General features: G+C 41.8%; 57 protein-coding genes and 2 pseudogenes (1 of these 59 running past the window's edge). 39 read left to right on the top strand and 20 right to left on the bottom strand.

All coding sequences use genetic code 11. The annotated features are described in order from the left end of the window. Nucleotides 1-1,696 carry the 5' portion of a hybrid sensor histidine kinase/response regulator gene (locus I8748_RS28105; protein ID WP_198127793.1) on the bottom strand. It extends 986 nt beyond the left edge of the window, so only the first 1,696 of its 2,682 coding nucleotides appear in the window; its start codon is at nt 1,694-1,696; its stop codon lies off the left edge, out of view. Between the two features lie 440 nt (nt 1,697-2,136). Here I8748_RS28105 and I8748_RS28100 point away from each other — a divergent pair, with 440 nt between their 5' ends. From I8748_RS28100 to I8748_RS28060, 9 genes are all read left to right on the top strand, one after another. Further along, nucleotides 2,137-3,690, top strand: coding sequence for a DEAD/DEAH box helicase (locus I8748_RS28100; protein ID WP_198127792.1), 1,554 nt, complete (start codon nt 2,137-2,139; stop codon nt 3,688-3,690). After that, entirely contained in the window at nt 3,620-4,837 is a 1,218-nt protein-coding gene (locus I8748_RS28095) for a DUF790 family protein (RefSeq protein ID WP_198127791.1), read from the top strand. Before I8748_RS28100 ends, I8748_RS28095 begins: the two co-directional genes overlap by 71 nt. Nucleotide 4,838: 1 nt before the next feature. Then, a complete protein-coding gene (locus tag I8748_RS28090; protein ID WP_198127790.1) occupies nt 4,839-5,078 on the top strand; it encodes a hypothetical protein in 240 nt (79 codons plus the stop codon). 34 nt (nt 5,079-5,112) lie between these two features. Further along, complete coding sequence (locus I8748_RS35435; protein WP_225896574.1) at nt 5,113-5,448, top strand: hypothetical protein; 336 nt, start codon at nt 5,113-5,115, stop codon at nt 5,446-5,448. Nucleotides 5,449-6,118: 670 nt separating this feature from the next. Next, nucleotides 6,119-6,511: a hypothetical protein gene (locus I8748_RS28080; RefSeq protein ID WP_198127789.1), complete on the top strand. Its 393-nt coding sequence runs from the start codon at nt 6,119-6,121 to the stop codon at nt 6,509-6,511. A 75-nt stretch (nt 6,512-6,586) separates the two neighbouring features. Beyond that, the gene (locus I8748_RS28075; protein ID WP_198127788.1) at nt 6,587-9,019 is read left to right on the top strand and encodes a tetratricopeptide repeat protein; all 2,433 of its coding nucleotides are present in this window, start codon (nt 6,587-6,589) and stop codon (nt 9,017-9,019) included. Nucleotides 9,020-9,377: 358 nt separating this feature from the next. Then, nucleotides 9,378-9,710, top strand: a complete 333-nt coding sequence (locus tag I8748_RS28070) for a hypothetical protein (protein WP_214662790.1) — start codon at nt 9,378-9,380, stop codon at nt 9,708-9,710. 3 nt (nt 9,711-9,713) lie between these two features. Continuing rightward, complete coding sequence (locus I8748_RS28065) at nt 9,714-9,950, top strand: hypothetical protein (RefSeq protein WP_198127787.1); 237 nt, start codon at nt 9,714-9,716, stop codon at nt 9,948-9,950. A 431-nt stretch (nt 9,951-10,381) separates the two neighbouring features. Next, nucleotides 10,382-10,636 (top strand): hypothetical protein, encoded by a 255-nt coding sequence (locus I8748_RS28060; RefSeq protein ID WP_198127786.1) that lies wholly within the window; start codon nt 10,382-10,384, stop codon nt 10,634-10,636. 73 nt (nt 10,637-10,709) lie between these two features. On the opposite strand, the gene I8748_RS35880 is transcribed toward I8748_RS28060, so the two are convergent. Both I8748_RS35880 and I8748_RS28055 read right to left on the bottom strand, forming a co-directional pair. Next, nucleotides 10,710-10,844 (bottom strand): hypothetical protein, encoded by a 135-nt coding sequence (locus I8748_RS35880; RefSeq protein ID WP_263976892.1) that lies wholly within the window; start codon nt 10,842-10,844, stop codon nt 10,710-10,712. 72 nt (nt 10,845-10,916) lie between these two features. Next, complete coding sequence (locus I8748_RS28055; protein ID WP_214662789.1) at nt 10,917-11,189, bottom strand: type II toxin-antitoxin system HicB family antitoxin; 273 nt, start codon at nt 11,187-11,189, stop codon at nt 10,917-10,919. 212 nt (nt 11,190-11,401) lie between these two features. Here I8748_RS28055 and I8748_RS28050 point away from each other — a divergent pair, with 212 nt between their 5' ends. Both I8748_RS28050 and I8748_RS28045 read left to right on the top strand, forming a co-directional pair. Continuing rightward, nucleotides 11,402-11,788: a hypothetical protein gene (locus tag I8748_RS28050; protein ID WP_198127785.1), complete on the top strand. Its 387-nt coding sequence runs from the start codon at nt 11,402-11,404 to the stop codon at nt 11,786-11,788. 134 nt (nt 11,789-11,922) lie between these two features. After that, nucleotides 11,923-12,513, top strand: a complete 591-nt coding sequence (locus tag I8748_RS28045) for a hypothetical protein (RefSeq protein WP_198127784.1) — start codon at nt 11,923-11,925, stop codon at nt 12,511-12,513. Here the strand turns inward: I8748_RS28045 and I8748_RS28040 are convergent. Continuing rightward, the gene (locus I8748_RS28040) at nt 12,493-13,908 is read right to left on the bottom strand and encodes a glycosyltransferase family protein (RefSeq protein ID WP_198127783.1); all 1,416 of its coding nucleotides are present in this window, start codon (nt 13,906-13,908) and stop codon (nt 12,493-12,495) included. The two genes, I8748_RS28045 and I8748_RS28040, sit on opposite strands and share 21 nt — an antisense overlap. Before the next feature lie 567 nt (nt 13,909-14,475). Here I8748_RS28040 and I8748_RS28035 point away from each other — a divergent pair. The 5 genes from I8748_RS28035 to I8748_RS28015 all read left to right on the top strand — a co-directional run bounded on the left by I8748_RS28035 (nt 14,476) and on the right by I8748_RS28015 (nt 20,120). Then, nucleotides 14,476-18,462, top strand: a complete 3,987-nt coding sequence (locus tag I8748_RS28035) for a magnesium chelatase subunit H (RefSeq protein ID WP_198127782.1) — start codon at nt 14,476-14,478, stop codon at nt 18,460-18,462. An 89-nt stretch (nt 18,463-18,551) separates the two neighbouring features. Beyond that, a complete protein-coding gene (locus I8748_RS28030) occupies nt 18,552-18,971 on the top strand; it encodes a XisH family protein (protein ID WP_198127781.1) in 420 nt (139 codons plus the stop codon). After that, nucleotides 18,959-19,294 carry a XisI protein gene (locus I8748_RS28025; RefSeq protein WP_198127780.1) on the top strand — a complete coding sequence of 112 codons (336 nt, stop codon included), beginning with the start codon at nt 18,959-18,961 and terminating at the stop codon, nt 19,292-19,294. The genes I8748_RS28030 and I8748_RS28025 overlap by 13 nt, the downstream gene beginning before the upstream one ends. A gap of 156 nt (nt 19,295-19,450) precedes the next feature. Next, on the top strand, nt 19,451-19,729 hold the full coding sequence (locus I8748_RS28020) for a type II toxin-antitoxin system RelE/ParE family toxin (RefSeq protein WP_198127779.1): 279 nt from the start codon (nt 19,451-19,453) through the stop codon (nt 19,727-19,729). Nucleotides 19,730-19,808: 79 nt separating this feature from the next. Then, nucleotides 19,809-20,120, top strand: a complete 312-nt coding sequence (locus I8748_RS28015) for a HigA family addiction module antitoxin (RefSeq protein WP_198127778.1) — start codon at nt 19,809-19,811, stop codon at nt 20,118-20,120. Between the two features lie 157 nt (nt 20,121-20,277). Here I8748_RS28015 and I8748_RS28010 read toward each other — a convergent pair whose 3' ends face one another. Then, a complete protein-coding gene (locus I8748_RS28010; RefSeq protein ID WP_198127777.1) occupies nt 20,278-21,522 on the bottom strand; it encodes an STAS-like domain-containing protein in 1,245 nt (414 codons plus the stop codon). A 148-nt stretch (nt 21,523-21,670) separates the two neighbouring features. Here I8748_RS28010 and I8748_RS28005 point away from each other — a divergent pair, with 148 nt between their 5' ends. From I8748_RS28005 to I8748_RS27995, 4 genes are read left to right on the top strand one after another with little or no spacing between them, the layout of a single operon-like run. Continuing rightward, nucleotides 21,671-21,883: a type II toxin-antitoxin system HicB family antitoxin gene (locus I8748_RS28005; protein ID WP_198127833.1), complete on the top strand. Its 213-nt coding sequence runs from the start codon at nt 21,671-21,673 to the stop codon at nt 21,881-21,883. A 16-nt stretch (nt 21,884-21,899) separates the two neighbouring features. Next, nucleotides 21,900-22,025, top strand: coding sequence for a hypothetical protein (locus I8748_RS35875; protein WP_263976885.1), 126 nt, complete (start codon nt 21,900-21,902; stop codon nt 22,023-22,025). Nucleotides 22,026-22,062: 37 nt separating this feature from the next. Next, nucleotides 22,063-22,638: a Uma2 family endonuclease gene (locus I8748_RS28000; protein WP_198127776.1), complete on the top strand. Its 576-nt coding sequence runs from the start codon at nt 22,063-22,065 to the stop codon at nt 22,636-22,638. Nucleotides 22,639-22,650: 12 nt separating this feature from the next. Next, nucleotides 22,651-22,833, top strand: coding sequence for a helix-turn-helix domain-containing protein (locus I8748_RS27995; protein ID WP_225896573.1), 183 nt, complete (start codon nt 22,651-22,653; stop codon nt 22,831-22,833). Here I8748_RS27995 and I8748_RS27990 read toward each other — a convergent pair. The 3 genes from I8748_RS27990 to I8748_RS27980 are packed head-to-tail and all read right to left on the bottom strand — an operon-like array spanning nt 22,819 to nt 23,634. Beyond that, nucleotides 22,819-22,989: a type II toxin-antitoxin system VapC family toxin gene (locus I8748_RS27990; RefSeq protein WP_225896572.1), complete on the bottom strand. Its 171-nt coding sequence runs from the start codon at nt 22,987-22,989 to the stop codon at nt 22,819-22,821. The genes I8748_RS27995 and I8748_RS27990 overlap by 15 nt on opposite strands. Nucleotides 22,990-22,996: 7 nt before the next feature. Then, nucleotides 22,997-23,395, bottom strand: coding sequence for a type II toxin-antitoxin system VapC family toxin (locus I8748_RS27985; protein ID WP_198127775.1), 399 nt, complete (start codon nt 23,393-23,395; stop codon nt 22,997-22,999). A 5-nt stretch (nt 23,396-23,400) separates the two neighbouring features. After that, the gene (locus I8748_RS27980) at nt 23,401-23,634 is read right to left on the bottom strand and encodes a hypothetical protein (protein WP_198127774.1); all 234 of its coding nucleotides are present in this window, start codon (nt 23,632-23,634) and stop codon (nt 23,401-23,403) included. 329 nt (nt 23,635-23,963) lie between these two features. Between I8748_RS27980 and I8748_RS27975 the strand changes: the two genes are divergently transcribed. Further along, on the top strand, nt 23,964-24,539 hold the full coding sequence (locus I8748_RS27975) for a Uma2 family endonuclease (protein ID WP_198127773.1): 576 nt from the start codon (nt 23,964-23,966) through the stop codon (nt 24,537-24,539). 194 nt (nt 24,540-24,733) lie between these two features. Here the strand turns inward: I8748_RS27975 and I8748_RS27970 are convergent, their stop codons facing one another. Together I8748_RS27970 and I8748_RS27965 are read right to left on the bottom strand one after the other, a co-directional pair. After that, nucleotides 24,734-28,981, bottom strand: a complete 4,248-nt coding sequence (locus tag I8748_RS27970) for an ATP-binding protein (RefSeq protein ID WP_198127832.1) — start codon at nt 28,979-28,981, stop codon at nt 24,734-24,736. A gap of 246 nt (nt 28,982-29,227) precedes the next feature. Continuing rightward, on the bottom strand, nt 29,228-30,160 hold the full coding sequence (locus I8748_RS27965; RefSeq protein ID WP_198127772.1) for a histone deacetylase family protein: 933 nt from the start codon (nt 30,158-30,160) through the stop codon (nt 29,228-29,230). Nucleotides 30,161-30,659: 499 nt separating this feature from the next. Here I8748_RS27965 and I8748_RS27960 point away from each other — a divergent pair, with 499 nt between their 5' ends. Then, nucleotides 30,660-31,910: a hypothetical protein gene (locus I8748_RS27960; RefSeq protein ID WP_198127771.1), complete on the top strand. Its 1,251-nt coding sequence runs from the start codon at nt 30,660-30,662 to the stop codon at nt 31,908-31,910. 354 nt (nt 31,911-32,264) lie between these two features. Here the strand turns inward: I8748_RS27960 and I8748_RS27955 are convergent, their stop codons facing one another. Further along, entirely contained in the window at nt 32,265-32,483 is a 219-nt protein-coding gene (locus I8748_RS27955) for a hypothetical protein (RefSeq protein WP_198127770.1), read from the bottom strand. Nucleotides 32,484-32,972: 489 nt separating this feature from the next. On the opposite strand from I8748_RS27955, the gene I8748_RS27950 reads away from it, so the two are divergent. From I8748_RS27950 to I8748_RS27935, 4 genes are all read left to right on the top strand, one after another. Next, nucleotides 32,973-34,277, top strand: a complete 1,305-nt coding sequence (locus I8748_RS27950; RefSeq protein ID WP_318781284.1) for a chloride channel protein — start codon at nt 32,973-32,975, stop codon at nt 34,275-34,277. 335 nt (nt 34,278-34,612) lie between these two features. Beyond that, on the top strand, nt 34,613-37,195 hold the full coding sequence (gyrA, locus tag I8748_RS27945) for a DNA gyrase subunit A (protein ID WP_198127769.1): 2,583 nt from the start codon (nt 34,613-34,615) through the stop codon (nt 37,193-37,195). Continuing rightward, nucleotides 37,176-38,783: an apolipoprotein N-acyltransferase gene (gene lnt, locus I8748_RS27940; RefSeq protein WP_198127768.1), complete on the top strand. Its 1,608-nt coding sequence runs from the start codon at nt 37,176-37,178 to the stop codon at nt 38,781-38,783. The genes gyrA and lnt overlap by 20 nt, the downstream gene beginning before the upstream one ends. A 42-nt stretch (nt 38,784-38,825) precedes the next feature. After that, nucleotides 38,826-39,161, top strand: a complete 336-nt coding sequence (locus I8748_RS27935) for a DUF4870 domain-containing protein (protein ID WP_198127830.1) — start codon at nt 38,826-38,828, stop codon at nt 39,159-39,161. Nucleotides 39,162-39,240: 79 nt separating this feature from the next. Here I8748_RS27935 and I8748_RS27930 read toward each other — a convergent pair whose 3' ends face one another. Further along, entirely contained in the window at nt 39,241-39,504 is a 264-nt protein-coding gene (locus I8748_RS27930; protein ID WP_198127767.1) for a hypothetical protein, read from the bottom strand. 956 nt (nt 39,505-40,460) lie between these two features. Here I8748_RS27930 and I8748_RS27925 point away from each other — a divergent pair. After that, the gene (locus I8748_RS27925) at nt 40,461-41,591 is read left to right on the top strand and encodes a glycosyltransferase family 4 protein (RefSeq protein WP_198127766.1); all 1,131 of its coding nucleotides are present in this window, start codon (nt 40,461-40,463) and stop codon (nt 41,589-41,591) included. Nucleotides 41,592-41,660: 69 nt separating this feature from the next. Here I8748_RS27925 and I8748_RS36380 read toward each other — a convergent pair. The 4 genes and pseudogenes from I8748_RS36380 to I8748_RS27910 all read right to left on the bottom strand — a co-directional run. Further along, nucleotides 41,661-41,807: pseudogene (locus I8748_RS36380) on the bottom strand (IS5/IS1182 family transposase); the annotation flags it as partial. A 64-nt stretch (nt 41,808-41,871) separates the two neighbouring features. Continuing rightward, the gene (locus I8748_RS27915) at nt 41,872-42,147 is read right to left on the bottom strand and encodes a Nif11-like leader peptide family natural product precursor (protein WP_198127764.1); all 276 of its coding nucleotides are present in this window, start codon (nt 42,145-42,147) and stop codon (nt 41,872-41,874) included. A 283-nt stretch (nt 42,148-42,430) separates the two neighbouring features. Beyond that, nucleotides 42,431-42,601, bottom strand: coding sequence for a DUF6760 family protein (locus I8748_RS35870; RefSeq protein ID WP_318781287.1), 171 nt, complete (start codon nt 42,599-42,601; stop codon nt 42,431-42,433). Beyond that, nucleotides 42,583-42,960, bottom strand: coding sequence for a phage tail assembly protein (locus tag I8748_RS27910; protein ID WP_198127763.1), 378 nt, complete (start codon nt 42,958-42,960; stop codon nt 42,583-42,585). Before I8748_RS27910 ends, I8748_RS35870 begins: the two co-directional genes overlap by 19 nt. Nucleotides 42,961-43,403: 443 nt before the next feature. Here I8748_RS27910 and I8748_RS27905 point away from each other — a divergent pair, with 443 nt between their 5' ends. Beyond that, on the top strand, nt 43,404-43,724 hold the full coding sequence (locus I8748_RS27905; protein ID WP_198127762.1) for a hypothetical protein: 321 nt from the start codon (nt 43,404-43,406) through the stop codon (nt 43,722-43,724). 587 nt (nt 43,725-44,311) lie between these two features. After that, the gene (locus I8748_RS27900; protein ID WP_198127761.1) at nt 44,312-44,500 is read left to right on the top strand and encodes a hypothetical protein; all 189 of its coding nucleotides are present in this window, start codon (nt 44,312-44,314) and stop codon (nt 44,498-44,500) included. Nucleotides 44,501-44,574: 74 nt separating this feature from the next. Here the strand turns inward: I8748_RS27900 and I8748_RS27895 are convergent, their stop codons facing one another. Beyond that, entirely contained in the window at nt 44,575-44,925 is a 351-nt protein-coding gene (locus I8748_RS27895; protein WP_015137800.1) for a four helix bundle protein, read from the bottom strand. A 32-nt stretch (nt 44,926-44,957) separates the two neighbouring features. Then, the gene (locus I8748_RS27890) at nt 44,958-46,847 is read right to left on the bottom strand and encodes an ISL3 family transposase (protein WP_198127760.1); all 1,890 of its coding nucleotides are present in this window, start codon (nt 46,845-46,847) and stop codon (nt 44,958-44,960) included. A gap of 467 nt (nt 46,848-47,314) precedes the next feature. Between I8748_RS27890 and ndhI the strand changes: the two genes are divergently transcribed. Both ndhI and I8748_RS27880 read left to right on the top strand, forming a co-directional pair. Beyond that, nucleotides 47,315-47,908: an NAD(P)H-quinone oxidoreductase subunit I gene (ndhI, locus tag I8748_RS27885; RefSeq protein ID WP_198127759.1), complete on the top strand. Its 594-nt coding sequence runs from the start codon at nt 47,315-47,317 to the stop codon at nt 47,906-47,908. A 299-nt stretch (nt 47,909-48,207) separates the two neighbouring features. Next, nucleotides 48,208-49,392 (top strand): NAD(P)H-quinone oxidoreductase subunit H, encoded by a 1,185-nt coding sequence (locus I8748_RS27880; RefSeq protein ID WP_198127758.1) that lies wholly within the window; start codon nt 48,208-48,210, stop codon nt 49,390-49,392. Here the strand turns inward: I8748_RS27880 and nuoB are convergent. Further along, the gene (nuoB, locus tag I8748_RS27875) at nt 49,389-49,991 is read right to left on the bottom strand and encodes an NADH-quinone oxidoreductase subunit NuoB (RefSeq protein ID WP_318781280.1); all 603 of its coding nucleotides are present in this window, start codon (nt 49,989-49,991) and stop codon (nt 49,389-49,391) included. The genes I8748_RS27880 and nuoB overlap by 4 nt on opposite strands. A 240-nt stretch (nt 49,992-50,231) precedes the next feature. Here nuoB and I8748_RS27870 point away from each other — a divergent pair. The 4 genes and pseudogenes from I8748_RS27870 (at nt 50,232) to I8748_RS27855 (ending at nt 53,304) form a co-directional block, all read left to right on the top strand. Beyond that, a pseudogene (locus tag I8748_RS27870) lies at nt 50,232-51,654 on the top strand (ISLre2 family transposase). 53 nt (nt 51,655-51,707) lie between these two features. Continuing rightward, nucleotides 51,708-51,902, top strand: a complete 195-nt coding sequence (locus tag I8748_RS27865; RefSeq protein ID WP_198127757.1) for a hypothetical protein — start codon at nt 51,708-51,710, stop codon at nt 51,900-51,902. 17 nt (nt 51,903-51,919) lie between these two features. Further along, complete coding sequence (locus I8748_RS27860; RefSeq protein ID WP_198127756.1) at nt 51,920-52,579, top strand: phosphoribosyltransferase; 660 nt, start codon at nt 51,920-51,922, stop codon at nt 52,577-52,579. Between the two features lie 56 nt (nt 52,580-52,635). After that, nucleotides 52,636-53,304: a dienelactone hydrolase family protein gene (locus tag I8748_RS27855; RefSeq protein WP_198127755.1), complete on the top strand. Its 669-nt coding sequence runs from the start codon at nt 52,636-52,638 to the stop codon at nt 53,302-53,304. 34 nt (nt 53,305-53,338) lie between these two features. On the opposite strand, the gene I8748_RS27850 is transcribed toward I8748_RS27855, so the two are convergent. Continuing rightward, complete coding sequence (locus I8748_RS27850; RefSeq protein WP_198127754.1) at nt 53,339-54,562, bottom strand: RNA-guided endonuclease InsQ/TnpB family protein; 1,224 nt, start codon at nt 54,560-54,562, stop codon at nt 53,339-53,341. A gap of 97 nt (nt 54,563-54,659) precedes the next feature. On the opposite strand from I8748_RS27850, the gene I8748_RS35430 reads away from it, so the two are divergent. The 4 genes from I8748_RS35430 to I8748_RS27835 form a co-directional block, all read left to right on the top strand. Beyond that, nucleotides 54,660-54,866, top strand: coding sequence for a hypothetical protein (locus I8748_RS35430; protein ID WP_225896571.1), 207 nt, complete (start codon nt 54,660-54,662; stop codon nt 54,864-54,866). Nucleotides 54,867-54,920: 54 nt separating this feature from the next. Further along, on the top strand, nt 54,921-55,991 hold the full coding sequence (locus I8748_RS27845; protein WP_225896570.1) for a glutamate--cysteine ligase: 1,071 nt from the start codon (nt 54,921-54,923) through the stop codon (nt 55,989-55,991). Nucleotides 55,992-56,042: 51 nt separating this feature from the next. After that, the gene (locus I8748_RS27840) at nt 56,043-56,612 is read left to right on the top strand and encodes a pentapeptide repeat-containing protein (protein WP_198127753.1); all 570 of its coding nucleotides are present in this window, start codon (nt 56,043-56,045) and stop codon (nt 56,610-56,612) included. A gap of 424 nt (nt 56,613-57,036) precedes the next feature. Next, on the top strand, nt 57,037-57,671 hold a 635-nt coding region (locus I8748_RS27835; RefSeq protein ID WP_198127752.1), incomplete at its 3' end, for an ISAs1 family transposase.

Below are 57,671 nucleotides of genomic sequence, written 5' to 3'. Positions count from 1 at the left end.
ACCTGGTATTGCGATCAATTGTCTCTAGAGCTTTGGTAGTAGTGGCTTGATCAAATGTACGGCTTCTCAGCAGTTGCGTCCAGCCTAGCATGGCGTTGAGGGGGGTACGAAGTTCATGGGAGAGTGTAGCTAAAAACTCATCCTTCATGCGGTTTGCGGCTTCTGCTGAGGCGCGTGCTGCTTGTTCGCGCTTGAGTAGTTCTTCCCGTTCTGACTCTGAAACCTTGCGATCGGTAATATCAATCATGAATCCATGTAGTAGCTGTGGTTTACCCTCACTCCGCACCACATTTACAATGTCATACAGCCACACAACTCTGCCATCTGCTGCTAACATTCTGTATTCAAATTCGTAGTTATCTAGTGATAGCGCAGATTCTTGGCAATATTGAACTGCCCATTCCCGATCCTCTGGATGCATGTGTTCCTCCCAGAAATTGGGGGCGTACCAGTCTGTCAAAGGATAACCGAGAATCTCCACAGTTTGCGGCCCCACATAAGTAAAATTCCCTATGGTAGCATCTACTACCCAAGGAATCACACGTACCTTTTCTGTGAGTTTCCTAAAGCGTTCCTCGCTTTGTTTGATGGCTGCTTCCGCTTCTTTGTAATCTGTAATATCTTTAATTAAAGCAACAAATCCTTCCACTGTTCCTTGTTGATTAAACTGAGGAACATAAGTGACATTCATATAGTGAATTTTGCCGTCTTTATGTGGTAATTCGTGTTCGTAGGTTACTTGCTCTCCTAACAATACCCTTTCTATATAAGGGCGAATTATCTCATAAACTGACTTGTCCACAATTTCTCGAATCTGCTTGCCATAAGTTTCTGAGGCAGAAACCCCATACCATTCTTCATATTGCTTATTATTAAAACGGTAACGTTCCTCGGCATCGACATAGGAAATAAACACAGGCACAGCATCGGTAATTAGTCGTAGTTCCTCTTCTCGTTGGCGCAGAGTCTTTTCTATGCGTTGGCGATCGCTCAAGTCAAGTACAAAACCGATAATTTGCTCAGGATTATTTTCTAACAAAGCAAAACCCAAGAGGACGGGTACACGAGTGCCATCTTTTTTGATGTATTCTTGTTCAAAAGGCTGACACACCCCTGTAGATTTGAGTTTTGCAATAGAGCGATCGCTTACCTCAAGATATTCTAATGGTGTCATGTCACGCCATCGCACTCGCCCAGCTAGCAAATCCTCTTGGGTGTAACCTACCATTTTTAAAAAAGCATTGTTAGCTTCAGCGATCGCGCCATTCATATCAGCTACAATCATCCCAATGATGTCAGACTCTACCAAACGTCTAAACCGTGCTTCACTAGCTTGTAGCTTTTGTATATTTATTTCCAAACACTGCTTAGCAGTGCGTAACTCAGAATTCAGCCAGCTAATGATTGTTGTCACCACCATAAACAAGGCTAAGCGCAACTTGCTGTCTAAGGTATAAACGGAAAGCGAAAACACTGGTTCTATGAAAAAGTAGTTGACAGCTAAAGTAGATAAAAAAGTAGCCCATAGTCCCGCTTCCATACCGCCATACCAGGCGCTAACCGCTACAGCAGCAAAGAAAAGTAGAAAAATTGTTGGTGCCAGTAGTGGCTGTAACAAAAATGTTAACAGCAAGGCGCTACCAACAGCCAATACTGTCACAGTGTAGAGCCTGAACCGGGGGTGTATTCCTTTCAAGTGGCTTCTCCTTTAGTGCAGCTAGCTGAAGGGATTATTCCCAAAATTGGCTAGACAATGCGATCGCACAACACCTATTTTGCATCTGGAAAATCCACAGAGAACAATTATTTGCAATGAATCTATCTAAAGAGGTAAGAGAAACAAGGCAGAAGGTAGAAGTTAGTTGTTAGTTGTCAGTTGTTAGTTGTCTGTGGTCAGTTGTCATTTGTCGGGAGTTTTCCCCTGCTCTCCTACTCCCCTGCACCCCTGCTCTCCTGCTCCCCATCGCCCCATCTCCCCATTTTCTCCCAGCCTTGCTCGGAGGAATTAAGCACTTTTTGCGTTATTAGTAATCAAGGGACTAAGTACTGGGGACTGGGTACTAGGAAAAAATTCTTCCGATTCCCAATTCCCAATTCCCAATTCCCAATTCCCAATTCCCAATTCCCTAATTGACAATGCCTCGCACCCCCACATTATCGTTTGATCGTGGTACATTAATTTTGCATCCACCGCCACACGGCAAAGCTTGGATAGACTTTGCTACATGGGATGATAGAGTTGAAAAATACCGGATTCCTGCTATTAGATACCGTCCATTGGTAGAAGCGCTACAAGCAGAAAATGTGCATTTTGTCGATGAGGCAAAGCAATTTTATCCTGTAGATTTGGTTGCAGGTTTAGAAATGGAACCCTATCCGCACCAAAGTGAGGCGCTAGCGGCTTGGAAGTTGGCGGGAAGGCTGGGGGTGGTGGTGCTACCTACGGCTGCGGGAAAGACTTATCTGGCGCAAATGGCAATGCAGGCGACACCGCGGACTACTTTGATTGTGGTGCCAACGCTGGATTTGATGCATCAGTGGTATGCACATTTGGTGGCGGCGTTTCCTGATGCTGAGGTGGGGTTGCTTGGCGGCGGTTCGCGGGATAAAACTGCTATTTTAGTTGCAACTTATGATAGTGCCGCAATTCATGCCGAAGCGCTAGGTAATCAATATTGTTTAATTATTTTTGACGAATGTCATCATTTGCCCACAGATTTTAATCGGGTAATTGCAGAGTATGCGATCGCGCCTTATCGTTTGGGACTTTCAGCAACGCCTGAACGCACAGATGGGAAACACGCAGATTTAAATATCTTAATTGGCCCGGAAGTATATCGCAAACGTGCTGAAGATTTGGCGGGTAAGGCACTTGCAGAACATGAAATTGTGCAAATTAAAGTTAAACTATCACAAATTGAGCGCGAAAGATATAACGAATTAATCCAAACACGCAACGATTTTTTAAGACAATCAAAGATATCTTTGGGCAGTATTCAAGGTTGGCAAATGTTCGTGCAGATGAGTGCTAGATCGCAAGCTGGGCGTAGAGCGATGTTAGCACACCGGGAGGCGAAAGAAATTGCTTTGGGGACTGATGGCAAGTTGCGAATTTTAGCTGATTTATTGGCACAACATTATCCAGAACGGGTGTTAATTTTCACTGCTGATAATGCCACCGTTTATAAAATTTCTCAAGATTTGCTAATTCCCGCAATCACTCATCAAACTCCGGTAAAAGAACGACATGAAATCTTAACTAAATTTCGAGAAGGTGAATATAATACCTTAGTTGCTTCCCATGTGTTAAATGAAGGTGTTGATGTGCCTGCTGCTTCTATTGCTATTATTTTATCTGGTACAGGCTCAACTAGAGAATATATTCAACGTTTGGGGAGAGTTTTACGTAAAGGCAATATTCAGAATAAACAAGCTATTTTATACGAAGTGATAGCAGAAGATACCAGCGAAGAAAATACTTCTGCACGACGGAGAGGTGAGGAAAGACCAGGAAAATTACAAGTTATTTACGGCAGTGGTAAAGTAACAACGGCTAAAGCTGCCGAACAATTAGAAATCAATTATACAGTCAATAATTCGCAAACGAACAACCAGGAAAATGCTACCAACCGAACTACTAAGCCACCGTCTAAACGGCGAAGAAATAATACCAAAAAGACTGAAGATTGACCAGAAACATATAGATTTAACTAATGAATTAATTGCCTGTTTTCAAGCAGCACAAGGTAAGACTCAGGGTTTTTTGGAAAGTCAGCTTTTAGATTTAGAAGGAGACGCAACAGATTATCGAGTCAAGCGGGGTTTGGCTTATATTATCAAAAGCAACTTCTGTACCTTTGAAGTGGTGAGTCCTCTAGAACCGCAAATATTAAGAGAAAGGGTGTTTTCTTTAGCGGCAAAATCTGCACCTAGCCGAGAATCAACACAACTGACATTGAGCAAAATTGCTAATGAATTAACCCAGGAATTAGAACGGGAAATTTTCATCCAGCAAGTGCAAGACGGACTCTACGCCGACTTATCTGAAAATAAGATTTTAACTAACTTTGATGTTCCTACACCAGTAGATATCTTAAATCGATATAACTTATCTCAGGTACAGGGAATATTTTATAAAGCAAGTAAGTTAATATTAAACGCTCATCGCAATGTTCCGGGAGAATATAAGCTATTATTCCGCTATTTGAAGTTATTTCAATTAATGGCTTATATTGAAGGAGACGCTGACCACGGGTTTACAATTACCGTTGACGGGCCGACGAGTTTATTTAATGCTAGTACACGCTACGGGCTAGCGATCGCTAAACTGATTCCCGCCTTACTTCACGTCACCAAGTGGAGTTTAGCCGCCACCTTACAAACCCGTGATGTCTACACAGATACGTGGAGAACAGGTAGATTTACCCTCAATTCTGAATGCGGTTTAGTATCCCACTACTCCAAAGGTAAACCCTACGATAGTATGCTAGAAGCATCCTTTGCTGATAAATGGGATGCGTTAAAAACCGACTGGGTATTAGAGCGAGAAGTGGATTTAATTCCCATTCCTGGGAGTGTGATGATTCCCGATTTTCGGTTAGTTCATCCTGACGGACGCGACTTTTTATTAGAAATTGTCGGTTATTGGCGACCAGAATATTTACAAAAGAAGTTTTCCCAAGTGCGGCGTTCTGGTTGTGATAATTTGATTTTGGCAATTTCTGAAAGATTGAATTTGGAAAAAGCAGGAGTTAAGTTAGATAATGTGCCAGCAAGAATTATTTGGTTTAAAGATAAGTTATTACCAAAAGCTGTATTAGCAGTGTTAGGAGAATGACATGAAAAGTATAGAAACAATTGCCACTGTGACAAAAGATGGTAAGATGACAGCGCAATTACCACTGGATATTTCAGAGGGTGAACATCAGGTGGTGATAGTAATTGATGAAAAGCCTTTGGTTGAGCAAGGAGAGACGAAACAAAAGCGTCCTCCTCTAAACTTTCCAGTAGATAATTATGGCCCTTGGCCTGAAAATCTTTCTTTAAGACGTGAGGATATCTATGGTGATTGGGGTTGATAACTCTGTTTTTCTGGATACAAAATACTGAAACGTGAAGGCAGAAGTTATTAAAGCCTGCGCGAAACACGCAAACGTGAAGGCGGAAGTTGTTACAGCCTACGCGAAACACGGAAACGTGAAGACGGAAGTTACTACAGGGAAGGCGGAAGTTGTTACAGCCTACGCGAAACACGGAAACGTGAAGGCGGAAGTTACTACAGGGAAGGCGGAAGTTGTTACAGCCTACGCGAAACACGGAAACGTGAAGGCGGAAGTTACTACAGGGAAGGCGGAAGTTATTACAGCCTACGCGAATGGCGTTGCAAAGACGCTAATACCATTTCACAAAATAACAGATACAGATACATGGGCAATACGGTTCGGTTAAAGGGGAAAGGGGAAAGGTAAAAGGGGAAGAGAAACCTTTAACCCAAGCCCAGTAACCTTTTCCCCAAAGCCTATTGTGAGTTTAAAATGCTTATCCGAACCGTATTGGATACATGGGTAGGGGCGTACAGCTGTACGCCTCTACAACCGATTTATATCTTGCAAATATTTTGGGAATTGGTAGAAGAACAACGTTAAAGTTTAGTGTTCTGAAGGCGATCGCACCCCCCAAAACCATTAGACTACATAATATATAGCGGTTCTCACTTCGTTGCAATACAGCCGGAACCCCACCCCGCCAAAGCTACGCTTTTGCTCCCCTCCCCGTGAACGGGGAGGGGCTGGGGGTGGGGTTGAAGCGTACTTGATGCAAAAGAGAACCGCCATATAGCGGAATAATCGTGTTGTAGGTGCGATCGCTCTTTTTACAGTTAAAATTCATTGAGTTGCATTACCCGCCACAGGTTAGAAACCTATGGCTAAAGCGCGAAAGTCTTCTCAAAAAGACTGAGAAAGGCTTGAGTCTACTTTAGTAGACTTGGGCTATTAGCCTGGCAATTCATTGCTAGGCGGGATGTGGGGCTGATTGCTAGATTTGTGTGATATCTTTCTGGAATAGACACAGCTACATTTGTATCTGGCAGTGCAATGTGCTATTTCATCACGAAATTATGGAACCTGTAACACTGACGGCGGCTGCTATTGCTACCTTAGTCATCACCAAAGCTTTTGAGAAAACTGGTGAAAAACTGGGCGAGAAGGTTTTAGAGGAAGGCGGTAAGTTATTAGTTCTGCTAAAGCGCAAAGCACCCAGCACGGCGACTGTTATAGAACAGGCTCAAACACAACCTTTAGATTACGGCCAAGCTGTTGTCATTGGACAGCAAGTTGAGGAAGCGGCAAAAAAAGATGATGAAATTGCTCAAGCTGTGGAAACTGTCGCTAATGCTGTTAAGTCTCAACTCTCTATCATCCAGAATTTTACCAATACAGTAGATAAAAATTATGGTGGGAATGTTGGCAACGTTACTAATGATAAACGAACCCAAACTTTCAATTTCTGACTACAGTCGCCTGGAGGAGAACAGGTAAAGTCAAATCTCGCTACTGAAATACCGCAAAATCTCCCCTTAACTGGGGTGGTGGAGTTTGTCGGACGTGAAACGGAACTGCAAAACCTGCACGAAATGTTGCAGCAAAATCACAGCGTAGCAATTACTGCTATAGCTGGAATGGGTGGACTGGGTAAAACAGAACTTGCCCTACAATATGCAATGGCTCACCGTGAAATTTACAACGGTGGAATTTGCTGGTTGTCTCCCAGAGTTGGGGATGTAGGGATTCAAATTGTCCAGTTTGCCAGAACTCACCTTGATTTAAACGTACCAGATAATTTAACAGAAGATTCTAGCCAAAAATTACTCGCGCAAGTGCAATATTGCTTTCGCCTTTGGCGTGAGGGTGATGTGCTGCTAGTGTTGGATGATGTTAGCGACTATGAGCAAGTAAAGGCTTATTTACCTTCGTCATCTTCTCGGTTTAAAGTGCTGATGACTACACGCCAGTATTTTGGAGGTATAGCACAATTATCTTTGGATGTACTGCAACCAGAGGCGGCGCTGGAATTATTAAAGTCAATTATTGGGGCGGAACGAATTGAACGAGAGAATGACCTAACCCCCCTACCCCCTTCCCTGGGAGGGAAGGGGGAGATTTTTTCGCCTCCCCTTGTAGGGGAGGGGTTAGGGGAGAGGTCATACGGGGAATTGGTGGCGTTGCAATTGTGTGAGTGGCTGGGATATTTGCCTTTGGGTTTGGAATTAGTCGGGCGATATCTGGCGCGAAAACGGGATTTGTCTGTTACAGAAATGTTGCGGCGATTAAAACAAAAGCGATTAGATGAGCGTTCCCTGTTTAAGTCTAAGTCAGAAGCGAACATGACAGCACAACGGAGTGTGTTAGCAGCTTTTGAATTGAGTTGGCAAGAATTAGAGGATGCTGATCAAGAATTGGGCTGTTTGCTGAGTTTATTCGCCGCCGCACCTATACCTTGGTATTTAGTGGAACAGTGTTTACCAGAGGAAGACGAGGAAGAAATCGAAGAAATTAGAGATGATAAGTTGTTGAATTTGCATTTACTCCAGCGCAGAGGTGAGGGAATTTACCAACTGCATCCACTACTGCGCGAGTTTTTCCAATATAAGCTTACAGGTTTAGAACAGGCAGAGGAATTTAAGCGATCGCTTAGCGAGGTAATGGTAGGGGTTGCTAAATATATTCCTGAGACATCCACATTAATAGATATTGCTCAAGCAACTCTTGCCATCCCTCACCTTGCAGAAGCTGCCACAGTCTACCAAGCTTGGTTAAGCAACAATGATTTAATCTCGCCTTTTGTAGGCTTGGCTAGATTTTACCAAGGCCAAGGAGCCTACGCCCAAGCCTTACCTTGGCGTGAACAATGTTTATCAGTTGCTAGAAAACGTTTTGGGTATGAAGACCCTAATATCGCAACTAGCCTGAACAATTTGGCTTTTCTCTACTATCTACAGGGAAGGTACAGCGATGTCGAACCTTTGTACATCAAAGCTTTGTCCATGAGAAAACGTCTGCTGGGGGATGAACACCCCGATGTGGCACAAAGCCTGAACAATTTGGCATTGCTCTATAATTCACAGGGAAGGTATAGCGATGCCGAACTTTTGTTCATCGAAGGTTTGGCGATGAGAGAACGCTTGCTGGGGGATGAACACCCTGATGTGGCACAAAGCCTGAACAATTTGGCATTGCTCTACAAATCACAGGGAAGGTATACTGAAGCCGAACCTTTGTACATCCAAGCTTTGTCTATGAGAAAACGCTTGCTGGGGGATGAACACCCCGATGTGGGACAAAGCTTAAACGATTTGGCATTACTATACAAATTACAAGGAAGGTACAGCGATGCCGAACCTTTGCACATTGAAGTTTTATCCATGACAAAACGCCTGCTGGGGGATGAACACCCTTATGTAGCAACTAGCCTGAACAATTTGGCTTTGCTCTACGATTCACAGGGAAGATACAGCGAAGCCGAACCTTTGTACATTGAAGCTTTGACAATGTGGAAACGCCTGCTGGGGAATGAACACCCCGATGTGGCAGCTAGCCTGAACAATTTGGCTTTCGTCTACAAATCACAAGGAAGATACAGCGAAGCCGAAACTTTGCACATCGAAGCTTTGGCAATGAGAAAACGCCTGTTGGGGGATGAACACCCTGATGTGGCACAAAGCCTGAACAATTTGGCATTCCTCTACAGTTCACAGGAAAGGTACAGTGAAGCCGAACCTTTGTATATCCAAGCTTTGTCCATGAGAAAACGCCTGCTGGGGAATGAACACCCTTCTGTGGCAATTAGCCTGAACAATTTGGCTTTCGTCTACAAATCACAGGGAAGATACAGCGAAGCCGAAACTTTGTACGTCCAAGCTTTGGATATTTGGGAGCGACGATTAGGGGTGAATCATCCCAACACTATTAATTGTCGTCAAAATTTAGCAGATTTGCGCGATCGCCTGACCTCACAATAGCAAAAAACCCAGTCAGCAAGCCAGCACCGCAGCAAGAAAAAACACATATCATTATCAAATTATCAAGCGCGATTATTTAAACACCAACTTTCAAGTTCTGAACTCGACGTTTCGTGTTCCCAAGTCAAACGATAGTGTTCTCAACTCGGCGTTTCGTGTTCCCAAGTCAAATGATGGTGTTCTCAACTCGGCGTTTCGTGTTTTGAAGTCAAATGATGGTGTTCTGAACTCGGCGTTTCGTGTTCCCAAGTCAAACGATGGTGTTCAAAACGCGATCGCTCTACATAAAAAGACGGTGCGTTAAGCGTTGCTATAACGCACCCTACAATTTAAAGTTTACTTTATAAATTATCTCTTATTGCAAGCCGATGAACAATTAAATCAAATTGAAAAAGTCTTAGCATTTTTTGCTACGTTTGTATTAGATAGTGCCTTAGTCCAACAAATTATGAGGTGGGATATGACAGTATTACGCTCATCGCCCTGGTATGAAGAAATCTTTCAAAGTGGACAGCGAGAAGACAGACTATCTAGCATCGAATTAACTTTAGAAGTCAAATTTGGCGATGAAGGTTTAAATTTAATGCCAAAAATTTCTCAAATATCTGATATTGAAGAACTCAAGACAATTCAACGTTCTATTCTCTCATCTGAAACTGTAGAGGAGGTAAAGCGAATATTAGAAAATTAGAAAATGGAAATTAAAGTTATTAATGAGCAAGAAAATCTACAGGAAGTCATGCAGGTTTTACTCACCCATTTAGAACCATCGAAGGTAATGAAATTTTGGGCAGCCTGTAAACTAAGTGAAGGCGACTATTTGCAACTTAAAGAAAAACTGTTTGCTCAAGAAACAGTTGCCAGTTTATATGACAAAATCAAAGAATATCAAGATAAAGATAGTAAACAATCGCCAGAATCAAACCTATAACCATAAAATCACAGATGTATCAGATGGCGATCGCTGAACAGTGTGATTGTGTAAAGTGCAATTAGCTTGCTTTGACATCAAGAGGAATTTTTGCAAACTGAACCGTATTGATTTATAAACCTGAAGAACCCCACCCCGCCAAAGCTATGCTTTGTCGCCCCTCCCCGTTCACGGGGAGGGGTTGGGGGTGGGGTAAGCGTTTGAACTTAAGTTGACACCTATGAGTGACTGTACGCCCCTACAGTCTGTTCCTTGTTAAGAGTTCCCTAACGCAGCTCTTGAGCAGGGAAAATTTGTTGCAAAAATTTTTGCAACAGTAGTTGACAAGTATAATTTTATACTATAATATAGTAAGCATGAGAAAGGCGATCGCCTCCTGCAAGAGCCTGCAATCGCCTTCTCTACCCCTTTAAATGGAGCTAACTTATATCATGGCACAAGAAAAGAATTTCTCAGATAATCAAGACTTGGATGCAGCCAACCTCAAGCCATCTTCCCAAAAGCCATTACCAAAAAGAGAACCAATTAAACATGTATTAATTGGTTCTCCCAAAGCTGTCACCAGCACAATTCATTTTTTACAGATGATTGGTTACGCAAATGTGGGAGATTGGAGTCCACTACAACAAACAGGGAATCCTGATGAAGTGATGAGTATTTTAATCCGTCAGATTTCAGTTGCATAACTTTAAATTAAAAGCCCGACTTTTCTAAAAAGTCGGGCTTTTTTTGCAAGTCAAACTAAATTAACAGCGAACCTTAAAGATTATTCCATTCTTCCAGCGTAATTTCTCGCTCAATAATCACCTCAACTTCCCGAATCATCATCCGCAATTGTGGTATGGAATATTCATCATTAGAGGGAATAGCTAGGCGATGTAGAGCGTAAACCATAAACTGATGTCTGGTTCCAGAATAAGGCCCTCGAAACCAATGTGTTTTAATTTATTGACAAAATCCCGCCGCTTACAAGGTATTCATCGGCTCAAGGCTCGGCTCCTTGTTTAGGTCAATGCTATCAATTACTGGTAGTTCATGTCCAAGTTTTAACCCCAACAAAATCCAGTCTTCTAGTGTTGAGCGTAACTCATCTTCACACTCGCCCAAAGTCAAGCCAAAAGCTACGACTCCCTGACAAGCAGGAATTCTACCTACAAATGTGCCATCTTCGAGCTTGTCATAAACAGCTTGGGCGATCGCTCGATGAACATAGTCACTGAGAATAAACCGTATAGCCATGAAACTTTATATTTTGCTGCTAGTTTGATTCTAATCGCCAACAAGTACAAAGACGAAGCGCGATCGCCATCAATTCTCAATTCTGCAATACAAACAAATGAACATTTGTCAAGTAGTTGAAATAATGTTAACGTTTATGCTTAAAATTGCTGAAAAGGTCAATTGAGCATGATCAGAGGTTCAGTTGATCAATTGCAGGACTCACGCAAGCCATGCTGACTGATATTATACCTTTCCGTATTGAGATAGACGCGATCGCCATTGCCGGAGCGAGTTTGTGGTCATTGGCGTTATATTTGGGTTTTTCTCCAGTCAATGAATGGGTAATCGAGCAACTAAACCGCTGGTTTAACTTTGCCGAGCGATCGCTTTATACCAGCCAAACAGAATTTGAAAAGACTCGTCAGGCTAGAGAATCCCAAAACGCCTTTTACGCTTCCCTGTTCAGCATCGTGCCTTTTTTAGTCATTGGTGCTTTATGTAACTGGGGCGTAGAAATAGGTTTAGGTCGCAGCTGGGCAATTAGCATGGGCATATTAGCCTGTATGGGTTGCGGCATTTATGAACTAGGGCGACGGGATGGACAATCCTCAGATTAAGCAAGACGAGGAGATGAGGGAGAAATTTTTTACTTCCTTATCTCTTTTGATCAACGTGCCTGAAGTTAGAAAATACATTTCTTTACATATTTGATTAGAATATGTAGCAAAGCTAATGTATTAAAAATCTAATTATGAAAAAAGCTTTAGTCAGCTTGGCATTGGTGTCAGGGGGTATTTTTTCGCTACTATCCATACAATCTATAGCTGCTTCATTAGATCGTTGCTTAATTCAGAATCAACTTAGCAACATTGCCCCTGAAATACTCAAAAAAATCTCTCCTGAAGAAAGCAATCGGTTGGCTATATTTCAAAAACGTCCACTAACTTCAGCTTCGGAAAAAGAAATTAAGCAAGCTGCTGTAAACTATACCCTTGCCAACTCTTGCCGATACAAGGTACTAAGCGGCACACCTGAAGCAATCTTTGCCCGTCCAATCAAAGCTGCTGAAATTCCTGCTACTGGCTTTGGTGAATTTGATTTTATGGGTAAAGAACCGCCAATGATGTTAGTAGTAGTCAAAGGCAACTTTGACATTAGCGGTTCTGGGTTTCTCGGCTTTCAAACTTCAAATCCTCCTCGTTCAACAAAGTACACTGCTTATATTTTTGACCTCCAGGCTGGTACACCGATTTTTTCAGCAACCGGACTGACAGGAAAATACTTTCGCAATGCCCTTAACGACTCAACAGTACCAGATGATTTAGAAGCTGTTGACCTTTAATTGCTGTCCAATTTCCTCGCACACAATCTTTGCTATCTTCTGCGCTGCACCGCTTTCCCCTCTAACTCGTTTGAGTTTGTTTCGCATATCGTCTAATTTTTCTGGATGTTCCAACAAATCTAGTACCATATCCCCGACTTCTGGGGGCTGGAGTTTACCCACCAGTTCGGGTACTATTTCCTCCTGCGCCCAGATATTCGGCCATGCTAATAAGCCTTTGCGTCTCAATACTAGCCAGTTAATCACCTTCGCAAAGTAAGAACCGACCCCTGGTAAATTAGCTAATAACCCTGGTAAACCATCCCAAGAACGCATTGCGTCAAGTTGTTGTGTGGGGAGCAAAACAATCATCGGCACACCTAAAGCACCGAGTTCAGCTGTGTTTGCCCCCACTGTAGTCAGACAGATGCAACACTGAGATAATAATCCATATGCAGGGTTTTCTTGCCATAATTCTACAGATAAGCCCTTATCTGTTTTGAGTGCTGAGTGCTGAGTGCTGAGTGCGTTTTGAGTGCTGAGTGCTGAGTGCTGAGTGCTGAGTGCGTTTTGAGTGCTGAGTGCTGAGTGCTGAGTGCTGAGTGCTGAGTTTTCAGTAGTTTCCTTTGAGACAATTAAGGAAGCACCATTAAAGCCAAAAGTTTTCACAAAAGGGTTTTTCTGCGGGTCGGCAAAACTAGCTAAAGTTTGTAAATCCAAAGTTGGGGCGACGGGAATCACAAACTTGGTTTGGGGAATTTTGGCGTGGATGTGTTCAGCTATGGCTAAAGTTAATGGCACACCTTGAGCTAATTTTGCAGCTTTTGAACCTGGCAAAATGCCGATGATGGGGGAGTGGGGAGTAGGGAGTGGGGAGTGGGGAGTGTTGATTTGTTCTTTGTCATTTGCTAAGGACTGTTGACTACTAGCTTCTAGCATCAAATCTCCCACAACGGTGAATTTGTGGGCGTGTTTTTCAGAGACGTTTTTAGCGACTTGTGCTTTCATCACGCCAAAGCGGTCTATCCAGTTATGCCATCTGGCTTCCCATTCGGCGTAAACGACTGTGCGATATCCCAGTTTTTTGCCAATGACCACAGGAAATATTTGATCACCACCGAGGAAAACCACTACACCGCGACTTCTCCAATCCCAATTTTCAACAGTCTTACCCCAAAGCAAAAATTGCCAAAAATGCTCTGCTGCTTGCACTCTATCAACTTCCGGGTAAGAACGAGCGATCGCAGCTTCTTTACCACTAGCATTAGGGCAAGGTGATAACACAACAGAAATCCTGACAACAGCACGGTCATCCCCTAATTCTTGCCGCAAAGCCTTTACCACCGGACGCACCCAGGTAGTCACCTCTCCAGGCCCATTCGAGAGAATCAGTATATCAAACGGTTGGTTAGTCATTGGTCAGTTGTCAGTTGTCAGTGGTCAGTTGTTAGTTGTTATCGGGAAAGGCAGAGGGCAGGAGGCAGAAGGCAGAAGGGATCTGATTCCTGCCACGGCAGTTGCTCCTCTTGGGTAAAACCCAAGACCGCACTGCCTCCTCTGCACTCTCATTGTGAGTAAGGGTTTAATACCCCCACCAAATTTCAACAAAGGTGGCTCTTGTTCAGGAGGGGTCGGAATCCCCTTCTGAACAAAACATAAAAGCCCTCTGCCCTCAGCATAGCTGCCTTCTTCAATCTTGCAGATCCCATTCCCAATTCCCTACTCCCTACTCCCTACTCCCCACTCCCTTATATTAAGTTTTCGTTACATAAATAGAAGTAATCACTTTTATTTGTTGTCAATATTGATTAATAAATATTTCTTTTTTTATATCGAATTGTGTCAGATAAGGGATAAAATGCCCTCTGGGCAAGGTTTTTCTGATAAAAAACTCTATATTGCCTAAAGAAAAGAAGTGACCTGTGGCGGCATTAGCCGCTAAGAACTTCCAGTAGAGAACGCGCATCAAAGGAGCCTATCTGCATGTTCACCCACGTCAAGTCCACCATTAGACATATTGCGCCAGATAACTTACGCGGACGTAATTTAATCAAGGTGGTCTATGTCGTGCTTGAGTCCCAGTACCAGAGTGCATTGTCACAAGCGGTTCGCACGATTAACTCGAATAATCCTAACCTGGCGATTGAAATTAGCGGTTACTTGATTGAAGAACTCCGCGACCCAGAGAACTATGATGAGTTCAAACGGGACATGGAAAGTGCCAATATTTTCATCGCCTCACTTATTTTCATAGAAGACTTAGCTCAGAAAGTAGTTACAGCAGTCGAACCACACCGCGATCGCTTGGACGTTGCCGTAGTATTCCCATCAATGCCAGAGGTCATGCGCCTAAATAAAATGGGCACTTTTTCCTTGGCACAGTTGGGTCAGTCGAAGAGTGCGATCGCACAATTCATGCGGAAACGCAAAGAAAAATCCGGCGCGGGATTCCAAGATGGGATGCTAAAGCTGCTGCGAACACTGCCGCAAGTGCTGAAGTTCCTACCAATGGACAAGGCACAGGACGCACGTAATTTCATGCTCAGTTTTCAGTATTGGCTGGGGGGTTCTCCAGACAACTTGGAAAACTTCTTGCTGATGCTAGCTGATAAATATGTATTTAAAGGCGTAGAGAAACAAAATGTTGCATCTGTTGAATACCAAGCGCCAGTAGTTTATCCTGACATGGGGGTTTGGCATCCTTTAGCCCCCAACATGTTTGAGGATGTCAGAGAGTACCTCAACTGGTATAGTGCCCGTAGGGATATTCCCAAAGACTTGAAAGATCCTTTGGCTCCCTGTGTGGGGTTGGTATTACAACGCACTCACCTAGTTACAGGGGATGATGCCCATTATGTAGCGATGGTGCAGGAGTTGGAAGCATTAGGGGCGCGGGTACTTCCCGTCTTTGCTGGCGGTTTGGATTTCTCCAAGCCTGTGGATGCATACTTCTACGAACCGACCACCAACACCCCGTTAGTGGATGCAGTGGTATCGCTAACTGGTTTTGCTTTAGTAGGCGGCCCCGCTAGACAAGACCATCCCAAAGCCATTGAATCACTCAAACGCTTAAACCGTCCTTACATGGTGGCGTTACCCTTAGTTTTCCAAACCACTGAAGAGTGGTTAGATAGCGATTTAGGGTTACATCCCATTCAAGTGGCTTTGCAAATTGCCATTCCCGAATTGGATGGGGCAATCGAGCCGATTATATTATCGGGTAGAGATGGGGCAACTGGGAAAGCGATCGCTCTCCAAGACCGCATCGAAGCAGTGGCACAACGAGCGTTAAAATGGGCTAACCTCCGCCGTAAACCCAAACTCAACAAAAAAGTTGCCATCACCGTTTTCAGCTTCCCCCCCGATAAAGGTAACGTTGGTACCGCTGCATACCTAGATGTATTCGGTTCCATCTACGAGGTGATGAAAGCCTTAAAGAATAACGGCTATGATTTGCCAGAATTGCCAGAATCAGCCGAGGCGTTGATGCAGGAAGTCATCCACGACGCCCAAGCGCAGTACAGCAGCCCTGAACTTAACATCGCCTACAAGATGTCGGTGCCAGAGTATGAAGCACTCACCCCTTATTCTCAACGCTTAGAAGAGAACTGGGGGCCACCACCAGGACATCTTAATAGTGACGGACAAAATCTGCTGATTTACGGTAAACAATTCGGTAACGTCTTCATCGGCGTTCAGCCTACCTTCGGTTACGAAGGCGACCCCATGCGGTTGTTGTTCTCCCGTTCAGCTAGTCCTCACCACGGCTTTGCTGCTTACTACACTTACCTAGAGCAAATTTGGGGTGCTGATGCGGTGCTGCACTTTGGTACCCACGGTTCCTTGGAATTCATGCCAGGTAAGCAGATGGGGATGTCTGGTGAATGTTATCCAGATAACTTAATTGGCACAATTCCTAATCTGTATTATTACGCAGCCAATAACCCCAGCGAAGCCACAATTGCCAAGCGTCGCAGTTACGCTGAGACAATTTCTTACTTAACGCCTCCTGCTGAGAATGCTGGTTTATACAAAGGCTTGAAAGAACTCAGCGAGTTAATCGGTTCTTACCAAACCTTGAAAGATACCGGACGCGGCGTTCCCATTGTCAACACCATCATGGATAAATGCCGGATGGTGAACTTGGATAAAGATATCGCTTTGCCAGAAACCGATGCCAAGGATATGACTGCTGAGGAGCGGGATAATATTGTCGGCAGCGTCTACCGCAAGTTGATGGAAATCGAATCTCGGTTATTGCCTTGTGGTTTGCACGTCATTGGTAAACCGCCGAGTGCAGAAGAAGCCGTGGCAACTTTGGTTAACATCGCCAGCTTAGACCGTACAGAAGAAGAAATTCTCAGCTTACCGAGAATTATCGCCAACAGCTTAGGGCGTAACATTGACGAAATTTACCAAAACAGCGACAAAGGCGTTTTAGAAGATGTCCAGCTATTGCAAGACATCACCCTAGCAACCCGCGAAGCAGTTAGCGCCCTTGTCAAAGAACAAACCGACGCTGAGGGAAGGGTTTCTTTGGTTTCCCGCTTGAATTTCTTCAACATGGGCAAAAAAGAACCTTGGGTAGAAGCATTGCATAAAGCAGGTTATCCCAAAGTTGATAACGCAGCACTGAAACCTTTGTTTGAGTATTTGGAATTCTGTTTGCAGCAAGTTTGTGCTGACAACGAATTAGGCGCATTACTCAAAGGTTTAGAAGGCGAGTATATCCTCCCCGGCCCTGGTGGCGACCCCATCCGCAACCCGGATGTATTGCCCACAGGTAAGAATATCCATGCCCTTGACCCGCAATCCATCCCGACAACGGCAGCAGTACAATCGGCTAAAATCGTTGTAGATCGGCTTTTGGCACGGAACAAAGCTGAAAACGGCGGTAAATGGCCCGAAACCATCGCCTGTGTGCTTTGGGGAACCGATAACATCAAAACTTACGGGGAATCCCTAGCACAGATCATGTGGATGGTAGGTGTACGTCCGGTTCCCGATACCTTGGGACGGGTGAACAAGTTAGAATTAATACCCTTAGAAGAGTTGGGTCGCCCTAGAATTGACGTGGTGATTAACTGTTCTGGTGTATTCCGCGACTTGTTCATCAACCAAATGAACTTGCTAGACCAAGCGGTGAAAATGGCGGCTGAGGCGGATGAACCGTTAGAAATGAACTTTGTCCGCAAACATGCTTTGCAGCAAGCCGAGGAATTGGGAATTAATCTGCGTCAAGCAGCGACTCGCGTTTTCTCTAACGCTTCCGGTTCTTATTCGTCAAATATCAACTTGGCGGTGGAAAACAGCACTTGGGAAAGCGAAGCCGAGTTACAGGAAATGTATTTGAAGCGCAAATCCTTCGCTTTCAATTCCGATAACCCAGGTATGATGGACGAGTCCCGGCAGATTTTTGAAAGCACTTTGAAAACTGCTGATGCAACTTTCCAAAACTTGGATTCTTCCGAGATTAGCTTGACGGACGTTTCCCACTACTTCGACTCTGACCCCACCAAGCTGGTAGCAAGTCTGCGTGGCGATGGTAAGACACCAGCATCTTACATTGCAGACACCACCACAGCCAACGCCCAGGTGCGGACATTATCAGAAACCGTCCGCTTAGATGCGCGTACCAAATTGTTAAATCCCAAATGGTACGAGGGGATGTTGTCTCACGGTTACGAAGGCGTGCGCGAACTCTCCAAACGGTTGGTGAATACAATGGGTTGGAGTGCGACAGCCGGCGCTGTGGATAACTGGATTTATGAGGATACTAATGAAACGTTCATCAAAGATGAAGCGATGCGGAATCGTTTGATGAATCTCAATCCTCATTCTTTCCGCAAAGTTGTATCAACTTTGTTAGAAGTGAATGGTCGCGGTTATTGGGAGACTAGCGAAAGCAATTTAGAATTGCTGCGCGAGTTGTACCAAGAAGTTGAAGACCGGATTGAAGGGATTGAATAATCTCTAATCATAAGTGTAGGGACGTTTTATAAAACGTCTCTACATGAAAAACCGTAAAATGAAAATCAAATATATAATTATAGATATGTATGTCTGCTAAGGATGTCTTTCACGAAGTTGTTAAAACAGCTTTACAGAAAGATGGTTGGCAAATTACGCATGATCCGCTCATAATTAGCGTGGGAGGAGTTAATCTTTCGATTGATTTAGCCGCAGAAAAGCTAATTGCAGCAGAACGCGAAGGACAAAAAATTGCAGTTGAAGTCAAAAGTTTTTTAGAAAGGTCGTCTGCTATTTCAGAATTTCATACAGCATTAGGACAGTTTATTAATTATAGAGGTGCATTACGACGGCGACAACCGGAGCGTGTTTTGTATTTAGCAGTACCTTTAACAATTTACAAAACATTCTTTCAACTTGATTTTCCTAAAGACATGATAGCAGAAAATCAAGTAAAAATGCTTATTTATAATGTAGAGCAAGAGGTGATTTACCAATGGATAAATTAACTCGATATCGCCAGCTTGTACAACAAATGCTACATGATTATAGCGAGCAAAAACCAGCTTACGGAAATATAGAAGTTGAAACAATTTTTGATACAGAACGTGACCATTATCAAATAGTTCATGTCGGTTGGGAAGGTCAAGACTGGATACATAGTTGTATCATCCATATTGATATTAAGGACGGAAAAATTTGGCTTCAGTGGAATGGCACTGAAGATGATATTGCAGCTAATTTGGTAGCTGCGGGTGTTCCCAAGGAAGATATTGTCTTAGGCTTCCAGTCTCCTTTTATGAGGCAGTTCACAGACTATGCAGTGAGTTAGGAGATGTCTTGAAGAAGCTGTACGACTATCTTTTGAATTGCTATCTTCAAGCTGTATCAGCAAGTTGAAGACCGAATTGGAGGGATAGAGTAGGATTACATGGGCGGGTGTTATGCCTGCCTTAGCAATGAAATAAAATGAAAAAGTTAAATATAAATGATTCAAACGTTTCAAAATAAAGCATTAGAAAATTTGTTTAGAGAAAATTTTAATAAAGGAATCCCTACGAACTTAGAAAAGAAAATTAGAATCAGACTTGAAGTTCTAGACTCAGCGTCAATTGTAGAAGATATTAGATTACCAGGTTATGATTTGCATGAATTAAAAGGAGACAGGAAAGGAACTTGGTCAATTAAGGTATCAGCAAACTGGCGCATAACTTTTAAATTTGAAGATGGTGATGCCTATGATGTCAATCTGGAAGATTATCATTAACTTTTGTGTTAATATTATATTAATTGGCTAGACCATGCTAAGTAAGGTTAACCAAATTACTGAGTAAGAAGTATTAATTATGGATAATTGGCAAGATATAGCTGATGATAGATTAGTAAGACCAATACATCCTGGCGAAGTAATTGCAGATATTTTAGATGATTTAGATATTAATACCGCAAATTTTGCAGAAATGTTAGGAGTATCTAATCAAACAATTCAGGAAATTATTGATGGTCAAAGAGCAATTACAGCAGATATAGCAATACGTCTTGGTAAAGCTTTAGGAAATGGGCCTAGACTTTGGCTCAATCTTCAGCAAAAAGTTGATGTTTGGGATGCTTTGCAAAGCCATAAAGAAGAATATGAGCAAGTCATAACATTGGTTTAGAAGAAATAAAAAATATTTTTTCAATAATTGAAACTCACAGCAGTTTTTAGGTAAATCAACCAAGTTTTTAAATTCCATGTCAAGGAACGATGCAACCAGTGACTTAAGGTTTCAATACACTATCAGTGAAGAATTAATTATTGTGCTACCCATTATCTTATTGAATGCTTTCCATCATTCTCTGAGCAACTGATCTATGAAGTATACCTTGGACTGCTTCATTCATACCTTGTAAACTAATTAATCTTTGAAAATTAAAGAATCCGTATTGGACAACGAGTTTACCTATAAATTCATCAGCGAAACTAGAAGCAATAACTGCAATCCCTGAAAAGTCAAGAATGACTTTAGATGCACCTTCGTGGATAACATTCAACACAACATTTCGTATTTGTTCAGCAGCACGTCTTGTTCCAGTACCATGAGCATGATCTCTAACCATAATGTGATGCTCACCAGCATCAGTTTCTAGGCTTTCAAGCCTTAAATTCACTGGTTTGAAGCCATTTAGAGCATTTGTTATATCAATAATTTGACTTGCATCTATTTGGAAGTCAACAATTGTACCCTCATGTTCTTTGTCTATAAATGGAAGATCGTTAAAAATTTTTGTTTTATCGCCACGTATAAATAAAGAACCACGACCAGATGTGATGCTTAAAAGACCACTATTATTTTTCACAATTTGCAATAATCCCCAAAGTCCATTACCTTGCCCTATGTTAGGATCTCTAGTGACACCTTCTTTAACAGCTAATGTTATTGCATCAACAGCAGACTTTGGTTTATGTTTAGATTGAGCTAGAGAACCATAAATTCCCACACCAGTGTCTGTAATACATACAGCAATTCGCCTAGACTCTGCATGAACTTGAACCATAGCAAATCCTCTGGATATTTTTGAATGTTGTAAAACATTGTCCATAACTTCATTTAGACACCATTCAAAGCCTTGTAAAACTCCAGGACTACATTCTACTTTTTCAGCAATTGCTTTTACAAATGCTGAGACAAGTTCAAAAACCATTGTTTCATTATTAAATTCCCAGACTTTAGATAAGAAATCTTTTTGTCCTTTCAAGACATCACTAGTTGCTGGTAGTGGTTGGTTAAAATGAGACGTTTGTAGTTTGTAAGATTGTTTCTCTACCAATATGTCAAAACCACAATCTCTGTAATACTGAATTGCAGACGCAATGGGGACGCAAGCGTTAGGAAATACAGCTCCTACATCATTCATATTAATAATGACAGATTCATACTGGCGTTTACGTGCGTTATAAATAGCTTTTAGAAATTGACTAGCGTGTCTGGGATGAGTCAAACTTGGGATAAATATAATATTATCTTCACGCCAAACTTTAGACTCATTTCGACGAGTGTGTGAAATTTGAAAATTCATATATTATATTTCTTATATACGTTATATGAATATTACTAATATATACAATCAGTATTTGGCAACTAGTAAAATTACTTAAACAATAGCAGTACAAATCTCTTCCATTAAATAACAAGTACTTTACAAAGCAATAAAATTAGAGGTCAAAATCATGCTTAGCTATGAAATAATTCTCTACTGGAGTGAAGAAGACCAAGCATTTATCGCTGAAGTACCAGAATTACCTGGATGCACTGCTGATGGTGAAACTTATATTGAAGCACTGCAAAATGTAGAAATAATAATGCAGGAGTGGATTGAAACTGCTCAAGAAGTAGGTCGTTCAATTCCTGAACCAAAACGACGCTTAATGTCTGCCTAATTAATGGTAATACGAAGTGCTTAGCCGCAAAGCAGCGAGTCAAAAGACACGCCTACCCTGTCATCATAGGATAAGCGATCGCTCTTCGGAAGTTTGGGGAGTGCGATCGCTCACTCTTCCACAACAGGCGATGGCATTATAAAATAAGTAACCTCTAGGCTTCATGCTATATCCTGCTTATGAACGCCCTAACAATCAACCTCAAACCTGTGCTGGAATTGACAGATGAGCAGTTTTTTCAGCTATGTCAGGCAAACCGCGATTTGAAGTTTGAACGCACAGCAACCGGAGAATTAATTATCATGCCACCAACCGGGGGAGAAACCGGAAATCGTAATGCTGGGCTAACTGCTCAAATTTGGATTTGGAATGAGCAATATAAACTGGGTATTGCTTTTGATTCCTCCACAGGTTTTAAACTTTCTAATGGTGCAGACCGTTCACCTGATGCTTCTTCGGTGAAACTGGAACGCTGGAATGCATTGACTCAAGAACAAAAAACAAAATTTCTCCCACTTTGTCCTGATTTTATAGTTGAGTTACTTTCACCAAGTGATAGTTTGAAAGCAACTCAAGAAAAGATGAGAGAATACCAAGATAATGGTGCGCGTTTGGGTTGGTTAATTAACCGCAACTCTCGGCAAGTTGAGATTTATCGGCAAGGACAAGAGGTTGAGGGGCTGGATTCTCCTGCTACGCTATCAGGGGAGGATATTTTGCAAGGGTTTATTTTGAATTTAGAACCGATTTGGTAAGAGTTAATAACTATGGATAATTGGCAAGATATTACTGATGATAGATTAGTAAGACCAATACATCCTGGCGAAGTAATTGCAGATATTTTAGATGATTTAGATATTAATACCGCAAGTTTTGCGGAAATATTAGGAGTATCTAATCTAACAATTCAGGAATTATTGATGGTCAAAGAGCAATTACAGCAGATATAGCAATACATCTTGGTATGGCAAACGTGCATCATTAGTTACGAAAAATGATGCACCTGCACGAATAGCAGTAGCAATCTGAATAGCATCTGGGGTTCTCAAGTTGGAATCTGCTCTTAATTGTGCAGCAGTTTCAGCGATCGCTAGGATAAACTTCATTTCCGAACTACCAAATAATACCAATCAAAGCCGACGCAGTTATATTTTGGTCGCACGTTAACAACTGCACAACATCGCCTTTACTTGCTAAAACTAACGCAGTAGCTACAATTTGCCTATCATGCATTTCATTAATAGCATATAGGCGCATAGTCATTTCAATTACATCTTTATCAAGTGGATAAATGACCACACGGGGGTCAGCTTCTACTACTGAAATTACATCTTGAGGATGAGGAATAGATGTCTTACCTCTTTCCACAATCCAAACAGCCTCAGCTAAAGTAGTTGCAGGAAGAACTAACTGTGAATCAGGATTAGAAAGGATAGCTTTAGCATTTGTACCCAAGCGTGGATTACCTTTGAGAAACCAGACAAGAGCATGAGTATCTATGACATATTTCATTATACTTATGACCAATCTAAGCTGTCCTCGCTATCCCCTTGAAATTCAGCAATTTGAAAATCTGCTTCTGTTGATTGTTGATTTCCAGAAAACATACCAAACTGCATTATTTGTTGTTTATGTTGATTTTTTTTAGGTTCTAAAAAAGTAACAATTACACGACTTTCTGAAATATCGAGCGGTAATTCTGTAAGTTGTACTTTACCATCTTTGTAAACTCCTTCAATTGATTGCAACATAATTTTTACTGCACTCAAATTTTGCTTATATGCTTGTTGACCTAAATCAACTATACACGGATCATTGTTCTAATGCGCGTCTACGCCTACCGTGCAATCATAGTATAGCCGTAGCCAGAAGTGTTAGGACAATATTGATTGCTCAAATACCTGAAATAACTGGGTTTTGACTCAGCACTCAGCACTTAGCACTTTGCTATATCAGCGATCGCTTTTAGGAATGTGCGAAGTGCGATCGCTCACATCTTGCACTTAGCCTTGGCGATTAGAATTTGATAATGGCATCATAAAATAAGTGTAATTTCTAGGCTTCATTGCCCATCCTGCTTATGAACGCCCTAACCGTCAACCTCAAACCAGTGCTGGAACTCACAGATGAGCAGTTTTTCAAGTTGTGTCAAGCAAACCAGGACTTGAAATTTGAACGTACTGCTACGGGAGAGTTAATTATCATGCCACCTACCGGAGGAGAAACGGGAAATCGTAATGGTAGACTAACTCAACAATTGATGAATTGGACTGATACTGATGGAACAGGCATTGCTTTTGATTCCTCTACCTGTTTTAAACTACCTAACGGTGCAGATCGTTCCCCTGATGCTGCTTGGATCAAGTTAGAACGATGGAATACTTTAACTGAAGAGGAAAAAGAAAAGTTTCCCCCCATTTGTCCTGATTTTGTTATTGAGTTACTTTCGCCAAGTGATAGTTTGAAAGCAACTCAAGAAAAGATGAAGGAATATCTAGATAATGGTGTAAGTTTAGGTTTTTTAATTAATCGTAAATCTCGACAAGTAGAAATCTATAGACAAGGGAAAGAGGTTGAGGTTTTGGAATCTCCTGCAACTTTATCAGGGGAAGATGTTCTCAATGGGTTTGTTTTACAATTAGAAAAAATTTGGTAATATAGTTAGGGACTGGTGACTGGTGACTGGGTGAAAAGTCTTTTTGTGTCTAGGTTTTATCATCTGTTGATGTCCTAACAGTACTGGCGACAGCTATAAATACATGAACTATGACAAATATTTGTCAGCGATCGCTCAATCTTGGACAACAAAAAATCGCCTACCGTGCAATCCTAGATAGGTAGTTTACTCTTCTATATCCTATCAATCAACGTTGTAATTGCTGTGACTAACTCTTCTGGTTCGATGGGTTTGGACAGATGCATTTGAAAGCCGGCTTTCATGGCTTGTTCAATGTTGGTTTCTCCGGCATAAGCAGTTAAAGCGATCGCTGGTATCAGTTTACTTTGCCCTGTTTGTAATGCTTTAACTTGGTGCATCAACATATAGCCATCCATCTCTGGCATTCCAATATCACTGAGTAAAATATCTGGCTGTGTTTGTGCAAATGCTTCTAGTGCATCCTTGGCTGATGCAACGGCGGTGACGCTAGCTCCAAACTGCTCTAGTACAAATGTGTGGAAGTCGCGGGTATCTGCGTCATCGTCTACGACTAAGATGTGAATGCCTGTCAGGATTTCAGTTGTCGGAGCAGTATTTAAATCAGGATTTATATCTTTTGTTGTCGCTAATTCTCTGTGAATTAATGGTAGCCTGACTGTAAAAGTCGCTCCCTGTTGTTCACCAGGACTTTCTGCCCAAACGCTCCCACCATGTAATTCTACTAGGTGACGGACAATTGCTAAGCCTAATCCCAAGCCGCCAAACTTCCGGGTTGTGGTACTGTCAGCTTGACAGAAATATTCAAACACATGAGGCAGGAATTGGGGGCTGATTCCCTTACCTGTGTCGCTGACGATAATCTGAGCTTGAGTGTCAATGCGCTCTAGGTGAATTTGTATTTTTCCTTTTTCAGGAGTGAATTTGACAGCATTCGATAATAGATTCCAGAACACTTGTTGTAAACGACCGGAATCACCCAAAACTGGCTCTACAGAAGCATCCAATATGGTTTTAATTTGAATATTTTTAGCTTCAGCTGCCAACCGCACTGTTTCCAATGCTGCTTCAATTACGAACACTAAGTTGACAGAAGCGATGTTGAGGTTAACTTTGCCTTGTAAAATTCGAGAGACATCCAGCAAATCTTCAATGAGTTGAGCTTGTAATTTAGCATTGCGCTCAATGGTGGCAATAGCATTTTTGAATGCTGTTGGCTCAAATTCACGGGTCTGTAAGAGTTTCGCCCAACCGAGAATAGGATTGAGAGGCGATCGCAATTCATGGGATAATACAGCTAAAAATTCATCTTTAATACGGTTGGCTCTTTCGGCTTCGGCTCTGGCTGTTTGCTCAAGTTGCAGCAGGCGATCGCGTTGAGCTTCTGCGGCTTTGCGTTCGGAAATGTCAATTACTGAACCGATGTAACCTTTGAACTGACCATCCTCCCCAAACCAAGGGCTACCGGCATCCATGCAATAGCGATATTCGCCGTCAGTACGCAATAAGCGGTACTCCACAACAAAAGGTTCACGGCGTTCGCTTGCTTGCAAAAACACATTCGTGCTATAATTCCAGTCCTCTGGATGTACAGCATTCAACCAGGCAAATTCCAAACCTGTGTCCTTGGTTTGACCTGTAAAATCGTACCAGCTTTTGCTGAGGAAGGTACACTTGCCATTGGTGTCTGTCACCCAGACCATGAAGGGGGCATTATCAGCCATGTTGCGGAAGCGCTCTTCATTTTCCCGCATAATTTTTTCAGCTTGTTTGCGATCGCTAATATCGGTCACAAACACACTTACACCGTCATCAAAGGGATAGATGCGATTCTCAAACCAGCGACCCCAAGTTGGATAAAAGTACTCAAATCTGACAGTGGTTTGTTGGGCGATCGCCTGATGAACTTGAGTATCAAATTCGCTGGCGACGATATCGGGAAATACTTCCCAAATGTTCCTACCTAGCAGTTCTTCCTTGGGCTTACCAACAACTTCTGCCACTCGGTCATTCACAAAGGTATAACGCCACTGGCGATCCAACACAAAAAACTGGTCTTGGATGCCAGCTACGACTCTCTCTAAATGTGCTTTTGCTACCTGGGCTTCAATTCGCAAATCTTGCTCACGTTCCATGGCCTCGTGCCGCAGCCGAGTCATTTTTAAGGCTGCCTCTACCCGCGCCAACAATTCACGGGCGGAGAACGGTTTAATCAGGTAATCATCGGCCCCTGCTTCTAACCCTTCCACCCGTGCTTCTTCTCCTGCCCTTGCCGATAGCATGATGATGGGAACTTTTCTCATCTGCGGATCGGCCCGTAATGCTTGCAACAGTCCAAAGCCATCTAGTCCAGGCATCATTACATCTGTCAATACCAAATCGGGCACACGCCCACGCGCAGCAGACAAAGCAGCCAAACCATCTCCTACAGCTTCCACCTCATACTGTTGACTTAATAGCCGCTTGACATAATCGCGCATATCTGCATTATCGTCAACTAGGAGAATGCGAGCAGGAGAGACAGGGGAAGTTGCAGAGGTAGGATAAGAATTTAATGTGTAATTTTCTGTAATATCCCCCCCTGCTCTCTTGCTCCCCTGCTCCCCTACCTCATTTGGTAGCCAACGTAAAGCTTCTTCTAAATAGGGAGTCGCGCCTAATGCAGTGGAAGCTAAGGTGCGAGTGGCATGAATCCGCTCAGTAGGTAAATGAGCCGAACCTGTGGGAATTGATACAGTAAAGCAACTACCCACTTTCACAACACTTGTCACTTGGACTGTTCCGCCATGCATTCGCACCAATTCCTGCACCAGTGACAAGCCAATTCCTGACCCTTCAAAAGTGCGTCCTTGCGCTCCTTTGACGCGGTGGAATCGTTCAAACAAGTGGGGGATTTCTGCTGCTGGGATACCAATTCCTGTATCTCGTACTGTCAACTCCACATGGTCGTTTGCCCAGTGTAAGCTGACTGCAATTTTTCCTGCCAAGGTAAATTTGAAGGCATTAGATAACAAGTTTAGGACAATCTTTTCCCACATCTCCCGATCCACATACACTGGTGCTGGCAGAGGAGGACAATTGATTGATAACTGCATTCCGGCTCGTTCTACCGCTGAACGAAATACACTCGCTAGTTCTGCGGTGAAAGTAGCAAGGTCGGTGGGTTCGTATGATGCTTGAACGCGTCCAGCTTCAATACGCGAGAAATCTAACAGAGTATTTACCAGTTTCAAAAGGCGCAGTCCGTTACGTTGCACCATTTCTAACTGTTCTCGTTCATGGGGTGGTAACACGTTGGCACAATTAATTAAGGTTTCCTCTAGTGGCCCCAACATCAGAGTTAGGGGGGTACGGAATTCGTGACTGACGTTGCTGAAAAAGACAGTTTTCGCACGGTCAATTTCTGCTAACGCTTCGGCACGTTTGCGTTCTTCTTCGTAAGCTTGAGCATTGGCGATGCTGGCTGCGATTTGAGATGCAACCAGTTCGAGAAATCCTCTATAGTTGTTGTCGAACAGCCTAAACGGGTTCAAACCAGCAATTAGTATACCAGCTTTTCCTGTCTGGCCGGATGGTGCAATGGGTACAGCCACAGCTTGATGGGGCGATCGCTGCCAAACACCACAAGGTAAATTACTAAAATACGCTGGCAAATTTTCCACCAAGCTGGCTTTATGGGTTTTGATAACTTCGCCAAAGGGCCAAATTCCATCAGCATCAAGAGCGACTGTTTCAGGGGCTGCTACATGGTTTTGCTCGATACCACACCTTCCAGCCAAAAAAACCTGCTGTTTATCTGGCTCAACCAGATAAATCATGGCAAAGGGTAAATCGTAAGGGTTGGTTTCCAAACAATTCACACTCAGCGTGCAGGCTGACTCGAATGTCCGTGCATCTGCTGTCCTAGCCGCCAGTTCTCGCAACAGTGTCAACTGACGTTCACCAATGATCCGCTGGGTGTCATCTGTATTCGCGCAGATAATCCCACCTGTGTTGCCTTGGTCATTAGGAATCGGGCTATATGAAAATGTGTAATAAGTTTCCTCCGGGTAGCCAAAGCGCTCCATAATCAACAGCAGCGCTTCATCGTAAGTACCCTCATTCTTCAGCATCGCTGATTCTGCACGAGGCCCTATCTGATCCCAGATCTCGCGCCACACATACTCAGCTGGCTGACCTAGTGCTTCTGGATGTTTACCGCCAATAATAGCCTTGTAAGCGTCATTATATAGATTTATGAGTTCTTCGCCCCACCAAACAAACATTGCTTGACGGGAGGTGAGCATAATCCGCACGGCAGTTTTCAAGCTCTGGGGCCACTGGTGTGTTGGGCCAAGAGAGGTTTTCGACCAGTCCCGTTCCCGCATCCGCGCCCCCATTTCACCCCCACCGAGAAGGAAATTCACATCAGCGTTGCTTGCTGAGGTTGACTCGTTCTTCATCCCTTGCTCTTGATTGGTCATGCTTGTGTTACACAGCAATAGCTATGATTATCTCCTATCAAAATTATTTGTGGGGAAGACGCTAATATTTTTAAACATGCATTTTCAGGCATATATATAATAGCGCCTTTGTGCGGCAGTCGCTACCCTACGTTTTTGCAGGAGAGCGAACAAGTCGGCTAAACTGCAAGGGCACGCTGCCTTATCTTTGCGTGAAGTGAATTCATCTTTGAAATCACCAACGCCTTAAATATCCTCTGAAATTAAGCACTGTTCAATTGTTGCTAAAACTGATTGAGAAAGTGTTGAAAAATCGTAGCCACCTTCCAAGCCAAATATAATTTTACGAGTTAGTCCTAAACAATATTCTGTGAATAAAGCATAATCTTCTGGTTGTAAATTGATACTTGCCAAAGGGTCTTCTGCATTAGCATCATAACCGGCACTGACAATCAATAAATCCGCTTGAAAGTTGGCTAAAAATGGTACTACCTTTGTTTCCCAGAGTGGCTGATATACACTGATGTCACTACCAGGAGGTATTGGTAAATTTAAGACATTATTATGAAAGCCACGCTCAGTTGCTTTGCCTGTACCGGGATAACAGGGATACTGATGTAGAGAACAGTAGGCAATTTGTGGGTTAGTTTCCACGATCGCTTGAGTACCATTACCATGATGTACATCCCAATCAAGGACAGCAACGCGGTTAATTCCTGGTTGTTCTAGGGCATATAAAGCTGCGATCGCGGCATTGGAAAATAAACAAAAGCCCATTCCGGCATCACTTTCAGCATGGTGTCCTGGTGGACGTGCTAAAACAAAAGCCGGATTGGCTGTTCCTAGCACTGCATCAACTCCATCTAGCCAAGCACTCACCGCCAACAATGCCACATCATAACTGCGCGGTGAAACAGGCGTATCACCATCTAAATAACCTCCGCCAGTAGAGGCTATTTCCCAAAGTTTTTTAATGTAAGCTGGGGTATGAGCCTTGACCAACAAAGGCATCAGCGATGGTTTTTCTGCTACTGGTGTGGGTGCAAGCCAAGCAAGTTTTTCTGCAAAGACAGCTTTTTTTAGAGTATTGGCGATCGCCGTCAAGCGTTCTGGTGTTTCTGGATGGTATCTTCCAGTTTTGTGTTCCAGAAATTCGTCAGAATAAATGATTGGCAGCATAAGCCGGATTTCTCACAAATGTATATTTAATTGTTTTGTTACAGCTATTTTAGCTTTAGAACTAATAATAGCAGGTGCATCCAGGGCAAAAAATCCATCCTTACCCTATTACTTTACTTAGACTAATAGCAAATATAGCAGCCCTCTTTTTATTTTTATAGTAAAAATATTCTTATAGAAAACATATAGATACAAATCCATCTCAACTAAGTTCGGAAATTGCAGGTTTTATTTTTGAAAACTTAATTAATCTACAATCAGGTTAATTACCATTTTTTAATTTAAGCAGTACACCAAAATAAATATAAAATAAGTAACTAAAAACTAGACAAATAATGTGGGCGGCATATAATGAAGTAAGAATTCTAATTTTATACAATTTGAAAAAATGCGATAAATGGAATCACAGAACCTATACTAAGTAAGTAATTACCAATCCAAAATCTAAAATCCAAAATAGTATCCGCTACATAAATTTTCATATTTAATCTATTTGTCTATGAAGTTAAAATTAATGAAATCTGCAATTGCTGTGATTATTGTTGGTACAGGTTTTTTGGGAACAACCTATGTTAAAACATCTGCCACAAACCCTGTACAACTTACACAACAAGCTGTTCAACTGCGAACTCAAGGCCCAGGGGGTTTAGAAAAGTTTATCAGCACCTACGCCAAAGAACTTAATAATCCTTCACCCCAAATGCGTCAAGCTTTAGACGCACTTTGCCAACAAAAAGATTGTTACGCCTCTAAACTTTACTGGTACACTGACTTAGAACAGGCAAAAACCGCAGCCAAAGCCAGTGGTAAACCTATTCTTTCACTGCGTTTACTGGGAAGACTTAACGAAGATTTAAGTTGCGCTAACAGCCGTTTTTTCCGTATCGCTTTATATCCTAATGCAGAAATATCTCAATACCTGCGGCAAAACTATATTTTACACTGGCAATCTGTACGTTCAGCACCGAAAGTAACTATAGACTTTGGTGATGGACGCAAGTTAGAACGCACAATTACAGGCAATAGTATTCACTATATTTTAGATAGTTCTGGTCGTCCTGTTGATGCAATTCCAGGTTTATATAGTCCCTCTGCTTTTCTGCGTCAGTTAATTGATGGCGAAAAAGCAGTGAAAGAATCTACTAAATATCAAGGTACAGCACGGGAAAAATTTTTACGTGAATACCATCGTCAGCGTTTAATAGCTATTCAACGTCAATGGAATGAGGATTTAACAAAATTGGGAATCGCCACACCGCCACGTTTATTAGAAACGCCTCCTGATAATAATTCACCCAACGCTTCCACTGCGGGAACTCTTGCTGTGACTAAAATGGCTATAGAAGCACCCATGTTGAGGAATTTGTCTTCTACAGGTTTGAAAGAAATTACTGATGAAGCGACATGGCGGCGTATCGCTCAACTATATAGAAATAATGTCAAATTAGATAAAAATAGCATTGCTTTGATTGCTTCTAAACGTTTTGAAAAAGGAAATGCTGAAAGTTTGCAGCGTGTGGTAAGCAATTTTGAAGCAGCAATGGCTGTGGATACTGTGAGAAATGAATATATGCTACATGGGCAAATTCATCAATGGTTTATAGCAAATGATCAAACAAGTGATGTTAATACATTGAATGAAAAAGTCTATGCAGAATTGTTTTTAACACCTAATTCTGATCCTTGGTTGGGATTGATGAGTAATGACAGTTATAGTGCAATTGATAATGATGGAGTGAGTAAAAGATAGATTTGCTCACCTAAAAATATTGCGCTAAATTAGTCCGCTCATGTTACTGGCGTGACACAACTAAAATAATACAATAAATTTTCTTGTGGGCAGACCGGACAGCCTGTCAATAAAGGACGGGTGAGACGCCCATCCTACAAGAGTTTTATCATGTACTATTTTAACGTGAGTTCGATGAACCTCTCCCCAACCCCTCTTTGACGCAGAGAGGGGCTTTAAAATTCTGGATAAATAACGAAAAATTAAGGTTTTGAAGCCTCTCTCCTTTCAGGGGAGAGGTTTGGAGAGGGGTCTTTTAAATCTATCGAACTCACGTTATTTTAGTCTTGTCAGGCTACTAGCAAAATATTCTGTCTACTCTTTGGTGAAACCAATCATTTCATCGGTTGGTTCATCTAGCATTTCTGGTACTAAAGCGGGGTTACTCCTACGTTCTTCAGGCGATTGTTGGCGGATGACATCATCAATTTTTGGAGGATGTTTAATCATGTCAAGTACCTCTGGACTTAATTGTGATGCATCACTTTCTGGATTTTCCTTTTCGGCTTGACTAGGAACTGTTTCGTGATTCATAAATATTATCTCTTAGTTCTAGGCCAAGCTTAAGAGATGCTGTTGTTAAGTACACACTATCTTGGGACTTAAGAAACCATTGATAAAGTAAATCTTAAGGTAGGGTGTCTTATGGTTTTGCTATCACCCACTATGTAAATATACGTGAGTTTGATGAACCTCTCCCCAACCCCTCTCCGACGCGGATATTGGCTCTAAGTTCCTTGGTTAGTAACGTAAAATCAAGTTTTTGAAGCCTCTCCCCTGGAAGGAGAGAGGAATGGAAGCGGGGCTTTTAAAATCCGTCGAACTCACGTTAAATATTGGTGCGTCATAGGGCTTTCATCATGGTTTTTGCGACAACCTTCACGAGTAAGTATGCAATTTTCAAGCATAATAGCTGAATCCGCTTGAGACTGAAGATGATTCATTGAAGACAAATTGCGTTTAACATAAAAAACGTGAATATTCAGTATCATCCGTTTCATTACGTTAAATAGGAAAACAGCTGTGTTCTCAGATAAGCCCCCCACTAGCAATCAAACTCAACGTTGGAAATTTTTGCAACTTTTTGGACTGGTAAGGCGTAATCCTGTGATGCTTTCCAAATGGGTGTTGCGTTGGGCAATTGTGGGGGCTGTAAGTGGTCTGTTTGCTGGGCTGTACTGGAATGTTCTAGAACTGATAACTCACCAGCTGCAAAGATTTGAGGGTCTGAGTTTGCTAATAGTAATGCCGCTAGCTGGTTTAATTATTGGCTTGGTGATTCATTTTCTGGGAAATCCTGGCGAAATCGCTGTGATTGTCAATAATATTCATTTTCGTGGTGGACGCCTAGATCCAAGCAAAAATCCCTCAATGCTTCTGGCTTCGTTAGTTAGCATTGCAGCAGGCGGTAGTGCTGGCCCAGAAGCCCCATTAGTACAGGTTACAGGTTCTTTTGGAACTTGGGTAGGCGATCGCTTAAAACTCCAAGGAGAAGACTTTAGATCCATGAGTCTGGCGGCGATGGCTGCTGGCTTTACTGCCTTATTTGGCGCACCCCTTGGCGGTGCGATGTTCGCTTTGGAGATTTTGCACCATCAGCATATTCTGGAATATTACGAAGCCTTGATGCCAGCTATTGTAGCCAGTTGTGCTAGTTATTTGGTGTTTACATTCATTACTCACTTGGGAATTGCACCAACTTGGTATTTCCCGCAGTATCGCTTAGAGAACATCGATGATTTTGCTGTTGCTATCCTGTTTGGCATCATCGGGGCGGTGGCGGGATGGATTTTTATGAGTATTTTTCGGGCTTGTCATCACCTCTTCGCCCGTATTCCCGGCCCCATTTATTTACACACCACAATAGCAGGACTAGGACTTGGCAGTTTGGCAGCTTTCTTGCCGCTAACCCGTTATTTTGGACATGAAGAGTTACAATCAGTTCTGACGACTAACTTTTCTGCTGTTTTCCTCTTAGTTCTCGCTCTTAGTAAAATGGTTGCCATCAGTATGACAGTCACAGGTGGCTGGCGTGGTGGATTCATTATCCCTCTGTTTTTCACTGGTGCTTGTATAGGCAAAGCTGTAGCAATATTAATTCCTGGACTCAATCCTGCCCTAGCCATGATCTGTACAATGGCGGCTATCAATGCAGCTGTGACACGCACACCCATCAGTACGACTTTGCTATTATCAAAACTAACTAACTTCAGTCCCTTAACACCAATTCTATTTGCTAGTTTGATGGGATTTTTTCTGGCTCCCAAAGTTCCCTTAATCGCATCCCAACTTAAGATACAAGAATCTTTTGAAGAAATTAAAAATTAAAAATTAAAAATTAATCTGGAATTTCAAGTATTAATTGAAATTAGCAGATTTAATTAATTCTTTTCCAAAAAGATTTGCAGCGATATATTTAATAAAATTTTGAACTCTGATGGCGAGATACGAAGCAATCCCAAGCTTGTGCAATCAATCTTTCACAATCCCAAATTTCCAAGCCAAAATCCCAAATTGTCTAAGTTAGCTCTCTCGGCAAAAGCATAGTAAATTGTGTTAAAATTGTAGCAAAATATGGCAATTATTCAAGAGAAATTTGGCAAAATTTTGCGCTTTGTCAACTGTAAGGGCTACAATCTACATTTTTTGGAGTTTTTTAGATTATGACAACCTCACAGGAGAGGATTATCCCAACAGATCTGCGGAACGAAATGTCCCGGTCTTATCTAGAATACGCCATGAGTGTAATAGTGGGGCGGGCGCTGCCAGATGCCAGGGATGGTCTTAAACCTGTGCATCGTCGCATCCTCTACGCCATGCACGAGTTGGGACTCACTCACGATCGCCCCTTTCGGAAATGTGCCCGTGTAGTCGGGGAAGTGCTAGGTAAATATCACCCCCACGGCGACACAGCAGTGTATGATGCCTTGGTACGGATGGCGCAGGATTTTTCCATGCGATCGCCCCTAATTAATGGTCATGGTAACTTTGGTTCGGTGGACAACGACCCCCCAGCGGCAATGCGATACACAGAATGCCGCTTGCAAGCTTTAACCAGTGCCGCCCTACTGCAAGACATCGAATCGGAAACCGTAGACTTTGCTGATAACTTCGACGGTTCCCAACAAGAACCTACAGTATTACCATCACGCATACCCCAACTGCTGCTGAATGGTTCTTCTGGTATCGCCGTCGGGATGGCTACAAACATTCCTCCCCACAACTTAGGCGAATTAATCGATGGCTTAGTGGCATTAATTCACAATCCAGAAATCACCGATTTGCAGTTAATGCAGTATGTCCACGGCCCAGACTTCCCCACCGGGGCGCAAATTCTGGGAACGGCAGCCATTAAAGAAGCCTACACCACCGGGCGCGGTTCCATCACCATGCGCGGCGTCGCCAACATAGAAACCATCGAACAGCGGGGACGACCGGAAAGAGAAGCAATCATCATCACCGAATTGCCCTATCAAACCAACAAAGCAGCACTAATTGAAAAAATTGCCGAGTTGGTCAATGATAAACGTATAGAAGGAATCGCAGATATCCGCGATGAAAGCGATCGCGACGGAATGCGGATCGTCATCGAACTCAAGCGCGATGCCTATCCCCGCGTAGTTTTGAACAACCTCTACAAGCAAACGCCACTCCAAGCCAACTTTGGCGCCAATATGTTGGCGTTGGTGAATGGCGAACCCCAAATCCTCACCCTCAAGCAGTTCCTAGACGTCTTCCTCGATTTCCGCATCGAATCCATTACCAGACGCACCCGCTACGAACTGCGGAAAGCTGAAGAACGCGACCATATTTTACAAGGTTTATTAATTGCCCTAGCACATTTAGATGCAATTATTAACTTAATTCGTCATGCTCCTGATGCACCCACAGCTAAAGGCGAGTTAATCACAACTTACGGTCTTTCGGAAGTGCAAGCTGACGCAATTTTGCAGATGCAACTGCGACGCTTGACAGCTTTAGAAGCAGACAAAATCCGACAAGAACACGAAGACTTGCAAGCCCAGATCGCTGATTTGCAGGATATTTTAGCACGGCGCGAAAGAATACTAGAAATCATAGAAACCGAAGTCAGCCAAATCAAAACCAGCTTTGCCACACCCCGCCGCACAGTCATCACCCACGCCGAAGGGGAAATAGATGAACGCGATTTGATTGCCAATGAAAAAGCAATCATTCTGCTCACAGAGCAAGGTTACATCAAAAGAATGCCAGTCAACACCTTTGAAGCGCAAAGCCGTGCTACCAGAGGTAAAGCCGCAGCCAAAGTCAAAGATGATGACACCGTAGAACATTTCTTAACTTGCTGCGACCACGATAGCGTTTTATTCTTTAGCGATCGCGGCGTCGTCTACTGCCTGAAAGCTTATCAAATTCCCGTGGGTTCCCGTACCAGTCGCGGCACACCCATCGTGCAAATGTTGCCCATCCCCAAAGAAGAAAAAATCACCTCCATTGTACCTGTTGACGAATTTAGCGACGACGTATATCTGGTGATGCTGACTAAAGGCGGCAACATCAAGAAAACCGAATTGTCAGCATTTAGTAACATTAGAGCCAACGGCTTAATAGCCATTTCCCTAGAAGAAGGTGACCAACTGCGGTGGGTGCGACGTGCCAGAGTCGAGGACAGCATAATAATTGGTTCTCGTCAAGGGATGGCGATTCACTTCCGCTGTACCCATGAACAACTACGCCCCTTGGGTAGGGCAACTCGTGGGGTAAAAGCCATGAAGCTGAAAAATAACGATGAATTGGTGGGGATGGATATTCTACCCGCAGCCATTCTCGACACTCTGGCTACAGATGTAGCTGAAGTCGAAGAAGTAGAAACAGAAGAAATCGAAACCAACGAGGAAGTTACAGAAGTACCAGGGAACGGTAACGTCGGCCCTTGGGTATTAGTAATAACCATCGGCGGCTATGGCAAACGCGTACCAGTTGCCCAATTCCGACTGCAAAATCGTGCCGGACAAGGTTTAATGGCAACCAAATTCAAAAACCGCAAAACCAAAGACCAATTAGCAACCCTGGGCATTGTCAACTGCGACGATGAAATCATGATGGTGACAAATCGCGGTATCATTATCCGGCAAGCCGTCAACGCCATTTCAGTACAATCGCGATCGGCAACTGGTGTGAGAGTGCAACGTCTCGACGAAGATGATGCAATCACGGGCGTGGCAATAGTTCCTCCCGATGCAGGCGATGCAGAAGAAGCTGAGTAAAAAGCAGGGAGAAGGTTTATCCTTACTCCCCTACTTGATTGCCTTAAGTAGCGGCGTTTTGATGGGGCTAACCGTAGCCCCAGTAGACGCATGGTTCCTAGCCTGGATTGCCCTAGCGCCCCTGTGGGTGCTAGTTATCACTTCAGCCAAACATAAAAACCAATCCCCTCCAGCCTCCCCTGCCCTCTTCTGGGGAATTGGTTATCACGGAGTCGCCCTATTTTGGATTACCGGCATTCATCCAATGGATTGGTTGGGCGTTCCTTGGTGGCCGAGTTTGGCAATCACCCTGTTTTGTTGGTCATTCATCAGCCTCTACGGAGGCGTATTCGTCGCCATTTGGGCGGCTGTGATGGCTCGTGCTGCCAAGCAAAAACCGTGGCTACGTATTCTAATAGGCACATCAATTTGGTGTGGCTTAGAAGCCCTTTGGAGCGCAGGCCCCTTGTGGTGGAGTTCCCTAGCATACACCCAAAGCCCACACAACCTGATTATTTTACACCTCGGTCAACTCTCCGGTACCACTACCATCACAGCAACCATAGTCGCCATCAACGGCTTAATAGCCGAAGCATGGATTAACCGCCAAGGCGCCAAGAATCTCTCTGCGTCCTCCGCGCCTTGGCGGTTCGTAAATCCCTATCTAGCGATCGCCACAACACTACTAATCACCCTACACCTAATTGGCTTGGCTTTATACTCTCAACCCATCGCCCAACCACCAGCAGCAGCATTAAAAATAGGAGTAATTCAAGGTAACATCCCCAACAAAATTAAACTAACTCCCGAAGGTTTGCGTCGTGCAATTACAGGTTACACCAACGGCTATTTAACCTTAGTAAATCAAGGTGTAAATGCAGTTCTCACCCCAGAAGGAGCCATGCCTTTTTTCCAACGCGACTTAGCAGCAACTCCCTTAATCTCCGCAGTGAAAGAAAAAGGCGTAGTCGCTTGGGTTGGTGCATTTGGAGAACGAGGACGCAGCTATACAAATAGCTTATTTACCGTTATTGGTAGCGGTGAAATTACCAGTCGTTACGACAAATCCAAATTAGTACCACTTGGGGAATATATTCCCTTTGAAAGTATTTTAGGTGGTATAATTAGCCGTTTATCCCCACTCGATGAACATCAAGTACCAGGCGCAGCCAATCAAATTTTTGACACACCTTTTGGGCGGGCGATCGTTGGTATTTGTTACGAATCAGCTTTTCCTGAACAATTTCGCCGCCAAGCTGGGGCGGGTGGGCAATTTATTCTCAGTTCCTCTAACGATGCCCATTACAGTGCATCTATGCCATTTCAGCATCATGCACAGGATATCATGCGGGCAATTGAAACTGATAGATGGACAGCACGGGCGACTAACACAGGATATTCAGCTTTTGTAGATCCTCACGGCAGAACCTTGTGGATATCTCGATATAATACCTACGAAACTCACGCCGAAACTATTTATCGTCGGCAAACACAGACCTTTTACGTGCGTTGGGGTGATTGGTTGACACCTTTATTGTTAGGGTTAGGTGCTTTAGCATGGGGATGTAATATCTTCTGGCAGAATGATGGCAATACCAAGTTGAGGTAATTAAAATTGAATCCATCACGTCTCTGTAGGAGCGATGGTGGCATGGAAAACTTCGAGCAACGCAGGCTTTTATCCGCCCTGAGTCATGGAGCCATATTTTTTAGTTCTACCATAGTCTCCATTGGCATACCCATTGCAATTTTTTTAATCAACGAAGACCCTGTTGTTAAAGAAAATGCCAGAGAATCTCTGAATTTCCATATTAACCTTTACATCTATGCGGTTATTTTTGGATTACTGGTTTTCGTGGGAATTGGTATTGTATTGTTGATTGTGTTGTGGGTAGTTAGTCTGATTATGCCAATTATTGCTATCATCAGGGTTTTGAAAGAACCGAATGTACCCTACCGCTACCCCTTAATTTTTCGTTTTTTGTAGTCAGAACAAGGCGATGTTTGAGTCTGTGCGCTAAGATAAATCAAACAGCGATCGCCTAATATGGCATTATCTGCTGCCATCACCAACCAATGCTAGAAGTTAGACTATTAGTCAAACCAGCAGTTAGAGTAGCAGTTAGACCAGTATTTAGACTTGCGGTTACACCGACAGTTACACCGACAGTTACACCAGCAGTTACACCGACAGTTACACAAGCAGTTACACCACCACCATATACAGCCATAGAATCTATCTCGCTGAGGTCATTGAGAAATGTTTCCGAATCTTGAAAAAGTTGATAGCCAACGGTATGTAACTCCGAAAAAATAATACTATTTGCCATAATTGTGTTCTCAATACTTACTTTTTAGGTAAGTTGTTTTTGCAAAAGTGAAGCTTTTGTAGCTCAATTAATAATGCAAATTATATTCAGCTAAATGAATATAATCAAGGTTATAAACCTGTTTTAATAGACATAAATAAAGGGATATAAAATTATTTATGCTCAAAGAGGTATTGACAAAAATTATTTATATCCAAATAGGTATTGACAAAATATGCTCTCTTTTAAATTGCGTTAAATACAGTTAACAGTATTATATAAAGACTTTATGAGCTTGATTGTTGCTTTTGAAAAAATGTCTTTAGCTTCGATTATAAAAATAACTTAACTTATGTCATTTTCAGTACGATTAGCTATAATATGATTGTTTTTACCCAAAAGCAATAATTGTGTTTTTGGCAAGAATAATATGCTTTTTTGTCAAAAAATAACTAAATTTAGCGCAATATCACTTTTTAATCAGATCACAAAATATCTCTGAGCAAAGGTTAAATTGAAGTTGATGTTCATTTGGGGTATACATAAATATTTTTAATAATTTTAAAATGTGAAGTTTTAGTAAAGATGTTTATTTAGCATATGAATAATGATAAATAATTATTCATGTTCAATAAACTCAAGCCCACATAAATAAAACCCATCTAATTGAACAGGCTATATTCTGATAGCAGAGCATTTTGACAATCAAATACAAACAGTAGCAAGAATTATTTTTGAATAAAGAAGGAAAAGTTTGTTTTGATCTATTAAGCATATAGCTCAAAGTTAAATACTGATAATGTGGAAAAATCACATGAATAAACTAATATCACGTTATTTAGTATTAGCTGAATAATTAATTGAGTTTGAGTTCAAGATCGCATTGCTGGAACTCAAGGCAAAGTAACGGCAGATGTAGCAGCAGTTAAGTTCTGGAGTGAATTATGGTTAGAGTTTTACAAACTGATAATTATGGAATGGATTTTAATTCTCCCAGAGTTTCAAGACACGAAATCATTAAAACCAAATTTTTTCCTTTGAGAAAAATCTATCAACCGTTAGATGGCTTAGGGTTTTGGTTACCTGTTAATCAAACCTATGACGTAATTCATACGTTTAATAGAATTCCTCTGACTAACAAACCTTGGATAGTCACATTTGAATCAGCACTACCCCGCACATATGGAGACAGTACAGGTCAAATAACAAATTTATTGCGAACTAGGTTAGCGCTTGATAATTGTTACAAAATTATTGCTATGTCTGATTATGCTAAATTGAGATTCATTGAATACAACAAAGGCTGGAATTTATTAGAACAAGTTACTAAAAAAATAGAGGTCATTCATCCAAATGTTCCCATACAAGCCAGCCGAGCTAAAACCTATGATAAAACTCAAGCCTTGCAAATTTTATTTGTTGGGAATGATTTTGTCAGAAAGGGAGGGCTGGTAGCTTTAAGGTTGGCAAAAAAAGCTAAAGCTGCGGGAATACCTCTAGTGATGCATATAGTGTCTAAGATGAATTATGGGAAGAGTGTCTACACAGATCATCCTAATGAAAAGCTCTATGAAGATGATTTAAAGCTACTGACTAGCTTAGATAATGTAGTATTTCATGGAAAGCAGCCTAACAACGTTGTGATGAGACTAATGGCTGAGAGTCACTTTAGTATGCTGATGACACTCCATGATACTTATGGATATAGTGTAATTGAAGGTTTTTCAGTTGGAACACCAGCAATCACAACAAATGTCTGTGCTATTCCTGAGTTTGTACATCACAAGAAAAATGGGTATGTTATTCCTTTAGAACTCAAGCAGCGAAGTTGGACTAACTTAAGACATCAAGATAGCAGTGACGAATATTGGAAAATTTTAGACGACACTTGTGAAGATTTAGCTGAGCGTATTTTAGAAATATTAGTTAGAGAAATTTTTGAACAACCCGCAAATTATGAACTCCTCAGTGCAGGAGCTTTAAAACGGGCTAACATAGCTCATAATAGTGAAACAATCGGTAGTTATTTAGATAATTTGTACGAACAAGCTCTGAATTTTGAAAAATGTGAGGATAAACGAACTTTATTGAGTCGTATTAGGCCATAACCTCAATCATTTAATTTGACACGAATTGTTGCTGAAGTAGGTAAATTTTCATCATTTTGCGCTCAACAGGGCAATCGCCACAGTAGAGTGTTGCGATCGCCCTAAATCTTGTCGCAGTTGGTGACGTACAAGACCTGTGAATTTTTTGCCAGAAGCCAAAGCGATTGCCAATGCGTGAAAGTAACCGTACACAACAGTGTACGGTGGTAGGCTATTCTGAGTAAACCAAGGCTTTATTCTCTTTAGATTTTCTTTACGAATCAGCTCTAATTTCTGTCCTTTAAGTATTTCGTGAAACACTATAAGATAACTGCCCATCTTCTGATAGATTCAGTGAATTCTTAATCAATTTTGGCTCACTTTCAAACAACATTTGGTCTAGCTCTCTTTCAGTAAATTTATAACCAATATTAGTAGCAAAATTGACAATTTTAGCTTTGTCCCAATGACAACTGCCGAAAAACCCTCGCTGACAACATTTATTTAAATATTGTTTATAAATAGCTTGATCAGATATCAAAACGTCATAAAAAGCATTAACCTGCTCTAGTGACATGAAATTTTATCTCCTGAAATTTTGATTTTCTTATTTGCTAACAATTACATTGATTCACCAGATAATTCCGGCTTTAATCATCCAGCTTTAAAAACTTTTTATTTCTTCCAAAAAAGAAAATTTGAGATCACCTAAGTAGGAGCCAACAGGGAAGAAGATTCGCAGCGGGTGGCGATCGCCACAAATCGTACATTCCTACGCTTGTGTAATATCATGTTCGCGCTTATTACTTATAATTGGGAGTATGTGTACAGAAACCGTACTACCTCACCGCAGTGGCTTCTCAAGTCGAGTGTTGCTGTTTAATTTTGTCTATCTCTGCTACCCAGCGCCGCCGACTCTCATGCTCTAAATTGAGAATATCTGTTAACGACCAATGAAAGTGATAAGCAATACAAGCTACCTCCTCATGCATTTGCTCTGAGGGGTAGCTTACTACTCCCCCGCTAAAGATAACTCCACACTGAAATTATTATTACATCTGGGACATTGTACAGGGATATCTGCGTTACCCTGCTGATTAATTCGATTGTAAAATTCCCTTAAGTAAGCAAGGTCACGGCTAAAGAGATTTTCTAACAATTCTGGTGTCACTGATGATAGTTCACCCAAACGTGTAATTACAAGTGACAGTGTTACCAAGACTCCATAAACTGGTTCTTTTTGGACACGATGGTCTTTTTGTACACAAATTTCATCCCTAGCAGTTGTGAGTCGCATTACTCCTTGACGATGCACTTTTCCAGAAGCATCTATCAAGCCTTTGGGGAGAATGAAATCAAATTCTGTTTGTAGTACGTTTTGATTATTCATATTCTCTCAATATACAGCGTTTTGCTTTTAAGTGAGGTACAAAACATAGGACTCAAAATCTGACTTTTCACGTTATCTGGAAAAAGGGACAGGGTGTGAGCTGTGGGGTGTGGTAAAACTTTCATAATTTCCCCTACACCCTGCATCGACGAGGGTTTTAAGACTTACCGTGAAAAGTCAGAAAACCCATAGCTTTTGTACTTCACACCAACGAAAACTGCAATATCATATTTTTTGACAAACAGAGAACTTTTTGAGCTATTAATTTTTATTTTCTTCTCTTCATCCCACAAAAAAATAAGTGATTCATGGTACAGTGTTGTAGCAGCAAATTCCCTTAGAAAAGGGATAACTGGCTATGCAAAAATCAGCACAGCTATTCTGCCAATTTTCTGTATTTAACTTAATTTAATCTGTAGAAATTACATTTTTGGAGGTATCATATGGTAACGACTAGTGTTTCTCGTGAATCTGAAGCTACCACCCAACAAACTGAAGTAATTGTAAAATTGCTACTAAGTGGTGGACATCAGTATACTTTAGTTCTAAAGTCTGATGCACCTCTGCTTCGCAGTTTATTAGGAACTATTTTGAGTCGAGTCCAAGGCACTGGAAGCCGAACTTTATTTCAGATTCCATTGGAAGCTGGACGAGTGTCCATATGTTTTTCCAGCGATGATTTAGTTGCTGTAACCACTGAACCACCAGTATTTGTGCGTCCCAATGATGACCAACCGCAAACTGAAGAGGCATCTGCTAGTTAGCAACAATAAATGCTGAAGTAGTTGTGTCTCAGTTGATGTGCAACTATCCAAAGGTACAAAAATCACATCTTATGCTGATAGTGCAAGGTTGCGTTATTTATCTTTGTGATTTGCACATCTACCTGAAGGAATAAAATTTTTTTATTGTTAAATAGACTACAAAAGTACTTTGTATGTGTCAAATAGTACTGAAGCTCTAAGTAATTCATAAGTTTGAATTGTCAACAAAAAATATTGAAGTCTTAATTTAATCTTAATCTTAGTCAATTAATATACCATTTGATTATTGATAACAATGAATTTTAGGTCATTCATCTAAAATGAAATAATTTCATTTCGGCGCATTAATACTTATTGCAAAAAATAGTAATTTTATATACTATAGTTTCTCAGTATTTCCAGAAAGTATTATTTTTTGGAGATGCTTGAACTTGTTTAATATTTTTAGCTTTCAAATCAACCAAATCTTTCTATTAATCTCATATCTAATTCTGATTTTAGAAGTGACCATTGAGATGATTCACTGAAGTTGAAAAACCAAATTTTGATGTCAAAAATATTCAAAGATAAAAGGAATTAAATTTATTATGACTACTATAGAAAATGGTCTTACCCCCATACTGGATTCAAATGGAATCAGCACAGGCGTTTTTGTTGTTTCACAACCGATTGATCAGCTGACTCCACTAGACTTCAAGCTGAGTAGTTATGATGCTAGTTACATCAGCGAATTTTGTCACTTAAAGTATAATGTGGGTCTTGGCAACTTTTGGTGATCTTGGCTGGGGGAAGGCAGAGGGCAGAAGGCAGAAGGCAGAAGGCAGAAGTCGGAAGAGTAGAAGTAATAATTTCAACCCTTGAGTTTGTTTAAAGTAGCAACTAATATACTTTGCATTTCCTCCACCTCATTCAATACAGGAGTGAAAAGGTCTTTATCAGCTAAATCTACTTCTTTGGCAATGATTAATTGCGTATCAAGTTCTCTTAAAGAACCTAACGCAATATGTAAGAACTGGATATATTCTGGCTTGGAACGCCTACCATAGCCTTCAGCTATATTGGACGCTACAGATACAGAAGAACGTCGGATTTGGCTGGTTAAACCATACAATTCTGACTGAGGAAATAGGCGGGTAAATTTATAACAATTGATAGCAAGTTGAACCGCCCTTTGCCAGATAAACTGATTTCTATAACTCATATAACCAAGTGTAAATTGTGAAAATTTTCTCCTCAAATAGCCAACAAAAATCGTCGTTCTAGTAAGTCTATCTTGGCTCGACCATACATCTGCCGCTTTAACATTTTCAGTCGATTAATATGCCCTTCAACGGGGCCATTGCTGACTGACATAGTTACACCTGCTTTGACAGCATCGTAGTCAGACTCTAAACTAACAGCAAAGGAGCGCAACAAAGAAACCGAACTGTTTTTAGCTTTGTTTAACCAAGCATCGAGCTGCTCGCTCAGACGTTGACGCACAACAGATGCAAACTGTTGAGCTAGTTCAATAGCTGACTTCAAATCAGAATGGGCTGTTTGTAGTTGAGCGATGATTTCATGCTCATTAGGCTGTATTAATTCTGGTCGTCGCAAGACTAAAGCTGTGACGCGACTGGGGGTGAGAGGACGATGGGAGGAAGAACTCACCCTGGGGGACACGTTTTTCTTTGAACACTTTGCTGGCTCAAATCCGGGCAAGGTCTTGAGATAACGAGTGAAGCGAGCGACCGTGGCATAACCACCGATATAGCCGCAGGTGCGAATTTCTTCAAACAGTTCTTGGGTGTTGTGGTTCCCGCTATTCCAGCGACTCTTGAGGTAATCATGGTAAGGGTTGAGAAGACTCAGACCGTGGTCACTACGTTCACGACGTTCGGTAAAAGTTGAGCTACGCAAGTAATTGAATACGGTAGTTTTAGAAACTCCCAGCTCTTGAGCGATTGCTAGCCCTGATAAGCCAATAGACCGCAGTCTCCAAACTTGTTCATGGATTTCCCTCCGTCTATCCCGTGCTTTGGCGGATTGAACTTTTCTTTTTAAAGATGTGTTTTGGGGAAACCTTGGCACAACTGGACTCTTATTAGTCTCAGCAATCATGGAAAGGTTATCGGGGAAAGGCACAAAGCAGACGGCAGACGGCAGAATGTTGGTTTGAGGGTTTTCCTGTGCAGTCAATCCGTCTGTATTCTCTGCCAAAAAGGGTTTAACATCCCCACACTCGTTTTGAATTTCAGTGGTCTGCAATTGGATGGGGATACATACCCCATCCAATTCCCGAATGCCTTCAATTAGTGCTGTTTCCACCTCTAAATGCACTTTGGTATCAGTACTAAATACTTGTTTTTCCACTTCTTTAAGTACTTTGGCGTGAATACCAAAGACTTGATAGAGCGTTTGAGATAAGTTCTGCAATAAGTGAAAACGGTCTGCAACTTGAATGGCTTCTGGCGCGCCTTGACGAATACCACTTTCATAAGTTTTTGACCGATCTCGTGAGACGACTTTGACACCAGGGTGGGCTTTTAACCATTCTGCCAAGGTTTCAGCCAAGGCATCTTTTAGTAGAGCAATTGGTCTACTACGTTCTAGATCAATTAGTGCCGTGCCGTAAGTTTTACATTTACGAAAGCAAAAGTCGTCTACCCCAAGAGTATGTGGCGTTACGATTGGTGGCAGTGGGATTGAGCGGACTAAATTTAACAGTGTGTTGCGAGAAACTTTTATCCCCAATTGCTCCGAGAGCCTTACCCCTGCTGCACCACCATTAGCTAAACCAATCGCACTTAGTCGTTGAGCTAAACGTAGAGTTCTTCTAGCCCTTGGTGCGGTTACATTGGTCAACCTTTCTGCAAAAATGCGCCGTTTACACAACTTATTAATGCAAAAAAACTTCCGTACCCTTAATTGTAAGGTAATGCTGTAATCAGCCCAGGGTAAATCTGCTAACTTTCGCTCATAGCGACTATGAATTTTATGAGTTGGTTGGTTGCAAACTGGACAATTAACTACTCTCGTAATTGCGGAAACAATCAAATTTATCTGAGTTTTTATCTCGTCAAGAATGCAATTTTCCAGTTTCAGGTTTGCTGAATCTGGCAATAGATAACTTAGCACTGACATAACCAAGCTGAGGATTATCCCTCAAATGTTTGATGGAGTGAAGTTTGACGTATCTCAATTATATCTTTCTGACTTCTGCCTTCTGCCTTCTGCCCTCTGCCTTCCCCCAGCCAAGATCACCAAAAGTTGCCAAGACCCCAAAAAGGCTTCAAAGCAAACCTCCGCTCAGTCTTGAGGCTGTGGTTATTAATTTATACACAACTTTTATAGCGAATTCCTGTATTATTGAAATACACAGTGAGATTGCGATCGCCTTAGAGAATTTGGCATAAATTTTGATTAACAGCTAACACATTGCAATATGCCCTCACTAATTATGAATTGGTATAAATATAATTGCTGAAAAATTTTGTATTTTTAGCTACTATTAAACTTAACCGTAGAGTATTCCATTTGAGAGAAGTTATAGCTGACGAGAGCTATTACCGTGCTAATTAATAGCATTATCAACAGAAAATAATTTACTCATGTTTAACTTCCTCAAACAAGTTACTGATTACGTTAATAAAAGCATTCAAGCGGGTCAATATATTGGGCAAGGATTATCAGTAACTTTTGACCATCTGCGTCGTCGTCCGATTACTGTTCAATATCCTTACGAAAAACTCATTCCCTCTGAACGCTTCCGAGGTAGAATTCACTTTGAATTTGACAAGTGTATCTCTTGCGAAGTTTGTGTACGAGTCTGCCCTATCAATCTTCCCGTAGTAGATTGGGAATTTAATAAAGAGGTAAAGAAAAAAGAACTCAAGCATTACAGTATTGACTTTGGAGTTTGTATTTTCTGCGGCAACTGTGTCGAATTCTGCCCGACAAACTGTCTGTCATTTACTGAAGAATACGATATGTCCGTTTATGACCGCCATCAGTTAAACATGGACAACGTAGCAATGGGAAGGCTACCTTATAAAGTTACCGATGATCCGATGGTGACACCACTTAGAGAATTAATTTACTTACCTAAAGGTGTGTTAGATCCTCACGGATTGCCTCCTGGTTCTGATAGAGTAGGTGAGTTTCCAATTGATATTTTGAATGAAGCTAAAGAAGATAGAAATTAATACAAAATGGCTTTCCCAGACTTCGGTTGATAAATTAACACTAAAAAACGGCTCAAACGATTGATATAACAAGGTTTGTATAAAATCAAATCAAATATTTAATAAAAATATACTTTGCTCCTCTTGAATCCCTTACTATGTAAGGATTTAACCTGATATCAAGTATTAATTAGTTATAACTAGTCTAGGAGAGCCTACAAAATTTCAATTGAAGAATTCAGAAGTCAGAATCAATCACAGCAGAATTCAGGAGTCCTGAATTCTATTTTGCCCTTATAAAAAGAGTAAATAATTCATTTATGTCAAGAATAGAAACTAAAACCGAACCCATGACGATTAACATGGGGCCGCATCATCCTTCAATGCATGGCGTTTTGAGGTTGATTGTCACATTAGATGGGGAAGATGTCATCGACTGCGAACCGGAAATTGGTTACCTGCACCGTGGCATGGAAAAAATTGCCGAAAACCGCACCATCCAAATGTATGTCCCTTATGTTAGTCGCTGGGACTATGCTGAGGGAATGATGAATGAAGCTATCACAGTTAACGCTGTGGAACAGTTAGCTGGTATTCCAATTCCTAAACGCGCCAGCTACATCCGCGTTATCATGCTAGAGCTAAATCGTATTGCTAACCACTTACTTTGGCTTGGGCCATTTGCCGCAGATTTAGGCGCTCAAACTCCCTTTTTCTATATATTTAGAGAACGGGAGATGATTTATGATCTATGGGAAGCTGCTTCTGGCTACCGCATGGTGAATAATAATTACTTTCGTGTCGGTGGCGTAGCCGTCGATTTGCCTTACGGTTGGGTAACTAAATGCAGCGAGTTTTGCGATTACTTCCCCAACAAATTAACTGAATATGACCGACTATTAACAAATAACCCAATATTTCGGGCGCGAACAGAGGGTGTTGGTGTCATTGGCCGGGATGAAGCGATTAACTGGGGTCTTTCCGGGCCGATGCTGCGAGGTTCTGGAGTGATTTGGGACTTGCGGAGAGTTGATCACTACGAATGCTATGACGATTTTGACTGGGATATTTGCTGGGAAACAGGCGGTGATGTTCTGGCGCGTTACTTCGTGCGGATGCGGGAAATGGCGGAGTCAGTGAAAATTCTCCGTCAAGCGCTTGACGGGCTTCCTGGTGGTGCTTACGAAAATCTTGAAGCTAAACGCCTAGCAGCTGGGCGCAAGTCTGAATGGGATGGATTTGATTACCAGTACATTGCCAGGAAGATTGCTCCTACGTTTAAAATTCCCAAAGGAGAAAACTACGTCCGCCTTGAAAGTGGCAAAGGTGAGTTAGGCATTTATGTAATTGGCGATGATAACGTCTTTCCTTGGCGCTGGAAAATCCGCACTGCTGATTTCACTAATTTGCAAATTTTACCCCACTTGCTTAAAGGAGTGAAAGTCGCCGATATTATGGCAATTTTAGGCAGTATTGACGTGATTATGGGTTCAGTCGATCGCTAATCGAAACAGACAAGGGTTAATCGCGTCTCTACAACTCCTGCTTTTGATTGACAGTTTGCAGGCGGAATTGGGGTTCCCATTGCTTCTAACAACTGTTGAGGAGGTTTTTCCCAAGAAGGCGATGTCTGGCGACAAGCCACTTCGTGTCTACGCAAATATTTACCTGTATAAACACGAGGTACAGGTTTCATTTGATGCGTCGTGCTATAGAAGCGATGGGTTTGCCTGATCTTGCTACGCTCTTGCATTGATTCATTAGATATTTTTTTGCGAAGCTTGATAATACCATCGATAACCGCTTCTGGGCGGGGAGGACAACCAGGTATGTAAACATCGATAGGCAAAATTTTATCAGCCCCTCGAACAGCAGTAGGAGAATCTGCGCTAAACATACCTCCAGTAATCATGCAGGCTCCCATCGCAATCACATACTTCGGCTCAGGCATTTGTTCGTAAAGCCGCCTTGTGGGTTGAGACATTTTCATGTTGAGAGTGCCTGCCAAAATTATTAAGTCAGCTTGACGCGGGCTAGCACGAGGAATTAAACGGGAGCAACGCGATTTTCTGAAGTCGGGTAAAAACGAGTGAAAATGCTCCACCCCAAGGTCAGGCGATCGCTAGGAGCGATAGTTCAATAGATGAGTAAAATAGATACCCGTTAGATAGCTGAATACCTCAGTAATACTGAGAGAGATTTATCGTTGTGATTGTTTAATTTTATGATGGAGACAAAAAAAAGTGTAGGATTCCCTTGGAGTAAAAGTTTTGAGATTTGATATCAAAACAGGGAATGACTACACTTCATGAATAAACATTTGAGTTGAGATTTAAGCACATTATTGTCAAACTTTAAAGAAAAAGTTACGAAACTTTTAGACATAACAAATTTAAGTGAATGGTCGGCTCAGACTTTTAAAGCCAGAGAAGAAGAAATTAGGAATATAGCCTTAACTTTGGCAGGAGAATGTGTAGCAGTTTTATTAAATAAACTGTCTAACTCTCAATCAGCTTTAGATACAGCAATCAGTCAAACAGAAAGTAAGTCAAATCAATCAATGAGAAAACATGGCAATTATGTTAGACATATATTAACAGTTGGAAATATCAAAGTAACTCTTTCCTTACCATATATAGTTGAGCGTAACAAACAATCACATCAAAAAGGTAAATATTTAAAGTTAGGATTCTGCCCATTTCTCAAATGGTTAGGAATAGAAGAAGGATTAACGCCCCATGTTTGGGCAACAATTACAAAATATGGTGCAATTGCTAGTTCGTTTGAAGCTGCACGCGCTATTTTAACAGATTGGGGAATAAACGTTAGTAAGAACGCGAATAGAACGCATCACATATCATTTTGGTAAGATTGGTATAAATTTACGTCAATCTAAATTATCAAGTTTAGAGATTGGCTCCTTATCTACTCTTAATATTTTCAAAGACCAACGTGTTGTCATTGCCGTAGATGGAGGGAGAACGAGAGTCAGGATTAATAAAAAAGGTAAACGTAAGCTCAAGACTAATCGTCTAGGCTTTACTGGAGAATGGGTTGAGTCAAAATTATTAACTATTTATACAGTGGATGAGCATGGTAAAAAAATTAGGACATCATCTCTACCTATTACCAATGATGGCACATATTTAGGTTATGAAGAGTTTCTCAAGATACTAGAAATGTATCTCGTCAATTTGGGAATAAGTCAAGCTAAAGAGGTTTTGTTAGTGGCTGATGGGGCTGAGTGGATTTGGAAACATATTCCACCTTTATTAGAGAAAGTGAAATGCTCCCCTGCCACTTATAAGTTATTAGATTTTTATCACGCTGCTTCACATTTACAAAATTTTGCTGATACTGCTTTTCCTTGTGATAATGAAAGGCAATCGTGGTTTAAAAAAGCTCGTCATCTTCTCAAGCAAGGTAAATCTCTCAATTTAATGAGAAACATGGATGAATTTATTTTTACAGCAACAGGAGAGCGTTGTAAAATTTTAGTGCGAGAGCGCAATTATATTCTCAAAGCTTATCGTCGTCGGCTGTTAAACTATCATCTAGTTGCCGCTCATCAGCTACCGCTTGGTAGTGGTGCAGTCGAAAGTTTAATTCGTCAGGCTGTTAACTTACGTATGAAGGGAAACAGTAAATTTTGGCTAATAGATAACGCAGAGATTATGTTACATCTACGATGTCAATTGATAGCTGGCAGTTGGGACAATTTTTGTAACTCTATTTTCGATTCTCTCCTTAATCCCAGCAGTGCCTAAACATTTTATACATTCTGCTAAAATCTATATTTTAGCGATCGCCTGACCTTGGGGTGGAGCATTTTCACTCGTTTTTACCCGACTTCAGAAAATCGCGTTGCTCCCGTATCAAAGCTATTTTTGTCACCGACAGTGTAACACCTAAAGAAAGCGACTGGCAGCAATTAAAAATTGTTTCGATCGCACCTTTAATTGCTACTGCTATTCAACGATTTAAATCTGATGGTTCAATTAGTGACTTATTTTAACAAAGAGGTATAAAAGCATGTGGCAAAGATTCCGTAATCGGACGGAAGCCGGTAAACTATTAGCTGCCCGGTTAGCAGAGTATGCTAATCGTCCAGATGTTTTAGTATTAGGGCTTCCCCGTGGCGGTGTGCCTGTAGCATTTGAAGTAGCCAAGGCACTTAATGCACCATTAGATGTCTGCCTAGTACGGAAACTAGGTGTACCGGGACATAAAGAACTAGCGATGGGTGCGTTAGCAATGGGAGGAATACGTGTAATTAATGAGAATGTTGTAGATTGGTTGCGGATTCCCCAAGAAACTATTGATCAGGTAGCAGCAATAGAAATGCAGGAATTAAACCGTCGTAATCTCGCCTATCGGGGTAATCGTCCGCTACCAAAAGTCAAAAATCACACAATTATTCTGGTAGATGACGGGATTGCTACAGGTGCTACCATCCGCGCAGCGATCGCAACTTTGAAAAAGCAACAGCCCCGCGAACTGGTGGTTGCTGTTCCAGTTGCAGCAGCATCCACCTGTGAAGAACTGCAAACAGAAGTAGATAAGCTTGTATGTGTGATCATGCCAGAAGATTTGTATGCGATCGGTATTTGGTATGAGGATTTTGAGCAAACAACCGACGCAGAAGTATGTGAACTCTTGACAAGGCAAAAACTGCTGATAGCGAATGACTGAATAATTGGTAATTGGTAATTGGTAATCGGTAATTGGTAATTGGTAATTAATTGATCATGAATAGGACATTAACACAGAACCCCCAAGAATATCTCGTGTCGGTGAGAGCAGGTGAAGTTAAGCTAGAAGGCAATTTGGTGATTCCAGAAGGTGCTACAGGTGTAGTTTTATTTGCTCATGGTAGTGGTAGCAGCCGTCATAGTCCCCGCAATCGCTATGTTGCTCAAGTCTTACAACAGGCGGGACTAGCAACTTTATTAATTGACTTGCTCACTCTTGAGGAGGAAGAAATTGACCTCCGAACAAGACATTTGCGCTTTGATATTGCTTTGTTGGCATCACGGTTAGTTGGCGCTACAGATTGGCTAGCACAATACCCAGAGACTTGTAACCTCAAAATAGGTTACTTTGGCGCAAGTACAGGAGCCGGTGCAGCCTTGGTTGCAGCCACAGAACGTCAAGAGGCGGTGCAGGCTATTGTCTCTCGTGGAGGACGACCTGATTTAGCTGGTTCAGTCTTACCTGATGTCAAAGCGCCAACATTATTGATTGTTGGAGGTTACGATCTGCCAGTGATTGCAATGAATGAGGATGCATTGGCGCAGTTGCGATCGCCAAAACGCCTGGAGATTATTCCCGAAGCCACCCATTTATTTGAGGAACCAGGTACATTAGCAGCAGTAGCACAGTTGGCGAGTCAATGGTTTACCCACTATCTCAGTTGACATCCTCACCCTCGTTCAACGAGGGTGATTCCAATCATCGCTGATTGGTTTTCCTCTTTGTGCGAGTTGATTTACTTGAATGAGTTTCCCCATACAAGCAGAGATCAGTCTCTCCAGAGGCGTTGATTTCTGTTTGCCCAACAGTATTTGCCCATTGTTTTAGAGCTAATTTCAAAATGTTGATTGCTGCGTTTTCATCTCTATCCGCACTGTACTGACAATGAGGACATTGATGAGTTCTAGTACTTAAAGTTTTCACTACTTTTTCGCCACAATTAGAACAATTTTGACTTGTCAATTTAGGTTCTACAGCAATCACTGGAACGCCATAAACTTTGCCAAAATAATCTAACCATTCTCTAAATCTGTACCATGCAGCATCATTGATTGATTTGGCTAGATGGTGGTTTTTAACCATATTACGCACTCGTAGGTTTTCAACTGCTACCAAGTCGTTAGATTGGATGACGCGCTGGGCTAACTTACATACCCAATCGTTACGTCTGCGTGATACCTTAAGATGCGCTCTACCTAATCTATTTCTGGCTTTCACTCTATTTTTACTACCTTTTTGAGTCCGAGATAAACGACGCTGAAGCCTTTTAAGCTTACGTTCATCTTTTTTCAAAAATCTGGGATTGTCTACTTTATTACCAACAGAATCAGTGTAGAAATGAATTAAGCCAACATCTAAGCCAACTTGCTGACCTGTTAAATCCTTGTCCTCCTCCCTTTTATGGTCAATTAGGAACTGTACATAATAGCCGTCATGCCTTCTAACTACCCTAAGTCTTTTGATTTGCTTGAGTTGATAGAAGTGCAAATCTCGGCTTCCCCAAAGTTTAAAAGTACCTGCTTGAAACCCATGGGTGAATGTTAGATAACGTCTATCTTCTGATAATTTATATCCAGAAGTTTTGTATTCAACTGATGCTCTGACTTGCTCTTTTTTAAACTTTGGAAACCCCTTTTTACCTACTGTTTTGGCTTTACAATTACGATAAAATCTTTCAATTGATGCCCAAGCTCTTTCTGCATGAGCTTGTCTAGCCATTGAATTTAACTGACTCGCCCAAGGAAAATCAGGATTATCAGCTAATACCTTGCAATAAGCATAAGCATCATTGCGGCTTTTTACTTCGCCATCCATCCATGCTCTAATGATGCTATTTCGCACAAAACGACCAGTACGGAGAGCTTGATCAAGCTGCCTGTACTGATTGTTTGTTCCTTGTAGCTTCATTTCGTAGATGAGCATATTTTATCGTTGCTATTTACGATAAAATCATCATACTACAAATCAAAAGCCGTCCTCGAAGGACGGGGCTTTAAACCCAGATTTTCGGTAAAAGGGAATGGGGATAGTCAAGCGTCGTATCGGTCTTGAACAAGAGTTTTTTTTAGTAGATGAAATGGGTCATCTGAGCGATCGCGCTGATGAGTTTTTGCAAGGTTGTCACTCAATGGCCCAAGCACAAGGTTTAAACCCAAATTACTTTGTGCCGGAGTTCGTCAAAAGTATGGTAAAAATTAACACACATCCTGCCTACACTACTACGTAACTAGCCAGAGAATACCTCAAAAATCTCAAATTAGCACTCGCTGCGGCGCGAAATATGGGTTTACGGCTTTACCCTTTGTCTAGCTACCCTTTGCACATCATGCCAGTGATGCGCGATCGCCCTAATTATCATATCCAAGCGCGGACTGTTGGCTATGATAAATTTTTGCACGCTGGCAAATGTACTGGTACACACTTGCATTTGGAAGTCCCACCTGGGGTAATTGACCCTCGTGTTGCAGTTGCTTACAATTCGACATCACTAGAGCGAGAAGAACTACTCAATATCTACAATTTAGCTACAGCTTGCGACTCAGCACTCATTTCCCTGACACGGGCCTGTCCCTTTTATGAAGGACAAGCGATCGGGCTAGCTGCACACACAATTCGTTATCGAGGTAGCGAAACCTTCGGCTGGGAAGGAGTTTACACTAATTTACAACCTGTTGGCGGACTTATGTCTTATGCTTTTAGTGTAGAGAGTTTAGTTGAACAGCAATTTGCTCGCTACTATACTTGGCTGCAAGCGATGGAAAAAGCGGGAATCGAACGTCACCTGTTTTTAGAAGCGGGAGGTAGCTTACTCAAGTCAGCTTGGAATCCAGTTAGACTCAACAAACTGGGCACTGTGGAAATAAGGTGTATAGATAGTAACTATCCAACGGTAATTTTAGCTGTAATTACACTGATGGTAAACGCGGCTCATCGAGTCAGGAGTGAGAAGTTAACAGTTAGACCAACCAAGGGAATGCAGATATTTGAATTAGTAGGCGATCGCCTGTATGTACCAGATTTTGAGTATCTTAATGGTGAATTGCTTTATACCTCAGCTACAGAAGGAGTCAAAAACCCCAAAGTTAAGGCTTACGTCGATTCAATTTTGCAGTTTGCCATGAGAGACACTGGTGAAGGAGCAAAGTTTCTGGCAAAACTCAGCCAAGACCTTGATCACTATCAGACAATAGAAGCCGAAATATTGCAAGAGTTTATCCCTACTACTGCTCAACTTCCATTAGATGCCGGTTTGCGTCTAGTACGTGAGTGTTGTGACAAACTAGAAGCGCAGATTTCATGGATAGACCAAGAGAACCCCCTAACGGCGTTGGATATTGACGAACGATTGTGACTACAGCAGCGTTAAAAGCGTTCCAACTAAATTTACTGAAAACTTAAGGCTATGGATGTTAAAGAACTTCTCAATCGATACGCAGCAGGAGAAAGGAACTTCCACGGTATTGTCTTACCAAAAGCTGACCTACGGGGTGTTAACTTAGGCGGCATAGACTTTGGTAGAGCAGACCTCAGAGGTGCTAACCTAGCAAAAGCATCCATGAGTGGAGCTAATCTATGTAAAGCAAATCTTCAAGGTGCAAACCTAGAACATGCAAATTTGTCTGAAGTGATTTTTAGTGGCGCTGATTTGCGTGAAGCTACACTCACAACAGCCAACCTTAACGAATCAGACCTCAGTGGTGCATATCTTTGTGATGCAGACTTATGTGATGCTACTTTGCACATGGCATCACTCAGCGCGGCGAACTTGCAGCGTGTGAACCTAAGTGATGCCAAAATGAGCGGAGTTAGGATGTGGAAAGCTGATTTGCGAGAATCAGACCTGAGTGGTGCTGATTTAAGTGAGGCGAATTTGAGTGAGGCAAACCTGACTGGGGCAAATTTAAATGCAACCGATATGAGTGAAGCCTTTTTAACTGGGACAATTATGCCTGACGGTACCATGCACAAATAGTAGGGGCGGGTTCACAAATATCCTCGCTTGATCAAAAACAATATTTATTAACCCGCCCCTACTCTCAGAAATAAATTATTCGGGTTGAAGTTTTTGACTGATGACTGTTGACTGATTACTGTGAACAGGGGGATATTTTTTATTTGGAAGTCCCTTAGAAGCTTGAAATTAATTGTCTGCTGATAGTCGGTTCTGAAAAAACAGCCTTTGGGGAGGTAAAAGATGCCCCAACTAGCACCGCATATATTTGATATCTTATACCAGCAAGGTGTACAACACGCGTTTGGTATACCAGGCAGGGCGAACGCATCTAAATGTAGTACATGTTTACTAAAAAAAGCCTAGTCGCTTGTGTCAGGGAGGTTAAGCGATCGGGTATTGATGGTAAAGTCATAGTGAAAGTAGAGTAAAGCCGTAAGAAAGCGTGAAGCTTAAGCCCAAAATTACCATTGCTGACCACTTCGCACAAATGTCAGACCCACGAATAGATCGCACAAAGCGACACAAGTTAATTGATATTTTGACTATTGCGATTTGTGCAGTAATCTGTGGAGCAGATAGCTGGGTAGCAATTGAATTATATGGCTGTACGAAGTTTGAGTGGTTAAAAACGTTTTTGGAGTTACCAAATGGGATACCATCACACGATACTTTTGCGCGAGTATTTGCACAATTGAATCCGCAGCAATTTCAGTCATGTTTTTTAAACTGGATGAAATCAGTACAGACAATAACTTCGAGTGAAGTAGTTGCAATTGATGGGAAAACTTTATGTGGTTCATATGATAAGAGTAATGATTCTTGTGCAATCCAAATGGTAAGTGCTTGGGCAACTACAAATAAATTAGTATTGGGACAGGTAAAGGTAAATTCTAAATCAAATGAAATTACAGCAATTCCGGAATTATTAAAAGTATTAGAATTGTCTGGATGTATCGTGACAATTGATGCCATTGGTTGCCAGAAAGAGATTGTGAAGTTAATCACGGAGAAATCAGCAGATTATGTAATCACATTAAAAAAGAATCAAGGCAATCTTTATGATGAAGTTGAAAAATT

This window comes from Amazonocrinis nigriterrae CENA67 (assembly GCF_016056305.1).
GTDB classification, from domain to species: Bacteria; Cyanobacteriota; Cyanobacteriia; order Cyanobacteriales; family Nostocaceae; genus Amazonocrinis; species Amazonocrinis nigriterrae.
Note: the sequence above shows the minus strand (reverse complement) of the source record. Positions and strands in the feature narration are given on the sequence as shown.

Coding starts and splice junctions, on each gene's coding strand:
- lnt (WP_198127768.1), top strand. CDS start 37,176: ATGCAGAAGAAGCTGAGTAAAAAGCAGGGAGAAGGTTTATCCTTACTC.
- I8748_RS28050 (WP_198127785.1), top strand. CDS start 11,402: ATGCTGACTGATATTATACCTTTCCGTATTGAGATAGACGCGATCGCC.
- I8748_RS28060 (WP_198127786.1), top strand. CDS start 10,382: ATGGCACAAGAAAAGAATTTCTCAGATAATCAAGACTTGGATGCAGCC.
- I8748_RS27930 (WP_198127767.1), bottom strand. CDS start 39,504: ATGGCAAATAGTATTATTTTTTCGGAGTTACATACCGTTGGCTATCAA.
- I8748_RS27955 (WP_198127770.1), bottom strand. CDS start 32,483: ATGAATCACGAAACAGTTCCTAGTCAAGCCGAAAAGGAAAATCCAGAA.
- I8748_RS27925 (WP_198127766.1), top strand. CDS start 40,461: ATGGATTTTAATTCTCCCAGAGTTTCAAGACACGAAATCATTAAAACC.
- I8748_RS28045 (WP_198127784.1), top strand. CDS start 11,923: ATGAAAAAAGCTTTAGTCAGCTTGGCATTGGTGTCAGGGGGTATTTTT.
- I8748_RS27900 (WP_198127761.1), top strand. CDS start 44,312: ATGACTACTATAGAAAATGGTCTTACCCCCATACTGGATTCAAATGGA.
- I8748_RS27880 (WP_198127758.1), top strand. CDS start 48,208: ATGTCAAGAATAGAAACTAAAACCGAACCCATGACGATTAACATGGGG.
- I8748_RS27840 (WP_198127753.1), top strand. CDS start 56,043: ATGGATGTTAAAGAACTTCTCAATCGATACGCAGCAGGAGAAAGGAAC.
- I8748_RS28065 (WP_198127787.1), top strand. CDS start 9,714: ATGGAAATTAAAGTTATTAATGAGCAAGAAAATCTACAGGAAGTCATG.
- I8748_RS28035 (WP_198127782.1), top strand. CDS start 14,476: ATGTTCACCCACGTCAAGTCCACCATTAGACATATTGCGCCAGATAAC.
- I8748_RS27995 (WP_225896573.1), top strand. CDS start 22,651: ATGGATAATTGGCAAGATATTACTGATGATAGATTAGTAAGACCAATA.
- I8748_RS27860 (WP_198127756.1), top strand. CDS start 51,920: ATGTGGCAAAGATTCCGTAATCGGACGGAAGCCGGTAAACTATTAGCT.
- I8748_RS27935 (WP_198127830.1), top strand. CDS start 38,826: ATGGAAAACTTCGAGCAACGCAGGCTTTTATCCGCCCTGAGTCATGGA.
- I8748_RS27970 (WP_198127832.1), bottom strand. CDS start 28,981: ATGAAGAACGAGTCAACCTCAGCAAGCAACGCTGATGTGAATTTCCTT.
- I8748_RS28025 (WP_198127780.1), top strand. CDS start 18,959: ATGGATAAATTAACTCGATATCGCCAGCTTGTACAACAAATGCTACAT.
- gyrA (WP_198127769.1), top strand. CDS start 34,613: ATGACAACCTCACAGGAGAGGATTATCCCAACAGATCTGCGGAACGAA.
- I8748_RS28095 (WP_198127791.1), top strand. CDS start 3,620: ATGCTACCAACCGAACTACTAAGCCACCGTCTAAACGGCGAAGAAATA.
- I8748_RS27985 (WP_198127775.1), bottom strand. CDS start 23,395: ATGAAATATGTCATAGATACTCATGCTCTTGTCTGGTTTCTCAAAGGT.
- I8748_RS28015 (WP_198127778.1), top strand. CDS start 19,809: ATGGATAATTGGCAAGATATAGCTGATGATAGATTAGTAAGACCAATA.
- I8748_RS27990 (WP_225896572.1), bottom strand. CDS start 22,989: ATGAAGTTTATCCTAGCGATCGCTGAAACTGCTGCACAATTAAGAGCA.
- I8748_RS27890 (WP_198127760.1), bottom strand. CDS start 46,847: ATGTCAGTGCTAAGTTATCTATTGCCAGATTCAGCAAACCTGAAACTG.
- I8748_RS28090 (WP_198127790.1), top strand. CDS start 4,839: ATGAAAAGTATAGAAACAATTGCCACTGTGACAAAAGATGGTAAGATG.
- I8748_RS28020 (WP_198127779.1), top strand. CDS start 19,451: ATGATTCAAACGTTTCAAAATAAAGCATTAGAAAATTTGTTTAGAGAA.
- I8748_RS27855 (WP_198127755.1), top strand. CDS start 52,636: ATGAATAGGACATTAACACAGAACCCCCAAGAATATCTCGTGTCGGTG.
- ndhI (WP_198127759.1), top strand. CDS start 47,315: ATGTTTAACTTCCTCAAACAAGTTACTGATTACGTTAATAAAAGCATT.
- I8748_RS27845 (WP_225896570.1), top strand. CDS start 54,921: ATGGGTTTACGGCTTTACCCTTTGTCTAGCTACCCTTTGCACATCATG.
- I8748_RS27905 (WP_198127762.1), top strand. CDS start 43,404: ATGGTAACGACTAGTGTTTCTCGTGAATCTGAAGCTACCACCCAACAA.
- I8748_RS27895 (WP_015137800.1), bottom strand. CDS start 44,925: ATGAGTTATAGAAATCAGTTTATCTGGCAAAGGGCGGTTCAACTTGCT.
- I8748_RS28040 (WP_198127783.1), bottom strand. CDS start 13,908: ATGACTAACCAACCGTTTGATATACTGATTCTCTCGAATGGGCCTGGA.
- I8748_RS35880 (WP_263976892.1), bottom strand. CDS start 10,844: ATGGTTTACGCTCTACATCGCCTAGCTATTCCCTCTAATGATGAATAT.
- I8748_RS28100 (WP_198127792.1), top strand. CDS start 2,137: ATGCCTCGCACCCCCACATTATCGTTTGATCGTGGTACATTAATTTTG.
- I8748_RS28010 (WP_198127777.1), bottom strand. CDS start 21,522: ATGAATTTTCAAATTTCACACACTCGTCGAAATGAGTCTAAAGTTTGG.
- I8748_RS28030 (WP_198127781.1), top strand. CDS start 18,552: ATGTCTGCTAAGGATGTCTTTCACGAAGTTGTTAAAACAGCTTTACAG.
- I8748_RS27980 (WP_198127774.1), bottom strand. CDS start 23,634: ATGTTGCAATCAATTGAAGGAGTTTACAAAGATGGTAAAGTACAACTT.
- I8748_RS27960 (WP_198127771.1), top strand. CDS start 30,660: ATGAAGTTAAAATTAATGAAATCTGCAATTGCTGTGATTATTGTTGGT.
- I8748_RS27850 (WP_198127754.1), bottom strand. CDS start 54,562: ATGCTCATCTACGAAATGAAGCTACAAGGAACAAACAATCAGTACAGG.
- I8748_RS27975 (WP_198127773.1), top strand. CDS start 23,964: ATGAACGCCCTAACCGTCAACCTCAAACCAGTGCTGGAACTCACAGAT.
- I8748_RS28000 (WP_198127776.1), top strand. CDS start 22,063: ATGAACGCCCTAACAATCAACCTCAAACCTGTGCTGGAATTGACAGAT.
- I8748_RS28055 (WP_214662789.1), bottom strand. CDS start 11,189: ATGGCTATACGGTTTATTCTCAGTGACTATGTTCATCGAGCGATCGCC.
- I8748_RS27915 (WP_198127764.1), bottom strand. CDS start 42,147: ATGTCACTAGAGCAGGTTAATGCTTTTTATGACGTTTTGATATCTGAT.
- I8748_RS27965 (WP_198127772.1), bottom strand. CDS start 30,160: ATGCTGCCAATCATTTATTCTGACGAATTTCTGGAACACAAAACTGGA.
- I8748_RS35430 (WP_225896571.1), top strand. CDS start 54,660: ATGGGGATAGTCAAGCGTCGTATCGGTCTTGAACAAGAGTTTTTTTTA.
- I8748_RS27910 (WP_198127763.1), bottom strand. CDS start 42,960: ATGAATAATCAAAACGTACTACAAACAGAATTTGATTTCATTCTCCCC.
- I8748_RS28080 (WP_198127789.1), top strand. CDS start 6,119: ATGGAACCTGTAACACTGACGGCGGCTGCTATTGCTACCTTAGTCATC.